Origin of the sequence: Methylorubrum sp. SL192, assembly GCF_026672325.1 — a bacterium.
Taxonomy (GTDB): domain Bacteria; phylum Pseudomonadota; class Alphaproteobacteria; order Rhizobiales; family Beijerinckiaceae; genus Methylobacterium; species Methylobacterium extorquens.
Genome location: NZ_JAPPQV010000003.1, coordinates 1,808,641 through 1,861,854, shown reverse-complemented (window position 1 = coordinate 1,861,854; position 53,214 = coordinate 1,808,641). Strand labels below are relative to the sequence as shown.

Genomic DNA, 53,214 nt, shown 5'->3' with positions numbered 1-53,214 from the left:
GCAGCTTGAAGTGGGCACGACCGTTGTGGCCATCCTCCGCCGCCTCGACGACGCAGGAGACGATGCCGATCTCTTCCTCGAGGCCGAAGGCGGCGGCATCCGCCAGCGCCACCGCCTGCCGCTCGGCCCGGTCGCGGAGAGCGAGCAGCACCGCCGTTCCAACCGTCGGGTGGCCGGCGAAGGGCAGTTCGCGGGTCGGTGTGAAGATGCGCAGGCGGGCCCGGTGGCGCGGCTCGGCCGGCGGCAGGACGAACACCGTCTCCGACAGGTTGAACTCGCTGGCGATCGCCTGCATCGCCTCGGCGCTGAGCCCGTCGGCATCGAGCACCACCGCGAGCGGGTTTCCGGCCAGCGGCGTGTCGGTGAACACGTCGAGGGTGGCGAAGCGGCGTTCCGGCATCATGACTCCTTGAGAAGGTTCAAACGATCTCGACGGGGAAGGCCGCACTCGGCGCGACGAATTCTTCCTGCGCGGCGACAGTCAGCAACTCGTCCGAACCGGCTTCGGCGGTCCGGCGCAGCAGGCCGTGGATCGAGGCTGCCGCCATGCCGAGCGCCAGGGCCGCCGAGCCGGTGCGCAGGTAATGCACGAGATAGAGCGCGGCGACCGCATCGCCCGCGCCCGAGACCGCTTTCAGGTCGAGCCGGGGCGTGCGCACCCGCCAGAACGAGCCACCCTCGGCCGCCATCATGTCGATCGCGTCCGGCGGCGTCTCCGCCGTGACGAGCGAGGTGACGAGCAGAACGCGGGGGCCGAGCGCCTGCACCGAAGCCGCCGCCGCCTTGGCCGCCTCCAGCGTGTCGCTCGGCGCATCCGAGATGAGATCGAGTTCGAACTGGTTCGGGGTGAGGATGTCGGCCGCCGGAACGGCCTGCGACCGCATGAAGTCGGCGATGCCGGGGCGGACGTAGACGCCGGAATAGGTGTCGCCGATCACCGGATCGCAGCAATAGAGCGCCTCACGGTTGGCGGCGCGCACGGCGGCGACCGTCCGTAGGATCGCGGTGCCGATATCGGCCGAGCCCATATAGCCGGAGAGCACGGCGTTGCACTCCTTGAGCGCGCCGCGCTCGGCCACGCCCTGCACCACCTCCTCCACCGCCGGCCCGTCGAAGACGCGCCCGCGCCACTGCCCGTAGCCGGTATGGTTGGAGAACTGCACCGTGTGCACCGGCCAGACCTCGACCCCGAGCCGCTGCATCGGGAACACGGCGGACGAATTGCCCACATGGCCGTAGGCGACATGCGACTGGATCGACAGGACCTTCATGGTGCTCCGGTATCCGCTCCTGCATCGTGATAACCCGGCGGGCCCTCGCGCGCATCCGATCGGTGCAGCGGCGCGTTAGGGCTCGGCCGACCTTGACCGCAGCCCGACGAAGCGGTCACCGGTTCGTCGAAAGAATGCACATCAAAACAAAGACCTAGAGACGCCGGCCTGATGCCATCAGGGTGGATACGGCTCTCGGCCAATCTTCCGGAGTGAGTATGGATTTCGACGCCGCCCGCCAATCCGTCCTCACCTTCATCGAGACCTACAAGGCGTGGGCCCCGTTGGTGACGGGCGTGATCGCCTTCTGCGAATCGCTGGCGGTCCTGTCGCTGCTGGTGCCGGCCACGGCGATCCTGCTCGGCGTCGGCGCGCTGATCGGCAGCAGCGGCCTGCCGTTCTGGCCCATGGTGATCGGGGCGGGCATCGGCGCGGGGCTGGGGGATTGGGTCTCCTACGAGGTCGGGCACTACTACAAGGACGGCGTGAAGCGCCTCTGGCCGATGAGCCGGCACCCGGAGATGACGGCGAAGGCCGAAGCCTTCCTGCGGCGCTGGGGTGCCGGGGCAATTCTCATCGGGCGCTTCATCGGTCCGGCACGGGCGGTTGTGCCGCTTGTCGCCGGCAGCTTCGGCCTCGCCCGCATCCCGTTCCAGCTCGCAAATTGGAGTTCGGCCTTCGTCTGGGCCTTCGTCCTGCTCGCCCCCGGTGCGGGCCTGCTGACATGGCTGCATTACTGACGCGCCATGCGACGCTTTCCGCCCGAACGCATTGTCTGCCTCACCGAGGAGACCGTCGAGACGCTCTATCTGCTGGGCGAGGATCGCCGCATCGTCGGCGTTTCGGGCTACGCCGTGCGCCCGCCGCAGGTGCGCCGGGAGAAGCCGCGGGTCTCGGCCTTCACCAGCGCCGATCTGCCGAAGATTCTCGCCCTCGAACCGGACCTCGTCCTCGCCTTCTCGGATCTTCAGGCCGAGATCGTCGCCAGCCTCGCCCGCGCCGGCGTGGCGGTCCACCTGTTCAACCAGCGCGATGTAGAAGGCTGCCTCGCGATGATCCGCACCGTCGGCGCCCTCGTCGGCGCGGCGGAGCGGGCTGAAGCGCTGGCGCAGTCCTACGCGGCGCACCTCGCCGAGGCTGCCACCGAGAACGCAGGACGCGTACGGCCGAAGGTCTATTTCGAGGAATGGGACGAGCCGATGATTTCCGGCATCGGCTGGGTCTCCGACCTGATCGGCTATGCCGGCGGGCAGGACGTGTTTCCGGACCTCAGCCGCGCACAGGCGGCGAAGGACCGGATCGTCACCGCGGAGCAGGTGATCGCGGCCGCACCCGACGTGATCCTCGCCTCCTGGTGCGGCAAACGCGTCAACGTCGAGCGCATCCGCTCTAGGCCCGGATGGCACGCGATTCCCGCCGTAGCGGCGGGGCGCATCTACGAGATCAAGTCGCCGCTGATCCTCCAGCCGGGCCCCGCCGCTCTCACGGACGGGTTCGCGGCGATCCGGGCCGCTTTGGCCGTGCGGCAAAGCGGCGGGTGACACTGAGGTAATCGCGCTGGCAGGATGTGCGGACTCGATTCGGCCTCATCCGCAAGCCAACGCCCCGGCATGTCCACAGCTCTCGCCCATATCGTCCTGCCGCCGGACCGGCGCCAGTCACCGACTGCGCTCAACATTCAGCGCGGGGTCCGACGCCTGCTCGCCGAAATGGGCTGCGTGAGCCTGCCAGAATTCTCGCTCGCCAACGGGCGCCGCGCCGACGTGATCGCGCTCTGCGGCGCCGGACGGCTCACCATCATCGAAATCAAATCGAGCGTCGCCGACTTTCGCGCCGACCGGAAATGGCCGGATTACCGCGACTATTGCGACCGCTTCTTCTTTGCGATCCCCGAAACGGTGCCGGAATCGCTGATCCCGGAGGAATGCGGCCTCATCGTCGCCGATTCCTTCGGCGCAGCGATCCTGCGTGAGCCGCCGGACCATCCCCTGAGCCCGGCCCGGCGCAAGTCGGTCACCCTACGCTTCGCTCATTCCGCCGCCGGTCTCCTGCACGCCCTGGCCGATCCCGGCGCGATCCGCGAGGGGGCGCTCTGACGGCGCGCGCTCGTCGCGAAACGCGCCGAGCACGAACACCCGGATCGCGGAGGAGAGGTTGCGCGCGCCGCGCTCGGAATCGATCGCGCCGATCAGCGCCTGCACCGATTGTCCGCGCGCCTGCGCGATCTCTTGCAACGCAGTCCAGAACTCCGCCTCCAGCGACACGCTGGTGCGGTGGCCTGCGATCATCACGGAGCGTTTGGCGTTCTCCCGCAGGGGCGCGCGCGTCATTCCTTGTCGGGATCAGCGAGGCGGTGACCCTCGTGGCGGGACTGCTCGATCGCCTTGCGCGTCTCGGCCAGCGTCTTCGCCTTCTTCGGCCGGCCGAAGAGGATGCGGTTCTCCGCGGCCTTGGCCTCTTTCGCTGCCTTCTCACGGTCCTTGCGCACCTGGCGCAGGTTGATGATCTCGGCCACCGTGTCAGCCCTCCGGACGACCCGGCGCGGAGAGCCCGCGCCGGGAAGCGAAACTAGCGCTTATTCCGCGCTGGGCGCCAGCATGGTTTCGGGGCGCACGACCCGCTCGAACTCCTCGTCCGTCACATAGCCGAGCCGCAGCGCCTCTTCCTTCAGGGTGGTGCCGTTCTTGTGCGCGGTCTTGGCGATCTCGGCGGCCTTGTCGTAGCCGATCGACGGCGCGAGCGCCGTCACCAGCATGAGCGAGCGGCTCATCAGGTCGCTGATCCGGTCGGTGTTGGCCTTGATGCCGACGACGCAGTTGTCGGTGAAGCTGACAGAGGCGTCGGCCAGAATCCGCACCGATTGCAGCACCGCGTTGGCGATCACCGGCTTGAACACGTTGAGCTCGAAATGACCCTGTGAGCCGGCAAAGCTCACCGTGGTGCCGTTGCCGACCACCTGCGCGCAGACCATCGTCAGCGCCTCGCACTGGGTCGGGTTGACCTTGCCCGGCATGATCGACGAGCCGGGCTCGTTCTCCGGCAGCGACAATTCGCCAAGGCCCGAGCGCGGGCCGGAGCCGAGCAGGCGGATGTCGTTGGCGATCTTGAACAGGCCCGAGGCCAAAGCCGTCAGCGCGCCCTGGAGGAAGACGAGGGCGTCGTGGGTGGCGAGCGCTTCGAACTTGTTCTCGGCCGAGGTGAAGGGCAGCCCGGTCAACTCCGCGACCTTGGCCGCGAACCGCTCCGCGAATTCCGGATGCGCGTTGAGGCCGGTGCCGACGGCGGTGCCGCCCTGCGCCAGCGCCAGCACGCCGGGGAGCGTGGCGGCGATGCGCGCGCCACCGAGCGCGACCTGCGCGGCGTAGCCGGAGAATTCCTGGCCGAGCGAGACCGGCGTCGCATCCTGCAAGTGCGTGCGGCCGATCTTGACGATGCTCTCGAACTCCTTCGCCTTGGCGTCGAGCGCCGTGTGCAGGTGGGAGAGCGCCGGCAGCAGCCGCTCCTGAACCTCGCGGGCAACCGCAATGTGCATGGCGGTGGGGAAGGTGTCGTTCGAGGACTGACCGCGGTTGCAATGATCGTTGGGGTGGACCGGTGACTTGCCGCCGCGCTTGCCTCCGAGCCGCTCGTTGGCGAGGCTCGCGATCACCTCGTTGGCGTTCATGTTGGACTGCGTGCCCGAGCCCGTCTGCCATACCACCAGCGGGAACTCGTCATCGTGCTGTCCGGCGACCACTTCGGCAGCGGATTCGGCGATCGCGTCGGCGATCTTCGGATCGAGGCCGCCGAGATCCTTGTTCACCAGCGCGGCCGCCTGCTTGACGATGCCGAGCGCATGGACGAGCGGCGCCGGCTGGCGCTCGGTGCCGATCTTGAAGTTCTGGATCGAGCGCTGCGTCTGGGCGCCCCAGTAGCGGTGGGCGGGCACTTCGATCGGGCCGAAAGTGTCGGACTCGGTGCGCGTCTCGACGGAAGGGTTCTCGTGCGGCGACATCGTGGCCTCTTCGTTGGCTCTGATGCGGCCCTACTTAACGAAGCACGATGACAAGCGCGATGCCAGCCCGGAACGGGGGATGACGCATCGCGCACTCCGTTACCGCCGAGGTTGTTCGCCTGCCGATGCTGGATACGCTGCCCCTCGCGCCTCCGACGACCACACCGCTTTTCCGGCCCAAGGTGCCGCCGCCGCTCACGCAGCCGCTCGGTCTCTTCGCTTTCCTGAAAAAGGTGCGCGAGAACCCGATCGCGACGTGGATGGACGCGCATTTCGAGGAATTCGTCGTCGCGGGCGAGACGGCGATGGGGCGCATCACCGTCGTGAGCGACCCGGCCCTGGTGCGCTACCTGCTGGTGGAGCGCGCCGCCTACTACCGCAAGGACGACCTGCAGAAGCGGGTGCTGGCGCCGGGCCTCGGCGACGGCCTGCTCACGGCGGAAGGCGACGAGTGGCGGCTTCAACGGCGCACGCTGGCACCGATTTTTTCCGCGCGCCATGTGGCGGGCTTCGTTGCGCAGATGGATGCCGCCGGCTCCCGGCTCGGCCGGCGGCTGGCCCGGCGCGACGGTGCCACGGTCGATGTCGCCCTGGAGATGACCCGCGCCACCCTCGACGTGCTGGAGCGGACGATCTTCACGCAAGGCCTGCCCGGCGATCCCGACGCGCTCGGACGCGCTATCACCCGCCTGCTCGAATCGATCGGGCCGATCGACCCCCTCGACGTGTTCGGCTTCCCCGCCTTCGTGCCGCGGCTCGGCCGGCTGCGGGCGCGGCCGGCGCTGCGGTTCTTCGCCGAGGTGGTCGATACCCTCCTCGACGAGCGAAAGGCAGCGCTCGCCCGCGGCGAGGCGCCACATGATCTGATGACACTGCTACTAGCCGCCCAGGACCCGGAGACCGGTCGCGGCCTCTCCGACCTCGAGGTGAAGGCCAACATCGTTACCTTCATCGCCGCCGGCCACGAGACCACGGCCAACGCCCTGACCTGGGCGCTTTACTGCCTGTCGCAGGACGAGGCGGCGCGGGCGCGCGTGGAAGCGGAGGTCGATGCCGCTGCCGGACCGGACGGCGCGCTGCAACTCGACCGGCTGCCCTTCACCAAGGCGGTGATGGAGGAGACCATGCGGCTGTTCCCGCCGGTGCCGTTCCTCAGCCGCCAAGCGCTGCGCGAGGACCGGATCGGGCGGGTGAAGATCCCGCGCAACTCGACCGTCATCATCGCGCCCTGGGTGATGCACCGGCACCGCAAGCTGTGGGATGAGCCGGACGCCTTCATCCCCGAGCGCTTCCTCGGGGAGCGGCGCGAAAGCGTCGAACGCTTCGCCTACCTGCCGTTCGGGGCGGGTCCGCGCGTTTGCATCGGCCAAAGCTTTTCCGTGCAGGAGGCAACGCTGGTGCTGGCTCACGTGGCGCGCGCGGTGCGGTTCACCTTGCCGGCGGATCATCCGCCGGTCACGCCGCTCCACCGCGTGACGCTGCGGCCGAAGGACGGCCTGCGGATGCTGGCCCAGCGGCGCGTCTGACGCACGCGACCGCTCCCCCCGGAGGAGGAGCGGTCGCGGGAGAAAAAGAATCAGTTCTTCTTACGGAAGGCGTCGAGGCTCACGACTTCGGCAGTGCCGTCGCGATCCGTCTTCTCGGCGGCTTCAGGCTTGGCCTCGGCGCCGTCCTCGGGCTTGTTGTCCGGCTTGAGATCCGTCTTCGCCTTTCCGGAGGCGGGAAGGGCCGGAACGATCTTCGGACCGTTCTGCACCGTGGCGAGACCCGTGCTCTTCGGCTTGATCTCGGCAGGCTCGGAGCCGGCTCCGCGCGGGCCGGTCTTGGCCGGCGCACTCGGCTGCGTCTCCTCCGTCTGCTCGCCCTCGGCACCCTCGTTCAGATCGAACTTGAGGCCGAACTGCACCGACGGATCGAAGAAGCCGGACAGGGCGTCGAACGGGATCAGCAGCCGCTCCGGCACGCCCGAGAAGGACAGCCCGACCTCGAAGCTGTGCTCGGTCACGCCGAGATCCCAGAACTGGTGCTGCAGGACGATCGTCATGTCCTGCGGGTACTTCTCGCGCAGGCGCTGCGACATGCGCACGCCCGGCGCCTCGGTGCGGAACGAGATGTAGAAGTGATGCTCGCCCGACAGCCCTTCACGCGCGGCGTCGGTCAGCACCTTGCGCACGACACCGCGCAGGGCGTCCTGAACCAGGAGATCGTAACGGATCAGATCTTCGGCCATCGGCGCTCGCTTCACCGGTCACGGCCGGGATTGGGCTGCGCCGGGTCGTGGAAATTGAGTGGAGGTTTCTGTTGCCAGGTACCTCCGAACCCCGCCTATGCGGTGCTACCCGCTAGGACTTTAGGTCGGTTTTTGACACCGCTTACGCGGCGACAGCCACCGGAGCAAAGTTGTCGTTGGCAACTATTGCAAAGGCCCGATAACGGCGGAACCATGCCGAGCGAAAGTTCACCCTTTACGCCCTCGTCGATCCTATTTCGCCCCCGCCGGAACCCAACACGTGAGGCCGTGCGGCCATCGGTCCTGGGTTCGGGTGGAGGCGCCGGGTACCGCCCCCGGGTCCGATAGGTTTATTTCGAAGAACGTTTATCGCCATAGCCGGCCTTGCGACCGGCAAAGCGAATATAGAGAGGCCGACGGCGGTTTTGAAGAGCGATCTGCGCTCAGACCCGCTCCGCGTTGCGAGCGTGGCCGATATGCCGCCCGCCGCCGCCGACGCACGCCCGTCGAAACCCCTGCTCGCAGCGGGTTTGTCATGGTTCGGCCGGGTGCTGCTGCTCATCGCGGTCCCGCTCGCCATCCTGCTTCTGGCGAGCGGCCTCGCCATCCTCATCGTGCGTGTCGGCGGCGATCTGCGGCTCGGCATCGACCCGTTCACGAACGCCGCCGCGCGCCCGCGGCTGCCCCTGTCGGAGGTGACGGGGCGCGGCGTCATGATGGATGCCCTGCGGCAAGTGCTGATGGCCGGGCTCGTGATCGGGCTTGCCGCCTGGGCCGGCGGCCGCGCCTGGCGCCAGCGTCTCGGACTGGCCCGCCCCCTCGAACCCCGTTTGCCCATGCGGCGGCTCTGGCTGCTGCTCCCGCTCTGGCCGATGATCCACATCGCCTGGGTGACGACGACGGCGGCAGCCCTCCACATGAATTTCGGTAGCGGGGTCCGTCTCTCGCCCTTTCTGAACCCGACGATGCTCGGCCTGTGGTTCGCTTTCGTCGTGGTGCTGGCCCCAGTCGCGGAGGAATTGCTGCTGCGGGGCGAGACCTTTGCCCGGGCCAGCGCCTTCCTCGGGCCGGCGGGAACGATCGTCGCGACGGCGCTCCTGTTCTGCCTCGCCCACGTCTCCCTCGATCCGGGCGCCAAGAGCGCGCTCGCGCGGCCGCTGACCCTGTTGCCGCTCGCGCTCACCCTCGGCTGGCTGCGCTGGCGCACCGGCCGGCTCTGGCCCTGCATCCTGCTGCACGGCTGGAGCAATTTCTGTTTGCTGGCCTACCAGCTCGGTCCGAGCCTCCTCCGGTAGAGCCCGATCCCGCGTAACCAAGACCAGCGGAAAGGCGGGACGGCAGCAAGGCCCGACTCGACATCCGCCGGGGCACTTGCCAGACCTGAGGGGCCATGCGCGCCTATCACGATCTGCTCACCCGCATTCTGTCCGAGGGCGTCCGCAAGGAGGACCGAACCGGCACGGGCACGCTCTCGGTGTTCGGCCACCAGATGCGGTTCGATCTGGCGGACGGCTTTCCCCTGGTGACGACGAAGCAGCTCCACCTGCGCTCGATCGTCCACGAGCTGCTGTGGTTCCTGAAGGGCGACACCAACGTCGCCTATCTCAAGGTGAACGGCGTCACGATCTGGGACGAGTGGGCCGACGCGAATGGCGATCTCGGCCCCGTCTACGGGAAGCAGTGGCGCTCCTGGGCAAAGCCCGACGGCGGCACCGTCGATCAGATCGCCTGGATCCTCGACGAGATCGCCCGCAACCCGGATTCGCGCCGCCTCATCGTCTCAGCCTGGAACCCGGCCGACCTCGATCGGATGGCGCTCGCCCCCTGCCACTGCCTGTTCCAGTTCTACGTGGCGGACGAGCGCCTGTCCTGCCAGCTCTACCAGCGCTCGGCCGACGCCTTCCTCGGCGTCCCCTTCAACATCGCCAGCTACGCCCTGCTCACCGCGATGATGGCGCAGGTGACCGGGCTCAAGGCCGGCGACTTCGTCCATACCTTCGGCGACGCGCATCTCTACGCCAACCATCTGGAGCAGACCCACCTCCAGCTTTCGCGCGAGCCGCGGCCCCTGCCCCGGCTGCGACTGAACCCGGAGGTGCGCTCGCTGTTCGACTTCCGCTTCGAGGATATCGTGATCGAAGGCTACGACCCGCATCCCGCGATCAAGGCACCGGTGGCGGTCTGATGGCTCAACCCCGCATCTCTCTGGTCGCGGCCATCGCCCGCAACGACGTGATCGGCCGCGACAACAGCCTCGCGTGGCGGCTCTCCAGCGACCTGAAGCGCTTCAAGGCGCTCACCATGGGCAAGCCGATCCTGATGGGGCGCAAGACCTGGGATTCGATCGGCCGCCCCCTGCCCGGACGGCGCAGTCTGGTCATCACCCGCGACCGCAGCCTCGCCCTCCCCGACGTGACCGTCGTGCATGATTGGGACGAAGCGCTCGCCGCCGCCGGGGACGACGAACTGATGGTGGTGGGCGGCGCCGAGATCTACCGGCTCTCCCTGCCCCATGCCGACCGGCTGCATCTCACCGAAGTCGATGCGGCGCCCGAGGGCGATGCGTACTTTCCGCCCTTCGACCGGTCTCTCTTCCATGAGACGTTGCGCGAGGCGCACGGCCCCGGCGAGCGCGACGAGTTCGCGTTTCAATTCGTGGACTTGGAGCGGTTGGGCAGCCGTTGACCGGGCATCCGGCGCTTTGGCCGCAGGGGCGGAAAGAGTTTCGTGGCACGAACGGCCGTTGCGGTTGACGCGGTGTGGGCCCACCTGCCAGCCTTGACAGGACTGCGCGGCGCCACTCTGGTGCGCAGCGTCCGTGCGGCACTGCAAACGCGTTCTGGCGCTTGGGAAAATTGGGAAAACCGGCTTTTCCCGCCCCATGGCGGGGCGACGGACCGCGTTTAGGGCCAGGGTTTTAGGGCCAGGGTCGTCCGCATTCGCGGGGACCGGCTTCAGCAGGAGTTCACGTCGAGAATGCCTTGGAGCAATCAGAGCGGCGGCGGAGGTGGCCCCTGGGGCCGTCCCGGCGGCGGCGGCGGTAACGGCGGCGGTCCCTGGGGTGGCGGGGGCGGCGGCAAGACGCCCCCCGATCTCGAGGATCTGCTCCGGCGCGGCCAGGATCGTCTCCGCGGCGTCATGCCGGGCGGAGGCTTCGGCGGCGGCAAGGGACTCCTCCTGGCAGCGGGCCTCGTGCTCGGCGCGTGGCTGCTGACCGGATTCTACATCGTGAAGCCGAACGAGGTCGGCATCAACACGATCTTCGGGCGCTATACCGGCCAGTCCGGTGAAGGCCTGCGCTACAACTTCCCCTACCCGATCGGCTCTGTGCAGAAGCCCAACGTCGGCATCGTGAACTCGATTCCGATCGGCTACATGGCCGCCGGCAACACGACGCGTCAGCGCGACGTGCCGGAAGAGAGCCTGATGCTCACCGGCGACGAGAACATCGTCGACATCGATTTCGAGGTGCAGTGGCGCGTTAATCCGCTCAAGGCGGAGGACTACGTCTTCAACCTCGCCAACCCGGACGGGACGATCAAGGCCATCGCCGAGAGCGCGATGCGCGAGGTGATCGGCCGCCGCAACATCCAGGCGATCCTGACCAACGAGCAGTCCAGCATCTCTCAGGAGGTCAAGGAGATCGTGCAGAGCGCTCTGGACGAGTACGGCGCGGGCGTGCGGATCGAGGTCGTGCAGCTCACCAGCGTGACCCCTCCCCCGGAGGTGCGGCCCGCCTTCATCGACGTAAACGCGGCGCAGCAATATGCCCAGCAGGTGCGTAACGAGGCCGAGACCTATGCCAGCCGCGTGACGCCGGAAGCCCGAGGCAATGCCAGCAAGGTCATGCAAGCGGCCGAGGCCTACAAGTCCCAGGCCACCTCCGAGGCGACCGGTCAGGCGTCCCGCTTCCGTCAGGTCTACGACTCCTACAAGGTCGCGCCCGAGGTCATCCGCGAACGGATCTTCCTCGAGACGATGGAGCGCGTGCTCGGCTCCGTGAACAAGGTGATCATCGATCAGAACGGTGGCGTGGCCGGTGCCAACGCCGCGGGCGTGCTGCCGGTGCTGCCTCTGATGGAGAATGGGCGGACGCAGACGAACGGAGCGACGGGCCGATGAACAATCCAGCCATTCGGACCGGCCTGGTCATCCTCGCGGCGGTCGCCGCGATCGGCCTCTACGCCTCCGTCTTCACCGTAGGACAGATGCAGCAGGCGCTCGTGCTTCAGCTCGGCCGCGTGCGCGACGTGCTGAACCCCGTGGGCCAGAACAAGCCCGGCCTCTACTTCAAGGTGCCGTTCACCGACAGCGTCGTGCTGTTCGACAAGCGGGTGCTGGATCTCGACCTTCCGGTTCAGACCCTGCTCACCGCCGACCGGCAGAACCTCGAAGTGGATGCCTTCGCCCGCTACCGGATCATCGATCCGCTGAAGTTCTACCAGGCGGCGGGGACGATCGCCCTGGCCAACCAGCGTCTGGCGAGCTTCACCAACTCGGCCCTCCGCAACGTTCTGGCCCGCACCAGCCGCGACGCCATCGTGCGGACGGAGCGTGCCGACCTGATGAACACGATTCAGGAGGACGTGAACAAGCAGGCCAAGAGTCTCGGCATCGAGATCGTCGATCTGCGCATGACCCGTGTCGACCTTCCCGCCAAGAACAGCCAAGCGGTCTACGACCGCATGACGTCGGAGCGGAAGAAGGAGGCGACCGACATTCGCGCCAACGGCGATCAGGCGGCGACGCTGATCCGCGCCAAGGCCGACCGCGACGTCGTCGTGATCCTGGCCGAGGCCAATCAGAAGCAGGAAGAGCTGCGCGGTGAGGGCGACGCGGAGAGAAACCGCATCCTCGCCGAGGCGTTCAGCCAGGATGCCAACTTCTTCGCCTTCTATCGCTCGATGCAGGCTTACGAGCAGGCGCTGAAGGGGCAGGACACCCGCCTTGTGGTGAGTCCGAACTCGGACTTCTTCCGCTTCTTCAATGATCCGCAGGGACGCCGTCCGCAGGGTGCCCGCAACGACGCCGAGCCGACGGCTTCGGGCACCGCGCGCTGAGCGATCTGCGACCGATACGACCATCGCGGCCGGCACCCTTGATCGGGGTGCCGGCCGCTGAATCTATAAGTCGGCCTGAAACAGGCACTCTTTGAGCTTGAGGAATCGTCCATGAGACTCGCCGCAAACGCCGTCCGGGGTCGAACGCCGTCGTTTGCCCGGCGCGCCTCATCGGCCCTGGCCGCTGCGGTGCTGGGCGTCACCGTCACGGTCACCGCCCTACCGCTCCCCGCCTTCGCCCGTGGCCCGGAATCACTCGCCGACCTTGCCGACAAGGTGACGGATGCGGTGGTGAACATTTCGGCCTCGACAACGGTCGAAGCCAGCAACCGCGGCGGCCGGACCATGCCGCAACTGCCTCAGGGCACCCCGTTCGAGGATCTCTTCGAGGAGTTCTTCAAGCGGCGCGGCCAGGGCGTGCCGAAGGGTGACGACGAAAGCCCGCGCGGACCGACGCGCAAGTCGAACTCGCTCGGCTCCGGCTTCATCATCGACGCCTCGGGCATCGTGGTGACGAACAACCACGTCATCGGCGACGCCAACGACATTCAGGTCATCCTGAGCGACGGCACCAAGCTCAAGGCGGAGATCATCGGCAAGGATTCGAAGATCGACCTCGCCCTGCTTCGGGTGAAGCCGACCGCCGAGCGCCCGCTCAAGGCCGTGCCCTTCGGCGATTCCGACAAGATGCGCCCGGGCGACTGGGTGATGGCGATCGGCAACCCGTTCGGCCTCGGCGGCTCGGTCTCCGCCGGCATCGTCTCGGCGCGGGGCCGCAACATCGAGTCCGGTCCCTACGACAACTACATCCAGACCGACGCGGCCATCAACAAGGGCAATTCCGGCGGTCCGCTGTTCAACATGGACGGCGAGGTGATCGGCATCAACACCGCGATCCTTTCGCCCTCGGGCGGCTCGGTCGGCATCGGCTTCGCGGTGCCGTCGGCAACCGCCGGTCAGGTCGTCGATCAGCTCCGCCAGTTCGGCGAGGTCCGCCGCGGCTGGATCGGCGTGCGCATCCAGAACGTCGATGAGGCCACCGCCGAGGCGCTCGGCCTGAAGGGCGGCGCCAAGGGTGCGCTGGTGGCCGGCGTCGATGAGAAGGGCCCGGCCAAGACCGCGGGGCTCGAGGTCGGCGACGTTATCGTCAAGTTCAACGGTGTTCCGGTGAAATCCTCCAGCGAGCTGCCGCGCATCGTCGCTGCGACCCCGGTGGGCAAGTCCGTGGACGTCCAGGTCGTGCGCAAGGGCGAGGAGCAGACGAAATCCGTCGTGCTCGGTCGCCTTGAGGACGGCGAGAAGACTCAGGTCGCCAACCTCAAGCAGCCGGAGGCGGAATCGGTCAATCGTCAGGTCCTCGGCCTCAACCTCTCCGGCCTCAACGACGAGGTGCGGCGCCGCTACGGCATCAAAGAGAGCGTCAAGACCGGCGTGGTCGTCACCAAGGTCGATCCCAACTCGACCGCCGCCGACAAGCGCATCCAGCCCGGTGAGGTCATCGTCGAGGTCGGCCAGGAGGCGATCTCGAACCCGGCCGACGTGACGAAGCGCGTCGAGGCGCTCAAGAAGGAGGGCCGCAAGTCGGTCCTGTTGCTGGTGGCCAGCACCAGCGGCGACGTGCGCTTCGTGGCGATCGGGTTGGAGTAATCAGCGACCCAATCGACGGTGTTGCCATCCCCTCTTCCCGAACCGGGGGAGGAGGGGATGGCACGCAGTCGGTTTGCGTCCCGAAGCTTCGGGTCGTGGCCGGAAAAGACTAGGCGACGAACTCCGCCGCCGAGAAACCCTGCAGATAAAGCAGCGCGGTCAGGTCGCCGTGTTCGATTCGCACCTGCGCCGCCTGCGCCACCTTCGGCTTGGCGCGGAAGGCGACACCGAGCCCGGCCTCTCCGAGCATCGGCAGGTCGTTCGCCCCGTCACCGACAGCGATCGTCTCCGCAGGGCTCAGGCCCAGCCGCTCGCGCAGTTCGATGAGGCTCGCGCGCTTGGCCTCCGCGCCGACGATCGGCTCGATCACCCGTCCCGTCAGGTGTCCGTCCGCTACATCAAGGCGGTTGGCGCGGGTTTCATCGAAACCGAGACAGGTGCCGATGGGGCCGGTGAACAGGGTGAATCCGCCCGAGACGAGGCAGGTGAATGCGCCGTGCGCCCGCATCGTCGCAACGAGGGTGCCGCCGCCCGGCGTGAGGCGGATGGCGTCGCGGATCAGACCATCAATCACGCCGACGGATAGGCCTTTCAACAGTCCCACCCGCTCGCGCAGGGCCGGCTCGAAGGCCACCTCGCCGCGCATGGCCCGCTCGGTGATCGTCGCCACCTGATCCTTGATGCCGACGACATCGGCGAGTTCGTCGATGCATTCCTGCTCGATCATGGTCGAATCCATGTCGGCGAGAAACAGCCGCTTGCGGCGGTGCTGATCGTGCGGGAGCACGGCCACGTCGATCGGCTCGGACCCGAACGCCGCGCGCAGGGCCTCCGTCAGGGCCGGCGCTTCGTCGGGTGCGCCCGGCACCAGAAGCTCGGCCGCAACCTCACCGTGGAGCGTTCGCGGTTGATGCTCCGTCCGCGTCACGCGGCGCGCCTCGGCGAGCACCGCATCGGTGATGGCGGGCCGAGCGGGGTTTGCTATCAGCGTCGCGACGAGGGTCATGGAGATGTGCCGTGCAGAGTCCGGACGGGCAGGAAACAGGGCGCCCGGCCGCCATCCTCATTGCAGGGCCCACCGCCTCGGGCAAGTCGGCACTGGGGTTACGAATCGCGCGCGCCTTCGGCGGCACGGTGATCAACACCGATTCGATGCAGGTCTACGCCGACCTGCGCGTGCTCTCGGCGCGACCCACCGCTGAGGAGGAAGGGCTGGCCCCTCATCGCCTCTACGGCAGCATCGACGGGGCGGTGAATTTCTCCGTCGGACACTTCCAACGGCAGGCGGCCGCGCTCCTTTCGGAGATGGATGCGGGCACCCTGCCGATCTTCGTCGGCGGCACCGGCCTCTATTTCCGTAGCCTGGATGAGGGCATCTCGGATCTGCCGGAGGTGCCCGACGCCGTCCGACAGCGGATCCGAGCGGAGGCGGACGGACAGCCGACCGAAACGCTTCACGCCGCGCTCGCTTTGCGTGATCCCGAGAGCGCCCAGCGGCTGCGGCCCTCGGACCGGATGCGCGTGATGCGGGCGCTCGAAATCCACGCGGCGACCGGCCGCTCCATCGGATCGTTTCACGAGGCGCGTGTGCCGGGCCCGCTCGCCGGAAAGCCACTGCTGAAGCTCTTCCTTGCCACCGAACGCGAGGCCCTGCGCCAGCGCATCGACGCGCGCTTCATGACGATGATGGAGCAAGGCGCTCTGGACGAGGTCGCTGCGCTCCGGGAGCGGCGTCTCGATCCGCTGCTACCGGTGATGCGCGCCCACGGCGTGCCGGGGTTGATCGCCTATCTCGACGGGACGATCTCCCGCGAGGAAGCGATCCAGCGTGGCCAGGGCGACACCCGCCGCTACGCCAAGCGCCAGTTCACGTGGTTCCGCCACCAGATGGGCGAGGATTGGCACTGGACCACGCCGGAAGCGGCGTGGTCCCTGGTCCAGGCCCGGCTCAGCGCTCCAGTCGGGCGATGAGGGACGAGGTGTCCCAGCGCTTACCGCCCATGGCCTCAACCTCAGCGTAGAACTGATCGACCAGCGCCGTCACCGGCAGCCGGGCGCCATTGCGGCGCGACTCGGCGAGCAGGATGCCGAGATCCTTGCGCATCCACTCGACCGCAAAGCCGAAGTCGAATGTGTCCGCGTTCATGGTCCGGCCGCGATTCTCCATCTGCCAGGAGCCGGCTGCCCCCTTGGAGATGACGTCGAGCACGGCCTCGATGTCGAGGCCGGCGCGCTTGCCGAAGTGGATCGCCTCCGAGAGCCCCTGCACCGCCCCGGCAATGGCGATCTGGTTGACCATCTTGGTGAGCTGGCCCGATCCGGAAGGCCCGAGCAGACGACAGGACTTGGCGTAGGCCATGATGACCGGCTCGGCCTCGGCGTAGGTCGCCTCCTCGCCGCCGCACATGACGGTGAGCACGCCGTTCTCCGCGCCGGCCTGACCGCCGGAGACCGGGGCGTCGATGAAGCGAAGCCCGGCCGCATCTGCCGCTGCGGACAGTTCGCGGGCGACCTCGGCCGAGGCAGTGGTGTGATCGACGAAGATCGCGCCCTTCTCCATGCCGGCAACGGCACCGTCCGCGCCGAGCACCACCGAGCGCAAATCGTCGTCATTGCCGACGCAGGCGAAGACGATGGTGCATCCGGCAGCCGCCTCGCGGGGCGTTGCGGCGGCTTGGCCGCCATTGGCGGCGACCCACGCCTCAGCCTTGGCACCGGTGCGGTTGAAGACGGTGACGTCGTGCCCCTTCTTCGCAAGGTGCCCCGCCATCGGCGAGCCCATCACGCCGAGGCCCAGGAACGCGACTTTCGCCATGGGATTGGTGTCTCCGGTATCCGATCGTCCGAGGGCGTGCTCTAGCCCCGCGCGCACGACATTCAAAATGCAAAGCGCAGCAGTGCCTGGGCACTTTCCGGCGAAAGGGACGCCGGCCTGAGGCAATTCGGTCGGATACGGCTCGAGTGACGGCCGTTGCCGCTGCGGAGCCGGTCGGCTAGGGTCCGGCTGCCGATGCAAGACCGCGCCCGAAACCCCTATTCCGGTCTTGCCGACCACGCCTTCTGGGATCGCTCCGTCGGCTCGCTGCCGCTGTTCGCCCTCGACCCGATGGCCGGTCCGCCGGTACCGGATGGGTTCCGGCTGGCGCGGCAGACCCGAATTGCCACGGCGGGTAGCTGCTTTGCCCAGCACATCGCCGACAGGCTCCAGGCGAGCGGCTATCATTATCTCGTCACGGAAGACGCGCCCGAAGGCGTCACGCCGGATGAAGCGCGTACGCGCGGCTACCGCTTGTTCTCGGCGCGCTACGGCAACGTCTACACCGCACGCCAGCTGCTGCAGCTCATCGAGCGGGCCTATGGCCGCTTCACCCCCGCCGATGCAGCCTGGGAAAGACCGGACGGCCGCTTCGCCGATCCGTTCCGGCCGCGCATCGAACCTGCAGGCTTTGCCAGCCCCGAAGCGATCGAGGCGGAGCGGCAAGAGCACTTCGCCCAGGTGCGCCGGCTCTTCGAAAGCCTCGACGTCTTCGTCTTCACCCTCGGCCTCACCGAGGGCTGGCAAGCGACGGCCGACGGGGCGGCCTTTCCGCTCTGTCCGGGCGTGGCCGCCGGCACCTTCGATTCGGAGGCCTACGTTTTCAGGAACCAGCCGATCGAGGAGGTGATCGCGGACCTCTCCGCTTTTGCCGATGCCCTGAAGGCGGTCAATCCGCGGGCGCGCCTGATCCTGACGGTCTCGCCGGTGCCGCTTGTCGCGACCTATGAAGGGCGCCACGTGCTGCAATCGACCGTGCACAGCAAGGCGGTGCTCCGGGTCGCCGCCCAGCGTCTCGCCGACACGCGCGACGATACGCTGTACTTCCCCTCCTACGAGATCATCACCTCGCCCGAGGGCGCCTTCCGCTATCTCGAGAGCGATCTCAGGTCCGTCAGCAAGGACGGTGTCGATCATGTCATGCGGGTCTTCTTCCGCCATCTCACCGAGGGCGGGGACCAGGACGCCCTCCCCGCCTCGAGCCGCAGCCTGCACGAGGCGCGCCATGAGTTCGCCCGGCAGGCCGCCGTGGTCTGCGACGAGGAATTGCTGGCAGCCGGAGGCACGCGGCCGTGGCTAGGCGAATCGTCGTCGTCGGCAACAATTGCCAAGTCGCCGTCCTTGCAGGGTGCCTGGGGTTCCTTGCGCCGGATGCTGAGATCGCGTCGGTAGAGCCGGCGACGTTCTCGCAGTTCGATTCAAGTCCCGCGCGGCTGCTCGAAGCAGTTCGGGACGCCGACCTGACCGTGTGCTTCCCGTTCGAGGCCGGCCCGTTCGGCGAGGTGACGCCCGCGCGGATCTCCGAGACTGCCCGGTTCGTCGTACCCGTTCCGACGATCGTCTTCCCGGCCTTCCACCCGGATATCGTCTACATCGCCCATAAGGGCGGCCTGTTCGGCTCTCCGATGGAAGACTACCACTCGGCGCTGATCGTCTACGGCTTCGCCCGCGGCTTCTCGGCCGACGCGATCGTCTCACTGTTCCGGGCCGAGGTCTTTTCGCGCGTCGGCTATCTCGACGGGTGGTTTCCCAATCGCGATGCCCTGCTGGCGATGAGCCATGCGCACGGCTTCAACCTCAACCACCTGTTCGCCGGCTGGATGCGTCGCGGCTGCTTCATGCACACGATCAATCATCCCAAGCTGTTCGTGCTCGCGGATCTGGCCCGCGACGCGCTTCACCGTGCCGAGATTCCGGCGCGAACGGCGGCCTGCGAGGATTACCTGCCCGACCCACTCAGTGGGAGCATCTGGCCGGTCTATCCGGAGATCGCGGCACGGCTCGGCGTCGCCGGCAGCACGACCTTCAAGCCGCCGCTCGGCGGACTGAACTTCCTCGTCGATGCCGCCCGCTGCATCGAGCTGCGGGCGATGGTCGAGGGATCGCTGGCGATCTACGCACACACGCCGAAGATCGCCACGCATTGCGAACGCGTCCAGAACTGGCTCGCGAACCGGGAGATTCGAGACACGCTGGTCCCGATCGCGGGCTGAAGAGCGTCAGCCCCCGGTCACGCTCATGTGCCGCGGCACGGCCGCCGGGCGGGCGCGTTCGATGACGAAGTCGTGGCCCTTGGGCTTGCGGGAAATCGCCTCCACGACGGCCTGCGTCACCAGCGCGTCATCGGGCGAGGCGCGCAGGGCCGCGCGCAGATCTGCTGCGTCTTCCTGGCCGAGGCACATGTAGAGCTTGCCGGTGCAGGTGAGACGGACCCGGTTGCAGCTCTCGCAGAAATTATGCGTCAGCGGCGTGATGAAACCGAGCCGCCCGCTGGTCTCCTCGATCCGCACGTAACGCGCCGGGCCACCGGTGCGGTCGGGCAGTGGGGTTAGCGTGAAGCGCTGCTCCAGGCGCTGGCGGGCGACCGACAGCGGCAGGAACTGGTCGGTGCGGTCGCCCTCGATCTCGCCGAGCGGCATCACCTCGATCAGCGTCATGTCCATCCCGATTCCGTGGGCCCAGGCAATCATGTCGGCGATCTCGTCCTCGTTGACGCCCTTGAGCGCCACGGCGTTGATCTTGACCTTGATGCCGGCGGCGCGCGCCGCCTCGATCCCTGCCAGCACCACCGACAGGTCGCCGCGCCGGGTGATCGCCCGGAACTTGTCCGGGTCGAGCGTGTCGAGCGACACGTTGATCCGGCGCACGCCGAGTTCGGCCAGTTCGGGCGCGAAGCGGGCAAGCTGGGAGCCATTGGTCGTCAGCGTCAGCTCGTCGAGGGTGCCGCTCTTCAGGTGGCGGGAGAGCCGGCGGAACAGATGCATGATGTCACGGCGCACCAGCGGCTCGCCGCCGGTGATCCGCAGCTTGCGCACACCGCGATCAATGAACACGCCGCAGAGCCGATCGAGTTCTTCCAGCGTCAACAGATCGCGCTTGGGCAGGAACTGCATGTCTTCCGACATGCAATAGGCACAGCGGAAGTCGCAGCGATCCGTCACCGAGATGCGGAGATAGGTGATCGCCCGCTGGAACGGGTCGATCAGCGGCGCCGGCCGGACCGGCGCGAGGATATCGTCGGCGGGGCCCCACATACGCGCCTCTGAACTCGACTCGGTGCCGGCATGGGTGGTTTTGTCGGCTGACAGATCCAACATCGCCATCCATATGAGGGCGGTGGCATTATCCGGCAAGCGCGGGAGCGCAACGCCGGCATGAGAGCGTGGAACGACCGTCATGAGTGAGCGCTGGCCCACCGAGATCCGCCTGTCCGGAGACAAGCGCATTCTGACTGTCGCGTTCGATGGCGGCGGTCGCTTCGAGCTGCCCGCCGAATACTTGCGCGTGTCGAGTCCCTCAGCGGAGGTTCAAGGCCATTCTCCGGCCGAACGCAAGGTGCTGGGCGGCAAGCGCGATGTCGCAATCCTCTCGGTCGAGCCCATCGGCAACTACGCCGTGAAGCTGTTCTTCGACGATATGCACGATACGGGTATTTACGGGTGGGACTACCTGTTCGATCTCGGCCGCGAGTACCGGAATCGCTGGTCGACCTATCTGCGCGAGCTGGAGGAGCGTGGCCTCACCAGGGACCGCGTGACTAGCGCACCCGCGAAAACGAGCCATGGCAGCGGGGGCTGCGGAAGCGGCGGTTGCGGCTGCCACTGAGAACGCGATCAGATCGTGGAACGTGACGCGGGCCACGCCTGAAGGTGGCCCGCGAAACGCATCAGCTCGGCTGCTCCTCGACCTGGTCGAGATCCTCGTCGGGGATCGCATCCGGCCGATGCGGCGGGGGATCTCCGGCCGGCGGCTGCGGAGCGGGAGGCGGATCACCGATCGGCTTCGGCTCGGATTCTGATTTCGGCCGATCATTCTGTGCAGTCAAAGTTCTCTCCATGAACGCGGCGTCGGCCATCGGCGTATGATGAGGCCGAACTCGGTGCTGAGACGAGGCGGTCGATCGATTCGGACGCTCGAACCGCGACCGGGGCGCATGACGTTCGCTTACGCGGCGCCCGACGTGCTCCACTCTTTCTTCACCTCGTCCGCACTCCGATTGAGCCGGACCTGATCGCCCTCGACGGCGATCACGAAATCGAGGGGGATGTAGTGATGGAGCCCGCCCGCGTCGGCGTCGCTCTTCGTCAGCTTGATCTCACCTTTTCCGACGTGATCCACCGTGCCGACATGTCCGCCATCGGAACCGACGACGGTGGCGTGCTCGCGTATCTGGCTGGCATCGACCATGGTTGGCCTCCCTGTTGAGGGGAGCCAACCGGCATTACGGGGGGAGGTTCCGCGCCGGCGACCCACGCGGCTTCGGAGCCGCCTGCGACGGTCCGGCATTGAACCATCCCCCGCCCCACCCGTTGGCGTGCGATATTTCAACGGAGGTCGCTTGTGTCAGCGAATGAGTTCCAACACCGCGTCGGTCAGGACGTGAATTCCGTCGATCAGCTCAGCAGCGTCGTTATCCTCGGCTTGGCCGTGGCAGGCGGCATCGCGGCGGTCGTGCTGGATCTGCTGCTGATCGGCTGACGCCTCGCTCCCTCGGACCAAGACCGACTTGGACCACGCCCAAACGAAAAGGGCCGGCATCGCTGCCGGCCCTTTTTCATTTACATTTCGGATGAACGATCAGCGCTGGACGACGACCCGGGCGCCGACCTTCACGCGGCTGTAGAGATCCGTCACGTCCTCGTTGGTCATGCGAATACAGCCGGAGGACACCGCCGTGCCGATCGTCTCAGGCTCGTTGGAGCCGTGGATGCGGTAGATCGTGTTGCCGAGATACATGGCGCGCGCGCCGAGCGGATTCTCGATGCCGCCCTTCATGTAGCGCGGTAGGTCGGGACGGCGGCGCAGCATCTCCGACGGCGGGCGCCAATCCGGCCATTCGCGCTTCATCGTGACGGTCTGCGTGCCACCCCAGGTGAAGCCGGGACGGCCGACGCCGACGCCGTAGCGCAGGGCCTCGCCGCCGGGCTGAATGAGGTAGAGCCGGCGCTCGGTGGTCGAGACGACGATAGTGCCGGGGGCGTAGGGTCCGGAATAGGGAACCGTATCGCGCGGAATCGCGGTCATCTGCGGCACGGTCGACGCGAGCGGGTCGGCGGGCGCGCCTGGGATATCCGCCGGCAGAGCCGCGTTGGCGGTCGGCAACGTGTTCTGCGGGCGCACGCGCACCGTCAGAACCTCGGTCAGCGGCTGACGCGTGAGCGGGTCAATCTCATAGGCTGCGGCAGGGCTTGCCAGCGCGAACGTCGCGCAGGCAAGCCCGCCCAGGGCAACGACGAAACGGCGCATCAGGGCCTCTCGGGGCAGGCGAAGAACAGGGGACGCGGTGGAAGAACCGCCGCACGATGCCGTGCGGACCCTCGCCAAGGCGTAAACGCTCCCGGTTTAAAGCCAAGCTTGATTTGCAGTGCAGCACCGCTTCGGCCAGCCTCGTGACCGTGTGGCCACACTGTGGCAGCTCGGCCGTGCGGGCAAGGATTATCGTTGGTGGCTGGAACCTTACGCGCGTTCCTCTGAACCGTCGAAGCGGAAACGGTGATGCGCAACGGTCAGACGTTCCGGTGGCACCGGATGAGGGAGGAAGGTCCCGGCGTGCTCGGGGCTACGCCGCGTCGAGCCCCAAATCGATGATCGCCGAGCTGTGGGTGATCCAGCCGACCGAGATCAGATCGACGCCCGAGGCGGCCACGGCGCCGACGGTCTCCCGATTGATCCGGCCCGAGGCCTCTGTCACGGCGCGCCCATCGACCATCGCCACCGCCTGCCGCAACGTGTCCGGGCTCATGTTGTCGAGGAGCACCGCGTCGGCGCCGACCGAGAGCGCCTCTTCGAGCTGGGCCAATGTGTCGACCTCGACCTCGATCTTGACGAGGTGACCGGTCCGCGCGCGTGCCCGCTCGATGGCGGGAATGATGCCACCCGCGACGGCGACGTGGTTGTCCTTGATCAGCACCGCGTCGTCGAGGCCGAAGCGGTGGTTCGAGCCGCCGCCAGCGCGGACTGCGTGCTTCTCCAGCGCCCTCAAGCCCGGCGTGGTCTTGCGGGTGCAGACGATCCGCGCCTTGCCGTGCGGCCGCGCCGCCTCGACCAGCGAGGCCGTCGCCGTGGCGACCCCGCTCAGCCGACAGAGCAGGTTGAGGGCGACGCGCTCCGCGGTCAGCACGGCGCGCGCCGGGCCGGAGAGACGGATCACGGTATCACCCGGCGCGACGCGGGATCCGTCGGGCCGCTCGACCGAAACCGTCAGGCTCGGATCGATCAACTCGAACGCGATGGCGGCGGCGTCGGTGCCGGCGATCACCCCGTCCTGACGGGAGGCGATGACCGCCTCCATGCGCTCGCCCGCGGGCACGATGGCATCCGTGGTGATGTCGCCCGCCCGACCGAGGTCTTCGAGCAGGGCCGCCCGCACCACGGGCTCGACGAGAAGGCGCGGCAGCGGCAGCAGGACGTCGTCAGGCATCGGTGAGTTCCTGAAGCGCGCACGAGGCGTCGGCTGCGGCGGGCGTGAACACGGAGTGTCGGGCCGGGAGTTGGCCGGGATGATCGCTGCGCCAGTGGGCGCCGCGGCTTTCGCACCGATCGAGGGCGGAGCGGGCGATCATCAGGCCCGTGGCGGCCGCGTCGCTGCCGCGCTCGGACAGATCGGCGAGACGCGCGATGGCCTGCGACAGGCCGGCGGCGTCGCGCACCACACCAACGCAGCGTTCCATGATGCCGCGAACCTCGGCGAGCGCTGAGGCATCCTGCGGCGGGATCGCCGGCAGCGGCGCCGGACGATCCGTGCTGACCAGGGCCGAAGCGGCATCGATCGATTCGGCGATGCGTGGCGCAAAGGCCAGCGCTTCGAGAAGCGAGTTGCTGGCAAGTCGATTGGCGCCGTGCAGACCGGTCGAGGACACCTCGCCGCATGCCCACAGGCCCGGCACCGTGCTGCGGCCGGCGGCGTCCACGAGGATGCCGCCCATGTGGTAGTGCGCCGCCGGGCGGACCGGGATCGGTTGGACCGCCGGATCGATGCCGGCCTCGGCGCAGAGGGCGAACACCGTCGGGAAGCGCTGCGGCATGCGGGCGCCGAGCGGGCCGCGGGTATCGAGATAGACCGTGCGGCCACGGCCGAGCGCCTGGAAGATGCCTCGGGCCACCACATCGCGGGGGGCAAGGTCGCCGCCTTCGATCCCCGCCATTACGGGCGCACCGTCCTCATCGATCAGCACCGCCCCTTCACCGCGGAGCGCCTCGGTCGCGAGCGGCATCGGATCGCGGCCGGCGGCGATGGCGGTCGGGTGGAACTGCACGAATTCGAGGTCACGCAACGCTGCACCTGCCCGCGCGGCGACGAGCAGTCCCCGCCCAAGGGCGCCCCGCGGGTTCGTGGTCGAGGCATAGAGCGCACCGGTGCCGCCGGTCGCCAGCACCACGGCGCGGGCGGGCAAGCGGAAAGCCGCGCCGTCGCGCTCACACACGACACCGCAGACGCGGCCGTCGGCATCCTGCATCAGGCCGTGCAGTCCGGCGACGAGGAATTCGATCGAAGGTGTCGCCTGGACAGCGCGGACCAGCGCATCGAGCACGGTACGGCCGGTGGAATCGCCCCGAGCCCGTACGATCCGGCGGCGGCTATGGGCAGCCTCCAGCCCGAGCGCCAGGGCGCCGTCCGCCTCCCGGTCGAAGCCGGTGCCGAGGGCGACGAGCCAATCGATCAGGCCCGGTCCCGCCTCGGCGACGCGTAGGGCGACCGCCGGCTCGGTCAGGCCGGCGCCCGCAGCGAGCGTGTCGTCCGCGTGGAGCGAAGGCGCATCGTCCGCGCCCATTGCGGCGGCGATGCCGCCCTGTGCCCAACCCGTGGCGGTGCCGGCCCCAAGAGGTGAGGCCGTGATGAGGGTGACGGGGCGGGGCGCGAGCCGCAGGGCGGTGGCGAGCCCGGCCACCCCGGCGCCGACCACGACCACCCGGTCGGCAGGACTCCGGGCGAAGACGCTCATCAGGCGGCCTGCCGCGGTGAGACGGTCTGGGTCGGCTTCACCGCAAGCATCCGCTCGACGGCGAGGCGCGCGCGCTCGGCCAGCCCGTCCTCGACGGTGATCTCGTGCGTCATCGTCTCCAGCGCCTCACGGATGTTGCGCAAGGTGATCCGCTTCATGTGCGGGCAGAGGTTACAGGGCTTGATGAACTCGATGTCGGGGTTGGCCACCGCGATGTTGTCGGCCATCGAGCACTCGGTCACGAGCACGACCTGGGACGGTCGCTTCTCGGTGACGTAGTTCATCATCATCGCCGTCGAGCCGGAGAAGTCCGAGGCCTCGACCACGTCCGGCGGGCATTCCGGATGGGCGATCACGGTGATGCCGGGATAGCTTTCGCGCACATCCGCGATGTCGGCCGGGGTGAAGCGCTCATGCACCTCGCAATGTCCGGCCCAGGTCAGCAGCTCGACCTCGGGCACCTGCTTCTGGACGTTTTGGGCCAGGAACTCATCCGGGATCATCAGAACCCGCGGCACCCCGAGGGCGCGCACCACGTCGGCGGCGTTGCCGGAGGTGCAGCACACGTCCGACTCCGCCTTCACCGCAGCGGAGGTGTTGACGTAGGTCACGACCGGCACGCCCGGATACTTGGCGCGCAGGGCGCGCACGTCGGCCGCAGTGATCGAATCGGCGAGCGAGCAGCCGGCGGCCATATCCGGCATCAGCACGGTCTTGCCGGGGTTCAGGAGCTTGGCGGTCTCGGCCATGAAGTGGACACCGGCCAGCACGATGACGTCCGCATCGACCCGCGCCGCCTCACGCGCCAGCGCCAGACTGTCGCCGACGATGTCCGCCACGGTGTGGAAGATCTCCGGCGCTTGGTAATTGTGCGCCAGAACCACCGCGTTGCGCTCGCGTTTCAAGCGCAGGATGGCTTCGACATCGGGAGCCAGCGCCGGCCACTCGATCGCGGGCACATGACGGCTGACGCGCTCGTAGATGTGGGGCAGCGGGAAGGCCCGTTCGGCCGGCTCGCGAAGGGCGGATCCTGCCTCGGACATCGCGGTCTCCTTTATGCTCAAAATGAGCATTGTGCCGCCTAAGTTAGGCGCCACCCCTGCCGTTGTCCAGATATGCTGAGACTGAGCATAACGATTTTGCGATGCAAAATTTTGCTGCATCTGCACACGAGCGCGCCGGCATCAGATGCAAGAAATCGCAACCCCGAGGGAGCCTAGACCGACGCAATTCATCATTTGATGCTTCTTATCAGCACCTTATAAGCACCTTCTAGGTCACTTAAATCCAACGTTAACTAGCCATCGGTAATCATCAGCACCGTCATCATAGAGAGTGCTGCGCCCGACCTCGCTCAACCGGTAGATGTGCGGCTGCCGACGAGCGAAACCGATCTGGGCAGGTCTTTCCATAATAAGTGGCAAGAAAAGTAATCGGGGGCCTTTGACGCCATGCTGTCTCTCAAGCTCGGCCGTACTGCCGCATCGTCCGCATCTGTTTCATCCGAGATCCCGACCGCCGGCCCTTCCGACGACGCGCGTCTGATCGCGGCGATTCAGCGCCTCGCCAATCGTGCCGGCTTCGACGAGAGCGCCGTACCGGGTAACGCGGTAGGTGCCGCTTTGAGCGACCTCGAGCGGGTACGGCGCAATGACCTGCGTGCCGAACGGGCCAACGTCGCCGCCGTGGCAAGGGAGGCCTCGGAAGGGGCGATCAATATCGGCTGGACCACCTACGACGTGGGCGAAGTCGCGCAATCGACGCAAACCATCGCGAGCGCGATCGAAGAGATGGGTGCCTCGATTGCCGAGGTCGCCGAGACCTCGGAGGCCGCCGGCTCCAGCGCCGCCGAGGCGCGCCAAGCGATGACAGCCTGCATGTCCGATGTCGGCAACGCCCGCTCGGCCATGGACGCGATCCGCGACCGCACGCACCAGATCGACGAGCGCCTTCAGCTTCTCCAGAACGCCATTGCCGAGATCGGCACCATGGCGGGCACCATCGCCACGATCTCGAGCCAGACCAACCTGCTCGCGCTCAACGCCACGATCGAGGCGGCGCGCGCCGGTGAAGCAGGGCGCGGCTTCTCGGTGGTGGCGGCCGAAGTGAAGTCGCTCTCCGGCCAGACCGCGCGCTCGACCGAGCAGATCCGTACGTGGCTCAACACCCTCCAGGGCGAGATGAGCCAGATCGCCCGTGCCGTCGAGGAGAGCCGCGGCGCGGTCTCGACCGGCAGCAGCGTGGTCGACAGCCTCGGCACCCGCGTCGAGAGCGCGGCCGAGCGGATCGCCCGCACCAGCGAAATGAATGCGGCCCTCGCGGCCGCCATCACGCAGCAGAGCAGCGCGACGGCGGAAATTTCGAGCAGCGTGCAAAGCATCGCCGCCAAGGCAGCCAAGACCCGCACCGAGATCGAGGCCATCACAAAGCGCCTCGTGAAGGCCGAGACGCTGGCGCAGACGGCTCTGGCGGATTCGAGCGGGCTCGATCTCTACGAACTGGTGCGTCTGCCGGCCGATCTCGGCCTGTGGAAGCGCGGTCTCGCGACGATCCTGCTTGGCGCGGCGCCCGCCGATCCGGCCGCGGCGATCCTGCGGGGCCGGGCCGCCCGGCAGGCGGTGGAGGGTCTGACCTCCGATCCGACCCGTCGGAACGCGGCAGAGGCCTTCCTGAAGGCTGAGGCGACCGCCCACGCCGAGGCTGAGCGCATGGTGAAGGCTCTCGCCCAGAACAATTGGGACGTCGGCACCCCGGCCTATCAGGCCGCGAACGCGGCGATGAAGGACATGATCACCACCGCCGCCCGGATCATCGAAGCGGCCTGAGCGCCGCGCGGCGCTGTCGCCCAGGTGCTCTTAAAAGCGGGCCGCCCCTGCCCTTCAGGCGGGCGCGGCCCCCACCGCGATCAAGCGGCTTCCTCGTCATCATCAAGCGTCGGATCGCCAGTCCAGGCCGTCGCAAAGGCGGCCAAGTGGCGCGCATCGGAGAAGGCGAGCACCGTGACCGTGCGCTCCGTCGGCATCCCACCGGGATAGGGTGCGAGAAGCACCGTCTCCTGCGAGAGGCGCGCGTCGGGCGCGTTCGCGTCGATCCACGCCTTCGCCTCGGGCGTCAGCGTCGCCGGATCGGCCAGCGCCCGCGAGTCGGCACGCAGCACGATGATCGTCGTGCCGAGCCCCGGATTGGAAGCCTGGATCTGCTTGATGATGTCGATCATCACCCTCTCACTTCAGATGCCGCAAATTCGCTGAGCTGCACCGTCGGCTGCGTGTCGGTGAAGTTCGGGATGTCCCCGAAGATCTCCGGCCCATCCGCAGCGGCCGCGGACTTGAATGCGTCGGCGGATTCGAAGCGCAGCAGCGCCACGACCTGATAGGGCGGCGCGCCGCCATCCGGCGTGCCGGTGCCCGTCACGACCGTGTAGTCATGCAGACCCTTCGCGGTCCAGCGTTCGCTGACCAGTGGCATATGCTTCTTCAGATAGTAGTCCATGTCGAAGCGGGTGCCGGCGCCGCTCGGATACATCACGCTGACGAGGATCATGGCGTCTCCTTCCACCGGCTTCTTCATCGAACCGGCGGATCGGGAACATGTCGCGCCCGCCCGCCGGATCAAGTCTCGGGCTTCGTCAGTGCAGCTTCACCCGCGGCTCGGTGCGCCGGGTGAGCGCCCGGGCCAGGGCATCGAGGCTCGTCTTCCACCAGCCGTTCACGGCCGTTTCGTGCATCTTGTAGAGCGAACGGTACATCAGCCGGGCGAACAACCCGGCGATGAACATGTTCTTCCCCTGGATGAAGCCCATCAGGTTGCCGACGGCCGTGTACTCGCCAAGCGAGACGAGCGAACCGAAGTCGCGATACTTGAACGGCTTCAGCGGCCGGCCGGCGAGACGGTTGGCCATCTGCCCGTAGAGGTGCGAGGCCTGCTGGTGAGCCGCCTGGGCGCGCGGCGGGATCGGCGTCTGGGAGCCTTCCTCGACAAGGTAGGCACAATCGCCCATGGCGAAGATGTCCGGGTCGCGGGAGGTCTGCAGCGTCGCCGTGACGACGAGCTGGTTGTTGCGGGTGCTCTCGAGCCCGCCGAGATCCTTCAGGAAGGCCGGCCCCTTCACGCCCGCGGCCCAGACCACGAGTTCGGAGGGGATGAAGCCGCCATCGGCGAGCTGCACGCCGTCGGCCCGGACCTCGGTGACGCGGGCCTGCACCCGCACCTCGACGCCGATCTTGGCGAGTTGGCCCATCACCTCGACCGCCAGCCTTTGCGGCACCGCCGGCAGGATGCGGTCGGCGGCCTCGATCAGGGTGATCTTCAGATCCTTGGCCGGATCGATGCGGTCGAGGCCGGTGCGTGCCACCTCGCGGGTGGTGCGGTGCAGTTCCGCTGCCAGCTCGGTGCCGGTCGCGCCCGCGCCGATCACCGCCACGTGGAGCTGGCCGGGACGCACCGGACCGTCCTGGGTGTGAGCGCGCAGCATGCCGTTGACGAGGCGCTGGTGGAAGCGCAGCGCCTGCTCCTTGGTGTCGAGGGCGATGGCGTGCTCGGCGACACCCGGCGTGCCGAAATCGTTGGTGGTGGAGCCCACCGCCATGATCAGCGTGTCGTAGGGGATCGTACGCACGGGCGTGACCTCGCGCCCCTCGCTGTCACGGCTGGCGGCGAGATGGATCACCCGCTTCTCGCGGTCGAGCCCGGTCATTTCGCCGATGCGGTAGCGGAAGTGGTTGGCGTGGGCGTGGTGCAGGTAATCGATCGCATGATGGCCGACATCGAGCGAGCCGGCGGCGACCTCGTGCAGCAGCGGCTTCCAGATATGGGTGCGCGCCCGGTCCACCAGGGTAATGTGGGCCTTGCCGCGCTTGCCGTATTTGTTGCCGAGCTTGGTCACCAGTTCGAGCCCGGCGGCCCCTCCCCCCACCACGACGATCTTGTGCTGATCCGTGACCGATTCGCTCGGAACCATCCTCGCCCCACTCGCGTCGCAGGCCGCCTCGCTCGGCAGCCTTTCAGTTTGGAATGATCTTACATCGGTAACTGTGAAAGGACCCACACGTTCGCAGCGTGTCTGGAACGCAAATCCAGCATTACTGAACGGACAGTTTCGTAAAATTTTTTTTCATCAAGACGCGGGCGCGCCGGGCTGGCGCAGCGGATGAGCGCGGGCAACGGCATCGAGCGCCAGTACTTCCTCGCTGATGCGCTTCACCGTCGGATAGGCCGCCGTGTCGATCCCGAAAATGCCGGTACCCACCCACAGGCTGATGAGGCACAGGTCGGCGTGGCTCACCGCGTCGCCCTGGCAGAAGCGGCCGGTGCCAGCCTCATTCGAGAGCCGGGTCTCCAGCGTCTTCAATCCGGTGGTGAAGGCGTTGCGCAGGAATTCCAGCATCCGCTCCCGCGGCAGGCCGTAATTTTCCATCAGGAAGGTGCGCACCCGCGGCACATAGAGGGGATGGGTGTCGCAGGCGACGACCTGGGCCAGCGAGCGGGCACGAGCCCGCGCCCGCGGCTCCTCCGGCAGCAGTGGAACGCCGGGCCGGGTCTCCTCCAGATAGTCGAGAATCGCGAGCGACTGCGTCAGCGGCGGACCGTCACCATCGAACAGCGCCGGCACCGCGCCCTGCGGATTGATCGCGAGGAAGTCGGGCTTGTGCTGGTCGCCGGCATCGAGGTCGAGGAAGACCTCCTCGTAGGCGATGCCCTTGAGGTTGAGGGCGATGCGCACGCGGAAAGCCGCGGCTGAGCGCCAGTTGCCGTACATCTTCACGAGGCCGTCTCCCCCTTTTGTCGTCCAGCCCTTGGCGGCCGTTTAGGATGCTTCACAGAACGCCCGGCCTCCGACCGTCTCGCCTCAGGCAGCACGGTGCGGCGGGCGGTCGGAGCGAGACACTCAGAAGGCCTGAAGCGTCAGTTCGGTGTGCTCCACCTGGGGCGGAGCCTCGAAATAGGGAGAGACCATCGCCCGGTAGTCCTTCCAGGCCTGCGAGCCGGTGAAGTCCTTGGTGTGTGCCTCCAGCGTATCCCACTCGATCAGCAGGCGGTAGCGCTGCGGCTTCTCGATCGAGCGGCGCACCGCGAAGCTGCGGCAGCCGGCAGCGGCCCGGAAAATCTCGGCGGCCTTCGCGATGCCGGCTTCGAATTCGGCTTCCGAGCCGGGCTTTACGTCGATCTGTGCGATTTCGAGGATCATAGAGCGTCATTTCCCAGCCGGCCCGCCGCGTCGATTGGGGCGGAGCGTTCGATGGTGAGGGAATAGCGGATGCACCGACAAAGCGTCGAGCCACGGCCGACGCCTCGGCCCCTCTTCGTCTTGTTTGCTTCGGAACGGTTGCCGGAACCACTCGCTCAACGAAAAAGCCCCTCCCTTGCGGGAGAGGCTTTCAGGCAGCGCGAACGGAGGAGGCGCTTACGCCGCCAGAGACCGCAGCACGTAGGGCAGGATACCGCCGTTGCGGAAGTATTCCAGCTCGTCGAGCGTATCGATCCGGCAGGTCAGCGGGACCTCCCGCTTCGAGCCGTCGGCGGAGGTGAACTCGGCGGTCAGCGTCTGGCGCGGCTTCAGCTCGCCGGACAGCCCCTTGATCGTCACGGTCTCGTCGCCCTTGAGACCGAGCGATTCCCAGGATTCCTCGCCCTGGAAGACCAGCGGGACCACGCCCATGCCGACGAGGTTCGAGCGGTGGATGCGCTCGAAGCTTTCAGCGATCACGGCGCGCACGCCGAGGAGCTTGGTGCCCTTGGCCGCCCAGTCGCGGGACGAGCCGGTGCCGTATTCCTTGCCGGCGAAGACGACCAGCGGCGTGCCCTCTTCGGCGTAGCGCATCGCCGCGTCGTAGATGTACATCCGCTCGCCAACGGGCTGGTGCAGCGTCCACCCACCTTCGACGACGTTGCCGGCCTCGTCCCGAACCATCTGGTTCTTGATGCGGATGTTGGCAAACGTGCCCCGCATCATCACCTCGTGGTTGCCGCGCCGGGTGCCGTACTGGTTGAAGTCCTGCACCCGCACCTGATGCTCCTGCAGGTACGCACCGGCGGGCGAAGCCGCGCGGATGTTACCGGCCGGCGAGATGTGGTCGGTGGTAATGGAATCGAGGAACAGGCCGAGGATGCGCGCGCCCTCGATGTCGGTGATCGGATCGGGCGTCTTGGTCATGCCCTCGAAATAGGGTGGGTTCTGCACGTAGGTGGAGCCCCCATCCCAGGCGAAGGTCTCGGCCTCGGTGACCTCGACGCCCTTCCAGTTCTCGTCGCCGCCGAACACGTCGGCGTAGCGGCTCTTGAACAGCTCCGAGGTGATGTTCTCCTCGATGAAGCGGTTCACCTCCTCCGAGGACGGCCAGATATCCTTCAGGTAGACCGGCTTGCCGTCCGACCCCTGGCCGAGCGGCTCGGTGGTGATGTCGATCTGGAGCGAGCCGGCGAGCGCGTAGGCGACCACGAGCGGCGGCGAGGCGAGGTAATTCGCCCGCACGTCCGGGTTCACGCGGCCCTCGAAGTTCCGGTTACCCGAGAGCACCGCGGCGGCGACGACATCGTTGTCGTTGATCGCCTTCGAGATCGGCGCCGGGAGCGGGCCCGAATTGCCGATGCAGGTGGTGCAGCCGAAGCCGACGAGGTTGAAGCCCAGCGCGTCGAGGCTCGCCTGGAGGCCGGATTTGTCGAGATACTCGCCGACGACCTGGCTGCCGGGCGCGAGCGAGGTCTTCACCCACGGCTTCGAGGTCAGGCCCTTGGCGACCGCGTTGCGGGCGAGCAGGCCGGCGCCGATCATCACGCTCGGGTTCGAGGTGTTGGTGCAGCTCGTGATCGCGGCGATCACCACGTCACCGTGGCCGATGTCGAAGTTCGTGCCCTCGACCGGGTAGCGCCGGGCGATGTCGGCCGCTCGTCTGAACTCCTTCTCCATCGAGTCGGCGAAGCCGGCCTTGGCGCTGTCGAGCAGCACCCGGTCCTGCGGGCGCTTCGGGCCGGCGAGCGACGGACGCACCGTGCTCATGTCGAGTTCGAGCGTGTCGGTGAAGACGGGATTGGGGGTCTTGGCGTCGCGCCACATGCCCTGCGCCTTGGCATAGGCCTCGACCAGCGCGATGCGGTCGTCCTGCCGGCCGGTGACCTTCAGGAAGTCGATGGTCTTCTGATCGATCGGGAAGAAGCCGCAGGTCGCACCGTATTCCGGCGCCATGTTGGAGATGGTGGCGCGGTCGGCGACCGGCATGTCGTCGAGGCCGGGGCCGTAGAACTCCACGAACTTGCCGACCACGCCCTTCTTGCGCAGCATCTGCGTGACGGTGAGCACGAGATCGGTCGCGGTGGTGCCCTCGGGCAGCTTGCCGGACAGCTTGAAGCCGATCACCTCGGGGATCAGCATCGACAGCGGCTGGCCGAGCATCGCCGCCTCGGCCTCGATACCGCCGACGCCCCAGCCAAGCACGGCCAGACCGTTGACCATGGTGGTGTGCGAATCGGTGCCGACGAGGCTGTCGGGATAGGCGATCTCGGCGCCGTCCTCGGTCCGGGTCCAGACCGTCTGGGACAGATATTCGAGGTTCACCTGGTGGCAGATGCCCGTGCCCGGCGGGACGACGGAGAAGTTATCGAAGGCCGACTGGCCCCATTTCAGGAAGGTGTAGCGCTCGCCGTTGCGGGCGTATTCGAGGGCGACGTTGTCGCCGAGCGCCTTCGGGGTGCCGAACTCATCCACGATCACCGAATGGTCAATCACGAGATCGACCGGGACCAGCGGATTGATTTTTTGGGGGTCGCCGCCGAGCGCGACCATGGCATCACGCATCGCGGCGAGATCGACGACGGCCGGCACGCCGGTGAAGTCCTGCATCAGCACGCGGGAGGGGCGGAAGGCGATCTCGGTCTCCGCCTTGCCCTGGTTACCGAGCCACGCGACGGCGGCCTCGATATCGGCCCGCTTCACCGAGCGGTCGTCCTCGAAGCGCAGGAGGTTCTCGAGGATGACCTTCATCGAGAACGGAAGGGCGGTCGAATCGGCCAAGCCGTTCTTCTCCGCCTCGGGAATGGAGTAGTAGGTGTAGGTCTTGCCGCCTGCTTGAAGCGTCTGGCGAGCTTTGAAGCTGTCGAGGGATGCCACGGCGAGTCGGGTCCTGAGCTGGCGTTAGCGAACACGGAGCAGGCATAACCTGCGCCACGAGAGGTGTTCGGCCGGAGACGCTCCAAGGAGCGCGCGCCGCCCCGGGGGTGCCCGGGTAGCGAGTGCCCTCGGGGAACTCCCGGCGGCCGGGAGGCCCGCGAATGACACTCAGGATGGTGCGCGAGGGGCGATTTGGACGCCCTGGAATGATCGCGCGGCGCAGCCTGAGCCGGTCTATAGAACGTTTCGAAATTGGCCGCTACTGGCCCGATGACACAGGCGCGCGACTGATATTGCGGTCCCGCCCTACCGACGCGTCCGGCGGCTGTCCGCGCCCAAGACGTAGCAGTGGCGCACTGCGTCCCAGAACGCCGCGCGTTGGTCCGGCGTCAGGCTTGCGAGTCGGGCTTCCACTTGCGTGCGCCCGGCGATGGCGGCGGGATCGCGGGCCATAGCCGCTTCGGACGGGGTGGAGCGGGGCCTGCGGGGCCGTCTCGGCATCCATGGTCGCCCATCCTGCGAAACTGCCATGTGGCATCACCGAATCAATGCGTCAGCGGCCCGAGCGGTTCGCGCGCCGCCGAACGATCCGCTATAGGCCGCACGAGACCGGCCTCTCCGCCCGCGAGATGTCCCGGTATTCCCCTCGCGCCAGGCGAGGAGATCCGACAGCCAGGACCGAGACGAAGCGTGCGGACCTCAACCTCATCGAAGGCCGATCCGTGCGGTTGATCGTCGAGAATCTGGCCTGCCGCCGCTCCGGACGCCGCATCTTTTCCGGACTTTCCTTCGTGCTCGGACCCGGCGAAGGCCTGATGGTCACCGGGCGCAACGGCGCGGGCAAATCGAGCCTGCTCACGATGCTGTCCGGCCGCCTCAAGCCCGATGCCGGCACGATCCGCGCCGAGGGCATCGGCGAGGCGAACCTGCCGGAATTCCTTCACGTGGTCGGGCACCGGGACGGATTGAAATCGGCGCTGACGGCCGCCGAGAATCTCGAATTCGCCCGCGATCTTCTCGGCAATCCCGCCGCCTCCCCGAAGGCGGCCCTGGAGGCGATGGGCCTGCCGCATGTCGCACGGTTGCCGGTCGGCTACCTCTCGGCGGGGCAGCGACGCCGGGTGGCGCTGGCGCGCCTCCTCGTCTGCCGTCGCCCGCTCTGGCTGCTCGACGAGCCGACCGCCGCCCTGGACCTCGCCTCGCAGGGGGTTCTCGCGGGGCTGATGGGACGCCACCGGGCCGAAGGAGGGCTCGTGGTTGCTGCAACGCACCAAGCCCTCGGCCTGGAGGATGCCCGCGAGCTGCGCATTGGACCGGCGGCACCCGAGGCCGTCTCTGAAGCGGCGTTCGAGGCGGAGGATTGGCTGTGATGCGCGCCTTCTCCGCCCTCCTCGCCCGCGATCTGAAATTGGCCGCCCGGATCGGCGGCTCGGGCGCGCTCTCGCTCGTCTTCTTCCTGATGATTGTCGTGCTGGTGCCCTTCGCACTGGGGCCCGACATGAACCTGCTGTCGCGGATCGGCCCCGCGATCCTCTGGCTCTCGGCGGTGCTGGCCACCCTGATCGGCCTCGACCGGCTGTTTCAGTCGGACGAGGAGGACGGCTCGCTCGACCTGATGACGGGCGCTGCCGTGCCGCTGGAGCTGGTGGTGCTGGCCAAGGTCCTGGCCTCCTGGCTCACCACCGGCCTGCCCCTGGCGCTCGCTTCGCCGCTGTTCGGCTTGCTGGTGGCACTCTCCCCGAAAGCCATGGGCGCCACGGCCTTGACGCTGGCCCTGGGCACGCCGGCTTTGGCCTTCATCGGTGCGGTCGGCGCGGCGCTGACCGCTACCATCCGCCGGGGCGGCCTGATCCTGGCCATCATCGTGCTGCCGCTGATGGTCCCGACCCTGATCTTCGGGGTCTCGGCCGCGGAGGCTGCCCTCGGCGGCACGGTGCCGTTCACGACCCCGCTGACGGTGTTGGCCGCCCTGAGCCTGATCGCGGCCGTGGTGGGCACCCTGGCCGCCGCCGCGGCTTTGCGCTGGTCGGAATGAACCGGGCGCGGCGCGCGGGAGGCCGCGCCTCGGTTCGCCGGATCTACTTATCGCAGCCGATGCAGATCCCGGTATCGATCTTGTCGTCCTTCTTCTCCATGGCGGTTTCGCGGTCGGGATTGCCCGGGTCGCGCCGCACACCGCCCGCCCCGGCCGGCGGCATGGTCTGACCGACGGCAGAGGTGTTCGGCGCGTAGATGGTCGAAGCCGGACCGCCGCCGGTCCCGGTCTGCGCCGGCCCTTGGGCGGCAGCGGATGTGGCGAGGGCCGCGACCAGAACCGCGGCAAACGACAGACGAGTGATCATCGGCGAACTCCCTTGGAGTTCGAACGCACTAGACCCTTGAGGGTTCACGCGGGTCCATCGCCGGAGATCGGCCTCACATCGGTGCGCGTATCACTCTCGCAGGATCAGGCTCGGCAGCGCTTCGCGAAGCTCAGTCCGGCCAGCAGATCGTCGCTTCGCGCAAGCCCATCAACTGGGCCTCGCCGAGCCCGAATGAAGGGGAGGCATCGAACACCTCTCCCGCCACGCTCACCTCGCAGGCTTCGTCGAGAGCGCCACCGGCACAGAGCGCGAGGGCACGGGTGCGGCCCTGCATCTCTGCGGCCGCGACCCGGATCAGAAGCTTGCCGGCCAAGCGGACATTGCCTGCCGCATCCTCCGGCAACAGGCCGATGCAGGTGATCTCGTCGTCGGTCGCGTAGACGAGGTGGCAATGATCGAGCGTGACGCGCTCACCGACATGGTGACGGGCCGCCGCCGCGAAGGCCGCCGCGTCCGCATGCCCATCGACTGCGTGAGCCCCGGATGGAAGCAGGAGGGCGCTCAAGAGGAAAACGCATCCGATCCGCATGGAGGACCCCACCGAACGATTCCGACCGTACAAACTTCGCAATTTGTGGGCCGGAATGGCTCAGGGGCCGGCGCGCTCCGGGATTCGGCGGCGTCAGCGGGTCTGGCCGGTCTGCGGAGCGTGGGTGTTCTGGTTGTCGGTCGGGCCGGTGCGCGTGAAGGCGAAAACGACGAGCCCTGCAAGGATCATCAGCACGACGGGAAAAGCGAACATCCAACGGGGCATCTCTGGCATCCATGAGGCAGCATTCGGAGGACCGAAACCCCTGGACGGCCGAATGGCTCCGCGGAAGCGGATGAGTTCGGAACCGAACATATGCAATGAATGCATGCCCGATCCGACGCGCCAGCGATTGCTTTGTGCACTGCAACCTGAGAAATCATGGCCATGCCGGATCGCGATGGCGTCGCGGTCCTGCAGCCCTTCTTGGGCGTTTCCTCCCTAGACTTCGGGCCGTCCTTCGGGGCGGCCTTTTTTCTTTTCTGGCTGCCGTTCGCCTTTGCTTGCGGCAGGGTCCGTGTTTTTGGATCGCCGCTCGCGCAGGCGTACCGAACGGCACAGGGCGCATTGACCGAAGCGCCGCCTTGACCGTAGCTTGACCGTTGACGGTTCCCGCAAGGGATCAAAAGGGAACGCGGTGAAGGGCTTTCGAGCTCGATCCCGCGGCTGCCCCCGCAACTGTGAGCGAAGAGTCCTCCATCACCACGTCACTGGGCATGCCTCGCCTGGGAAGACGATGGAGGGCGACGACCCGCGAGCCAGGAGACCTGCCGTCAGCCGTGGTCACACGCGAGCCATGCCGGGCGGGGTGTCCCAGCAGGTGTCGAGACGCTGAAGGCCCATGGCCGGCAGTGGATCGGCCTCGGTCGCGGTGACGTGCCACCGTCGCTGCCGAGGCATCGTGTCCATCATGTCCCCCCTTCACCGCCGCTTCTGCGGCCGGTCCCTCCTGTCCGCCGTCGCCGCCCTGCCCCTCACGACGTCCGGTCCGGTCCGGGCCCAAGCACTCCTGACACAACTCGATGAGATCGCAGTGCAGGGCGGTGCCGGGATCGGCCTGCCCGCCAATGCACCGGCCGACGCCGTCGGCACGGACGCCGCCGCAGCCCTGCGGACGCCGAATCTGACGCAGTCCTCGCCGGTCGGCCTCAACCTGCGCACGCCGTCGCGCTCGGCGAGCCGGCTCGGTCTCACGCCGCTGGAAACGCCCGCGAGTCTCGACATCATCTCGGGCGAGACCATCCGCCTGCGCGGTCAGACCAGCGTGCTGGAGGCCGTGTCGCAGAACGGCACCGGCATCACGGCCTTCGGCTCGCCGGGCAACGGACTCGGCTTCTTCACCGCCCGCGGCTTTGCTGGGCAGAACTCGATCCAGACTTTGTTCGATGGCACCCGGCTCTATGTCGGCGCCAACACCGTCACCTTCCCGTTCGATACGTGGAACGTGGAGCGCATTGAGGTGCTGCGCGGGCCGGCCTCCGTTCTCTATGGGGACGGAGCCATCGGCGGTATCGTCAACGTCGTTTCGAAGAAGCCGCTGTTCACGCCGCTCAATGTCGCCCGCTTCGGCCTCGGCGAGGACGGCATCGCCCGCGCGGCGGTCGATTCGACCGGGCCGATCGGCGAATCCCTGGCCTATCGCCTCAATGTCAGCGGCAATCGTGCCGGTGGCTGGATCACGCCGGAGGGCGACTTCCGCAATCTCGCGATCTCGGGCGCGCTGACGCTCCAAGCGAATCCGGATCTCGCCTTCACCCTCAGCCATGATCTTGGCTACCAGGAGCCCACCCGCTACTGGGGCACGCCGCTGGTGAACGGTCGTGTGCCCGACGCCATCCGCTTCAACAACTACAACGTCCGCGATTCGAAGATCGCCTGGACCGACAACTGGACGCAGTTCCGGACGGAGTGGACCCCTTCGGCCGACGTGACGGTGCGCAACACCGCCTACCGCCTGCAAAGCCGCCGACATTGGCGCGACGTCGAGCAGTACCGCTTCAACCCGGCAACGGGGCTCGTCGATCGCTCCGACTATCTCGAAATTGGCCATAGCCAGGAACAGGTCGGGAATCGGTTCGACGCGACGTTCCGCGGTGCCCTGTTCGGGCTGGCCAACACGTTCTCGGCCGGCTTCGACGTGAACCATGTCAGCTTCCGCCACGCCAACAACTTCACCTTCTCCGAGACGCCGACGAGCGTGCCCCTGATCGGCTACGATCCCGGCTTCTTCCCGCCGGACGGGCGAGCGAGCCCGGCCTACGCCACGCGCACGAACCAAGCGTCGGTCTTCGCCGAGGATCGGCTGTTCCTGACCGACCGGTTGTCGTTCCTCACCGGCGTGCGCTTCGACGCGCCGCGTCTCTACCGGGAAGATCTGCGCAGCGGCGCGACGTTCGAGCGCTCCTTCCGCGCCCTCGGATACCGCTTCGCGCTGCTCTACGAGCCGACGCCGGATACATCGCTCTACGCGCAATACGCCACCGCGACGGATCCGGTGAACAGCCTGATCACCCTCTCGCAATCGCTGGCCGGCTTCGAACTCTCGACCGGCCGTCAGGTCGAGGTCGGCGCCAAGGGCCTCGTCTTCGGCGGCGCCGTCGAGTGGACCTTGGCCGGCTACCGTATCGTCAAGGACAACCTGATCTCGGCGGTGCCGGGCCAGCCGACCGTCTCGACCCAGGTCGGCCAGCAATCCTCCCTCGGCGCGGAGGCCGCGCTCTCCTGGCTCCCCGCCCCCGGCTGGCGCATCGATGCCAACCTCGCTGTGCTTCACGCCCAGTACGATGACTTCACTCAGAATGTCGGCGGAGTCGCCGTCTCCTATGCCGGCAATCAGCCGATCAACGTGCCGGAGCAGGTGGCCAATCTCTGGGTCAACTGGGCCTTCGCCCGCGACTGGGAGGGGCGCATCGGCCTCCAGCATGTCGGCGAAGTGTTTTCTGATTTTGGCAACACTGCCCGGCGGCCGGCCTACACGCTGGTCAATCTCGGCCTCGACCATCAGGTCACCGCCGGCTCCCGCCTGTCGCTACGGGTCTTCAACCTGTTCGACACGACCTACGCGGTCGATGGCAGCGCCGTGAACGGCATCGGCACCGCCTGGGTTCTCGGGCGCCCGCGCTCATTGGAGGTCGCCTACACGATCGCGTGGTGAACGATGCACCGGGCCGCCCAAACGCCGGCGCCAGCGCGTGTCGTCACCACGCCGCAGGGCCCCCGGGAAACCCCGCGGCCGGTGGGGGACTTGCCTGGCGGATAGCTCATCCTTCGCACGACTTCGGGACGTGCAAGGGCGCCATTACGTTTAGGAGTCCCCCAATGCACCGCATTGCCTTCACCGTCACCGTTCTGAGTTGCCTCGGCTCTGGCGCGGCCGTCGCTCAGGCCGGCCCCCCGGGCCTCCCCGTGGGCCCGTTCCCGCCGGGCACGATCATCCAGCGCCAGACCAACACCACCGGCAACACCGTCGATTACATCATCGCCCCGGGCGCCACGGGCGCCGACACCATCACCACCAACTCGGCGGCCGGCGGTAATGCCGGCCAGCCGGAGCGTGCCATCCCGCAGGGCAGCGCGGGCGGCGGAAGCGGGGGCGGCAGCTCGCGCTAGGAACGGCATAGCCGAGAACGCCGGCTCGGCGCCAGGGATCACCCGGGCGCGCCGAGCCGGCTATCGATGCGGATAAGCCTCTGAGAAATCACTTAATTTCGTTGCGCACGCGGCTCTCAATGCAACGTCGCCGGACGCCCCCGCGTTGGCCGCGCAATCGGTCGGCAACACGTCCGACGCCACGACAGGGAGCGCGACGATGGGCCGGGCGGCAGTGATAGGTGTTCTGACGGCGCTGACTCTTTTCAGCCCGTCGCTAGCGGCAGCGCGGCTGAAAATGGACGACAAGGCATCGCTATGGCCGCGCGCCAGAGCAAGCGAGAAAATCGATTTCACCAACCGCGTCGGCAAATCGATGAGCATGCTCTCGCCAGGGCTCGACAGAGGCTATTTCATGCGCTGCCTGGAAGAGGTCGCCAATATCGGCGACACCAAGGATCTCACGCTCAGCGACATGGTGCGAACCTGCGTCTCGCTGCAGGGCAGCCGATCCGGCGCCACCGAGTGAGAATGCGTTCGCGTCCGAATCGAGGAAGCGTCCCGATCCGAAATCGCTCGAGCACACAGATAATTCGAAGAGTGGGAGAGTGGTGCCGCAAGAGGGATTCGAACCCCCGACCCCCTCATTACGAATGAGGTGCTCTACCAGCTGAGCTATTGCGGCGTCGCATCCGGCTCGTCGCGTTGACGCCCGATGGAATGTGCCGGGTCTTAGACGGCCGCCTTGTCCTTGGCAAGCTCTTGGATGCTGTCTGATGGCCGAGACCGCGTTGCGGTGTCACCGGGCTTGGGCGTAAGACCTCGCCGATGAACGAGCTTCTCACCTCCGACGCCCTGAAGCCGCAGGTTTCCGGGGGGCCTGCGCGACCGCCCCTCGTGCTTGCCTCGGCCTCACCGCGCCGGCTGGCGCTGCTGCAACAGGTCGGGATCGAGCCGGATGCGTTGCTGCCCGCCGATATCGACGAGACCCCGCGCAAATCCGAATCACCCCGCGATCTCGCCCGCCGCCTCGCCCGGGAAAAGCTGGAGGCAGCCCAGGCTGCGGCGCGGCGTCGGGACGACCTGCGCGACGCCTATCTCGTCTCCGCCGACACCGTCGTCGCCGTGGGCCGTCGCGTGCTGCCCAAGGCCGAGCTGATCGACGAGGCCGCCGACTGCCTGCGGCTGCTTTCGGGGCGGGCGCACCGCGTCTACACGGCCGTCTGCATCCTGTCCCCGAAGGATCGGCGCCGCGAGCGCATGGTCGAGACTCGCGTACGCTTCAAGCGCCTGTCGAATCGCGAGATCGAGGGCTATCTTTCCTCGGGCGAGTGGCGCGGCAAGGCCGGCGGCTACGCCATCCAGGGCCTGGCAGCAGCCTTTGCGGTGAAGCTCGTCGGCTCGCACAGCGCGGTGGTCGGCCTTCCCTTGTACGAGACGATGAGCCTGCTCGAAGGTGAGGGTTTTCCCGTGCGGGGTGCCTGGGGAGCAGCAACATGAGCCAGTCGGCGAAGAGGACAGCGGCGGACAAGCCGCTGGCGCCCTGTCCGATCTGCGGCAAGCCGGCCCAGACCGAAACCAAGCCGTTCTGCTCGCCCCGCTGCGCCGACATCGACCTCGGACGCTGGCTCGGCGAGCGCTACGTCATTCCGGGGCCGGAGGAGGAGGGGATGTCCTACCCACCCCGTTCGGACGACGAAAACCGCTCCCGCTGAGAGCGAGATCCGCACCCGGCAAAAAAGCTTCGCCTTCATTGCGGGAAGGCTGGACAGGCCCAAAACCCTTCACTATACCCCCGCCAGCCGACGACGCAGCGCGACGCGGCGGATGCCCAGGTAGCTCAGTTGGTAGAGCATGCGACTGAAAATCGCAGTGTCGGCGGTTCGATTCCGTCCCTGGGCACCATCTTTCTGAAGAGCCCTTGAGCCTCAGAAAGTCAGGATTTACTGATCCCTCTCCTTGAGCTGACCATGCTACGGTCCTCTCTCTATTCGCTTTGCGCGGTGTATCGATGGCCCTCCAACGGGTCATTCTCCTGCACGTTGTCTCGGATCACCTGACGCTTGTCCGGCGCCCGCCGGTTTGCAGTCTCGGTGAACCGGTGCCGCTTGTTGCCGGCCTTATCAGTTCCCTCAGTACCGCAGGCTGCTGATAAACGGCCCCATCGCTTGTTCACTCATCGGTCGGCTGCCGGCTTCTTCGGGAGGCGATCTCCAGACGGTCAATGAGACCTGCGGGGATGGGCACCTCCCCGGTCCGCGAGATCCACGAGGACAGCGGCGAGCCCCCGTCATCGGAAGCGTGCCGCGAGCTTGCTCGAAGCTCCGGGATCGACGCGGTGCAACCGCTCCAGCGCGCGGATCGCGTCCCGCTCGACCGATTCATGGTAGGCTGCTTTAACCCGATCCACGCGTTCGATGAGAACGTCGAGCTTTTCGAGTGGCGTCAGTTCGCGAGATGCCTCGCTCGATTTTACCAGCTCGTGAGCCGATTTTGCGGGCGGCATCGCACTAACCTTCTCGGCGAGTTCACGGACGGCCTCGGAAATGATCCCGAGTTGCTGGCCGAAACTTCCGACTTCCTTGATGACCGCGACTTCGATCTCCGGGACGCCCTGGTAGGGTCCCGCCGAGATGTCCTGACTCACCCCGCCGCTCAGCGGTGCGAAAAAGGGAAACGTGAACCACGAATACCAAGTCGGACTACCGGAAATGACGCACCTCGCTCTGTCGCAAGCCGCGTCATGGTCGGATCGTATGGGCTGACATTCAAGCTCACCCTCATGCCTGCTTGCACGGGCGGAATGCTGGATGGCGACTATGCCAATCCTCAGCATCGAAAATGGCATGACGAACCTGATGCGCAGGCTTGAGCGATGTGTCGGTGTAGACCCGAAACAAGAATTCGCTCACTTGCGATTGACGGCGCCAATCAGAAGTATTTGTGCTCAGACGTGTTCTGAAAGAGGGATTGTAGCCGGATATCGGAAAAATCTGACCGGAAGCTAAAATATTCGATTTAGAAATGTACTATTATATTATAGTATAAAGTATCGGATCGGGCATGAGCTCATATGGTCAGGCAGCAAGCGCCTATAAAAGTTAATAATCTAATTTATGGAAGAGGTGTCCAGCTGGACGAGGTTACCACTCAAAAAACGAGTCCAGCCGCGGCATCAGGCAGATCAGTGTTCCTGCCGCGCCGATCACGCCTGCCATCATCACTATCGCCGCCACCGTCAGATCCCCGCGTCATCTCTTCGCAGCCATAACGCGGAAGAGGCTTGGGAAGTTTCACCGTCTGGACATGGCACGCGAGGGGAGTTCAGAGGGCCGTCACCACTTCAGGAAGCGGTCGGCGCTCGGCCGTGCGGCAACGGTGAGGGCGATCGCGCCAAGGGCGCCGATCAGCATGATAGAGGCAGCGAGAATCATAACAGTTACTCCACGACGCAGATTCAGGGACGTCTTCTGAACCAACGAGTGGGAACGATGGCGTGTGCCGTGCGGCAGATTGGCGTGCTCGGAAAGAGTTTGGACCGGAACCCGGCTGGAACGTCGGTCTCAGCTATCCCGGCCGATCCCCAACCCCCGCAGGAGATCACCGATCGGATCGATCCGAGCGGCCTGCTGCGGCTGCGTTGCGGCCGTCGCTGTGCCCGAAGCCGGCAATGCGGTGGAAGTCTCGGCAGCCAGAGCCGGCCGCAGCCGCGTCGCGACCTTTGCAGCACGGTGACGCCGCACGGCTTGCACCCGCTGGGTCGTGTCGGCCCCCGCGAGGTCGTCGGCCGCCAGGAGCGCGACCATCTCCGGTGACAGCAGCGTGAAGGTCGCGGGCTTCGGCACCGGCACGCCTCCGCTGTATCGAGGCGGATCGGCCCAGGTGGAACCTTCGGCCGCCTCGGCGCTGCTGACGATCAAGCTCTCGGCGCGCGACGATGTCGGTGCCGAATTCTGCGTTCTCACCAGAGGCGAGGTCGCGAGAAGACCGAACACCATGACGGCGGTGGTCGCGAAGAGGGCTCTATAGTGTTCCATGCTTGCGAAACGTACCGCCAAGGTTCTGGTTCCGGCGCTTCGAATCTGTCATCGCGAGATTCGAATCATCCACCTGCCGCGTGCCCCGGAGCCTGAAGGGGCCTCGGCGGAACGTTCCGAACCGCTCTCGCCAACCCGGCCGTCGTGCCGCGGTTTCGATCCGGCGCCTCGGCCTGCATGCGCTTGACGCCCCCTCCGCCCGCCATGCTAGAGACCGCGCTCGACGCAAAGGCCCCCAGGGTCCGTTTGTCATCAACCACTTAAGCAGCGCTCCGAAAGCATCCGGCCCGGAGCGCACCTGTCCGGGCGTCGTCGCGCTTTCGCGGCGCTCGTTCGGATCGCAGCCCCTCTCGCCCCGGTGACTGTTTGAGGACCCTCCTCGATCTCCTGCGGGTGATGCGGCGACACGACCGACGGCAGCTCCTGCTGCTGGGGCTCGGGCTCGGGCTCGCCGCCCTGCTCGAAGTGGTCGGCGTCGCCTCGGTGCTGCCGTTCCTCACGCTGGTCGGCGATCCCGGTGCGGCCGCGCGAATCCCCTATCTCGCCAACCTCCGCGACGCCTTCGGCCTCGCCGACGACCGCACCTTCCTGCTCGCAACCGGGTTTGCCGCGCTCGCCGCGATCCTGCTGACCAGCGCAGTGAATGCCGCCTTCGCCTATGCGCAACTCCTGTTCGCCCACATGGTCGGCTATGGTTTCGCCCGGCGCCTGCTCGCCCGCTACGTCGATCGCGAGCGCCTGTTCTTCGCGCATGCCAACAGCGCCGAACTCGCCAAGAACGTGCTGAGCGAGACCGATCGCCTCGTCGTCGGCGTGCTCACCCCAGCCATGGTGATCGCCTCGCGCGGCGCCTCGGCGCTGGCGGTTGTGATCTTCCTGATCGCCTACCAGCCCCGGCTCGCGCTGATCCTCGGCGGCGGCTTCGGCGGGCTCTACGTCGCGATCTATGTCGTAATGCGGGCCCGACTCTCGCGGCTCGGCACCCGGGCGGTGGCGGGCAACGAGGGCCGCTACCGTGTGGTGCAGGAGACCTTCGGCGCGCTGACCGAACTCAAGCTCTACGGTCGGGCCGAGACGTTCACGAGCAGCTTCGATGCGCCGGCGCGCTCCTACGCCCACGCCCTCGCCTCGAGTCTGGTCACCGGGCAGTTGCCGCGCTTCGTCATCGAATCGCTCGCCTTCGGCGGCGTGATCGCCGTGGTGCTGTTCGCGCTGACGCAAGGAATCGACACCGCCGGCATGCTTCCGCTGCTCGGCCTGTTCGCCTTCGCCGGCTACCGCATGCTGCCGGCCTTCCAGAACATCTTCACCTCCGTCTCGCAGTTGCGCTTCCACCTGCCCGGCGTGCGCCTGATCGTCGATGCGTTGGCAGGGGAGCGAGAGCGCACGTTTCGCACGGCCGAGCGCTTGCCCTTCGCGCAGGCGATCCGTCTGGAGGATGTCGCGTTCGACTACGAGCCCGGTCGTCCGACCCTGCGCGGCATCGACCTGACGATCGCTGCGCACACCACCGTCGGCCTCGTCGGCCGCACCGGCTCGGGCAAGTCGACGCTGGTGGGCCTGATCCTCGGCATTCTCACGCCGACGCGGGGACGCATTCTGGTCGACGGCCATCCGCTCGATGCCGACAGCCTGCCGGCTTGGCAGAACCGGATCGGTTACGTGCCCCAGGACGTGTTTCTGATCGACGGCAGCATCGCGCAGAACATCGCTCTCGGCATCCCGCCGGACAGCCTCGACCGGGCAGCCGTGGAGCGCGCCGCGCGGCTCGCGGGCGCGCACGATTTCGTCGCAGCCCTCTCCGCGGGCTACGATACCGGTGTGGGCGAGCGCGGTGCCCGGCTCAGCGGCGGCCAGCGCCAGCGCATCGGCATCGCCCGCGCGCTGTACCACGACCCTGATGTCATCGTGTTCGATGAGGCGACCAGTGCGCTCGACGGCGAGACCGAGGCCGCGGTGATGGAGGCGCTCGGCGCGCTCGGCGGCACACGCACGATCATCATGATCGCCCATCGCCTCACCTCGCTGCGCCGGGCCGATACGGTCCACGTCGTCGAGGACGGACGGATCGTCGCCTCGGGGCCGCCCTCGCAGGTGATCGCGGATCCCGCGGTCTCGCCCCGCCTGCGGACGTCGTCGTGGCCCCGGCCCGGTAGCGGTCCCGCCCCGGCCCGGCTATCGCTTCGAAGCGAAGCAGACGCTTGGGGGGCAAGGGCAATGGACGGGACGGTCGAGATCCGTGCGGATGACGGCAGCACGGCGCGGATCGCGCTGCACGGCGCCGAGCCGGTCTCCTGGCAGGTCGAAGGCCGCGAATATCTCTGGAGCGGCGATCCGGAGCACTGGAACCGCCATGCGCCCTGGCTCTTCCCCGTCGTCGGCGCCTCGTCCGGCGGCAGTGTGCAGGTGGATGGCCGGCGCTACCCGATGGCCCAGCACGGCTTTGCCCGCGACCTCCCTTTCGCGGTTGTCAGCCAAAGCGAGGACGCGGTTTCCCTGTGCTTGACCGACAGCGAGGCGACGCGGGCGCACTACCCCTTCCCGTTCCGGCTGACGATCGACGCCCGCATCGCAGCGAAGACCCTCGCCTTCGAGATCCGGGTCGAGAATCCGGGTGAGAGCGCCCTGCCCTACGCCCTCGGTTTCCATCCAGCCTTTCCCTGGCCGTTTGCCGGGGGCGAGCGTCGCGCCGATGGCGGCTACGCGGTTCTGTTCGAGGAGGCGGAACGGCCGTTCGTCCCGGAGGTCGGCGCGGGCGGGCTGCTGGTGCGCAGCGAGCGGGAACTGACCCTCGACGGCGCGCGCCTCGACCTCGATCCCGACCTTTTCAGCGAGGCCCTGGTCTTCCTGAACGCGAAGAGCCGGGCGATGCGCTTCGTATCGCCGAGCGGCCGAGCCATCGCCATGCGGATGGAGGACTTTCCCCATCTCGCGGTCTGGACCAAGCCGACAGCGCCGTTCCTGTCGCTGGAAGCCTGGACCGGACACGCCGACTGGGCCGGCTTCGAAGGCGCTTTGGAGAACCGCGATTCGCAGCGCCTGCTGGCGCCGGGCGCAAGCGCCCGGCACGGGATCGCGCTGGCGATCGAGGGGTGAGCCTGAACGTGCTCAGTCGACGGCGATGATGACGTCGGAGCTCTTGATCACGGCATAGGCTTCGCCGCCGACCTTCAGCCCCAGCGAATCGACCGATTCGTTGGTGATGGCCGAGGTGACGATCTGACCGTTGGCGATCTCGATCTTCACATGGGCCGTGGTCGAGCCCTTCTCGACCGAAACCACCTTGCCCTTGAGGACGTTGCGCGCGCTGAGCTTCATCGACGGGTGTCTCCGCTGTTGAGATGGCCCTCCCTGCCCCAGCGGCAGCAGGCCGGCAAGCGAAGACGAAATGCTTTCCCCTCACGCTTCGGGGACGTCGTCCTCGCCGGGATCAGCCTCTTCGGAAACACGGCGGCGGCAGCCCCATTCGGCGAGCCGCGCGTTCATCTCGTCGAGAACGAAGTGGCGGGCGCTGTCACGGTCGTAGCCCTCATCGAGAAGGTCGTCGTACTCAGTGAAGCTGTGCCGGGTGAACGCCGTCAGGGCGAGCCAAACCGCGGTCTCCGGCACCGCGCCGCGCAGGCCAGGGCTGCGCAACGCCCGGTCCAGCACCGCTTCCGCCTCGAAATCCGGAAGGCGCGGCGCGAGACGGGCCAACGCCTCGGCCAGAACCGCGCGCCGGTCCGTCGGCGGCGCGGCATGGCTCGGGCGGTCCGGGCTCCCTGCCCTCTTCATGCGACGGCCTCGCCTCGATCCAAGATACGAAAAAGGCGGAGCCTTGCGGCCCCGCCCTTTGCACCAGCGAAAATGAAACGCCTTAGCGCTTCGAGAACTGGAAGCTGCGGCGAGCCTTCTTGCGGCCGTACTTCTTGCGCTCGACGACGCGCGGGTCGCGGGTCAGGAAGCCTTCGCGCTTGAGCGAGGAGCGCAGCTCCGGCTCATAGTAGGTCAGCGCCTTGGACAGGCCGTGGCGCACGGCGCCGGCCTGACCGGAGAGACCACCACCCTTCACCGTGACGGTGATGTCGTACTGATCGACGCGAGACACGATCTCCAGCGGCTGGCGCAGGATCATGCGCAGCACCGGACGGGCGAAGTAGGTCTCGACCGGGCGGCCGTTGACGACCACGGTGCCGTTGCCGGGCTTGATCCAGACGCGGGCGACCGCGTCCTTACGCTTGCCGGTCGCGTAGGCGCGGCCCTGGGCGTCCAGCTTCTGGACGTGGACGGGCGCCTCGTTCTCGGGGTTGCTCGTCTGGGTGTTCGCCCGATTGAGGTCGGCGAGGGACTGAAGGGTCGCCATGATCAAGCGCTCACGTTCTTACGGTTGAGGGAGCCGACGTCGAGCGCCTGCGGCTGCTGGGCCTCGTGGGGATGCGCGGCACCCTTGTAGACGCGCAGGTGGCCGAGGATCTGGCGGAAGAGCGGGCCGCGCGGCAGCATGCGCTCCACGGCCTTCTCGACCACGCGCTCGGGGAACCGGCCCTCGAGGATGAACTTGGCCGAGCGCTCCTTGATGCCGCCCGGATAGCCCGTGTGGTGGTAGTAGACCTTCTGGTCGTACTTGCGGCCGGTGAACTTCACCTTGTCCGCATTGATGACGATGACGTGGTCGCCGCAATCGACGTGGGGCGTGTAGGCGGGCTTGTGCTTGCCGCGCAGACGCATCGCCACGATCGAAGCGAGACGGCCCACGACGAGGCCCTCGGCGTCGATCACGACCCACTTCTTGTCGACGTCGGCGGGCTTCAGCGAAGTGGTCTTCATGGCCGATTCCCGTGCCGGTGACGTTGGAAACAAGGCGCCGCCGCGTCGGGTGAGGACGCAGCGGCGTACGACTGGGTCACTAGGGGGATTCTGTGTCTTCGTCAAGGCAGACGCTGAACGCCTCGAAGAGAAAAGCGCAATCCGTGGAAGGCTTTTGCCGTTGCGGTATTTGGATACCGCATCCGGTTCGCCGTCTCGGCGTCTGCTCCTCCGAGGGGATCGCGACGAGCGCGAACGAAAAAGCCCGCCACGGACGGAGCCGGGCGGGCGGAGTTTGGAGATTCGTCCAGGCTTACCTGGAACATAAGGTTGACGGGCTAAAATGCCGTTTAATCCGCCCCATGCGAAAAAAACTTCATATCGCGTTCGGCCCACCGGATTCGCGGGGTGAGGCGTCGATCGTGAGGCGTTTCGGTCAGGCCGCGCCGGCATGCGGAGCCGGCTCCTCCGTCGAGATCGCATCGACCGTGCGCTCCATCGGCTCCGGGCCTCCATCGGCGCGATCGATACGGATCTCCATACCGGTCGGCTGCATCTCGCCGTAGGGCGTCGAGAAGGCGATTTCGGCGGCATCCCGCCCGATACCGATGCGCACGAGGCCGTCGAGATGGGCTTGGCGCGTTGCGTCGAACAGCCACCAGCGCCCGTCGAGATAGGCCTCGAACACGGCGTGGAAGTCGCTGGGCACGAGGCCGTAGGCGTAGCAGCTCACGAACCGGGCGGGGATGCCGAGCCCGCGGCAGAAGGCAGCTCCGAGATGGGCGAAGTCGCGGCAGACGCCGGCACGCATCAGCAGGCTCTCGTCGGCCGTCGTCTCGCCGTCGCTCGAACCACGCCGATAGGCGATGTTGTCATGGATCCAGTTGCAGATCGCATTGACGCGCTGATGGCCCTTCGGAAGGTCGCCGAACTCGGCCTGGGCGAAGGCAGCGAGCCGGTCCGACGAGACGAAGCGGCTCGGAAGCAGGAAGGGAAGGATGTCGAGGGGGAGTTCGGAGACGGGCGTCTCGGAAATCGTCGCCGGGTCGGCCCGCACGACGGTCAGGTCGACCTCGGCATTGTATTCGAGCGAGAACGGGCCGGGCTGCACGTTCACGCCGAGATAGCGGTTCTTGAGGTCCGGCGTGACGTAGACGCGCCGCGCCAAGTCCGGCGCCAGGGTCAGGCTTTCGCGGGCGATGTCGAGGCTTTGCAGCTTCGCGACCTCGACATTGAAGATGAAGGTGGTGGGCGCCTTGACCTCATAGGCAAGACTGCAACCGAGCTTGAATCGCACGGGACGGCTCCGAATTTTGCGGGAAGACGCCCCGTTCGAGCGAGGCGTTTTGCCGCAAACGCGCAGAGATCCGTTCGGCTCCGCTTTCAGGCTGCTTGTTTTTTGCGCTGCAGCAGAAGCACTGTCAGCGAGCGCACGCCCTGCGCCCCGTGGATCAGCACGCCCTCGATGTCGGCCGTCGCGGACGGACCCGTATGGAGCACGGCATAGGCCGCCTGTCCGAAGTCCGGACGCTTATAGGCAGCCTGGATGTTCACGAGGATGTCGGCTGGGTCGAGCAGCACGATCAAGTGCTGGGCGAGATAGGCGACCGCGTTCACGATCAGGTCGTCTTGCGTGAACAGCACCGAGCCGGTCTCGGCGACGCCGAAGCGCGCGCGCACCACCGCCACGTCGACATCGTTGACCTCGGTCGGCTTGGCGACAGCGGCGAGGTCACGATTCCCCGAGAATTCGGGCACGGCGGAGGCGATCACCGCCGCCCCGTCCAGACGCGCCCGCACCGGGGCGAAGGGATCGGACGGGCCGCCCGCACGCTCGACGCGCCCGCCCATCTTGCCCAGACGCTCGGCGAATTCGGCGACGAGATCGTCACCCACCAGCGGTGCGAAGGTCGGCACCTCGGGCAGCGGAAAGTCGCCGGCCGGGCGGTTGGCCTTGAGCCGGCCGAGGATGGCCTCGCGGGCGCTCACGCGTCGCTCCCCTTCTTCATCCGGTTCTGGCGGTACCACGCGCGGAAGCTCTGGCGCGGGGCGTGGGGCATCTCGCGCTTCTTCCCCCAGGTGTTGGCCGGGTTGTAGACGGCAAAGCGCGGCAGGACGCGCAGGGCCGAGTCGGCGGTCTGGATCGCGGCGCGGTACGCGGCGGGACGGCTCAGCACGGCGCCGGCCGCCTTCATCATGCCCTGCTTCAGGAGCGGGATCTGGTGCTCCTCCGCCAGCACCTTGCGCCACGCGAAGATCTGCTCGTGGATGTTGATCTTCACCGGGCAGACATTGGTGCAGGAGCCGTTCATGGTCGAGGAGAACGGCAGGGTCGAGTATTTCCGCTTGTTGAAGGTCGGATCGATGATGAGCCCGATCGGCCCGGAATAGGTCGCGCCGTAGGAGAGGCCACCCGAGCGCCGGTAGACCGGGCAGGTGTTCATGCAAGCGCCGCAGCGGATGCACTTGAGGGAGGTCCAGAACTCCTCCATCGCCAGCCGCTCGGAGCGGCCGTTATCGACCAGCACCATGTGCATCTCGGTGCCGGGCCGCGGCCCGCGGAAATGCGAGGTGTACTGGGTGATCGGCGAGCCGAGCGCCGAGCGCGACAGCAGGCGGATGAACACGCCGAGATGCTCGATCCGCGGGATGATCTTCTCGATGCCGATCGAGTGGATCTGCAGCGGCGGCACGTTGCCGGAGAGGTCGGCATTGCCCTCGTTGGTGCAGGTCACCACCGTGCCGGTTTCGGCGATGGCGAAGTTGCAGCCGGTGAGGCCGGCATCGGCCTTCAGGATCAGCGGGCGCGTGGTCTCGCGCTGGCTCTCGGCGAGGTAGTGGGCGTCGTCGTTGTCGGGGTCGGTACCGAGCGTCCGGGCGAACACCTCGGCGACGTCGAGGCGGGTCTTGTGGACCGCCGGCATCACCACGTGGCTCGGCTCCTCGTCGTCGAGCTGCTGGATGCGCTCGCCGAGATCGGTCTCGATCACGTCGATGTCGTGGGCCGCCATGAAGTGGCGGAAGCCGCACTCCTCGGTCAGCATCGACTTCGACTTCACCAGCGACTTGGCGCCGTGCTTGCGCAGGATGTCGAGGACGATGCGGTTGTGGTCCGCCCCATCCTCGGCCCAGTGGACATGGACGCCGTTGGCCGTTGCGGCCGCCTCGAACTGTTCGAGGTAATGGTCGAGATGGGTGAGCGTGTGCGTCTTGATCTGCGAGGCAATCTCGCGAAGCTCTTCCCACTCGGGGATGCCGTGGGCGGCGACATCGCGCTTGCGGCGCACGTCCCAGAGGCGCTCGTCGTGGGCCTTCTGATGCATCGGCGCGGCAAGGAAGCGCTCGGCGGCCTCCGCCTGATCGATCGGGCGGTTGCCACGCACCTTGGCGCCGCGGGGCTGCGGCTCGCGCGGCGCGTCGGCGCGGATCGGCTTCGAGGCGGCTTCGGCGTGCTGGAGCCGTTCGCCGCCAGGGCCGCGTTCGCTCTCGTCGGAGGGCGCGCGAACCTCGGGGTGGAGCACGTCCTCGGTCTGGCGCGGGGTCAGGTCGTCGGCGCTCATGCGGCGGCTCCGTTCAGCACCTGGGCGATGTGAATGTATTTGAGGCCGACGCCGAGACGCTCGGCGCAGC

At 67.4% G+C, this 53,214-nt stretch carries 59 protein-coding genes, 2 tRNA genes, 1 other RNA gene, 1 pseudogene and 1 riboswitch (2 of these 64 cut by a window edge); of the genes and pseudogenes, 27 read left to right on the top strand and 36 right to left on the bottom strand.

The window, feature by feature from the left end; genetic code table 11:
- Together OVA30_RS09540 and pdxY are read right to left on the bottom strand one after the other, a co-directional pair.
- On the bottom strand, nt 1-400 hold the beginning of the coding sequence (locus tag OVA30_RS09540) for a PhzF family phenazine biosynthesis protein (RefSeq protein WP_268175288.1). The gene continues 530 nt to the left of window position 1, outside the view; the window shows 400 of its 930 coding nt (coding positions 1-400); it begins with the start codon at nt 398-400; the stop codon falls past the left edge of the window.
- A 19-nt stretch (nt 401-419) separates the two neighbouring features.
- On the bottom strand, nt 420-1,271 hold the full coding sequence (pdxY, locus tag OVA30_RS09535; RefSeq protein WP_015823015.1) for a pyridoxal kinase PdxY: 852 nt from the start codon (nt 1,269-1,271) through the stop codon (nt 420-422).
- Between the two features lie 218 nt (nt 1,272-1,489).
- Here pdxY and OVA30_RS09530 point away from each other — a divergent pair, with 218 nt between their 5' ends.
- The 3 genes from OVA30_RS09530 to OVA30_RS09520 all read left to right on the top strand — a co-directional run bounded on the left by OVA30_RS09530 (nt 1,490) and on the right by OVA30_RS09520 (nt 3,367).
- The gene (locus OVA30_RS09530; RefSeq protein ID WP_003597784.1) at nt 1,490-2,011 is read left to right on the top strand and encodes a DedA family protein; all 522 of its coding nucleotides are present in this window, start codon (nt 1,490-1,492) and stop codon (nt 2,009-2,011) included.
- Nucleotides 2,012-2,017: 6 nt separating this feature from the next.
- On the top strand, nt 2,018-2,812 hold the full coding sequence (locus OVA30_RS09525) for a cobalamin-binding protein (RefSeq protein WP_268175287.1): 795 nt from the start codon (nt 2,018-2,020) through the stop codon (nt 2,810-2,812).
- A gap of 69 nt (nt 2,813-2,881) precedes the next feature.
- Entirely contained in the window at nt 2,882-3,367 is a 486-nt protein-coding gene (locus OVA30_RS09520; protein WP_003597780.1) for an MmcB family DNA repair protein, read from the top strand.
- On the opposite strand, the gene OVA30_RS09515 is transcribed toward OVA30_RS09520, so the two are convergent.
- Genes OVA30_RS09515 through fumC form a run of 3 tightly spaced genes read right to left on the bottom strand, consistent with a single transcriptional unit; the run spans nt 3,290 to nt 5,265 of the window.
- Nucleotides 3,290-3,601: a ribbon-helix-helix domain-containing protein gene (locus OVA30_RS09515; protein WP_003597778.1), complete on the bottom strand. Its 312-nt coding sequence runs from the start codon at nt 3,599-3,601 to the stop codon at nt 3,290-3,292. The genes OVA30_RS09520 and OVA30_RS09515 overlap by 78 nt on opposite strands.
- A complete protein-coding gene (locus tag OVA30_RS09510) occupies nt 3,598-3,786 on the bottom strand; it encodes a DUF4169 family protein (protein ID WP_003597777.1) in 189 nt (62 codons plus the stop codon). The genes OVA30_RS09515 and OVA30_RS09510 overlap by 4 nt, the downstream gene beginning before the upstream one ends.
- 60 nt (nt 3,787-3,846) lie before the next feature.
- Entirely contained in the window at nt 3,847-5,265 is a 1,419-nt protein-coding gene (gene fumC, locus OVA30_RS09505) for a class II fumarate hydratase (RefSeq protein WP_015951162.1), read from the bottom strand.
- A gap of 125 nt (nt 5,266-5,390) precedes the next feature.
- On the opposite strand from fumC, the gene OVA30_RS09500 reads away from it, so the two are divergent.
- Nucleotides 5,391-6,791: a cytochrome P450 gene (locus tag OVA30_RS09500; RefSeq protein WP_268175286.1), complete on the top strand. Its 1,401-nt coding sequence runs from the start codon at nt 5,391-5,393 to the stop codon at nt 6,789-6,791.
- 50 nt (nt 6,792-6,841) lie between these two features.
- Here the strand turns inward: OVA30_RS09500 and OVA30_RS09495 are convergent, their stop codons facing one another.
- Together OVA30_RS09495 and ssrA are read right to left on the bottom strand one after the other, a co-directional pair.
- A complete protein-coding gene (locus OVA30_RS09495; protein WP_076643622.1) occupies nt 6,842-7,495 on the bottom strand; it encodes an SspB family protein in 654 nt (217 codons plus the stop codon).
- Nucleotides 7,496-7,552: 57 nt separating this feature from the next.
- Nucleotides 7,553-7,929: a transfer-messenger RNA gene (ssrA, locus tag OVA30_RS09490) on the bottom strand.
- Nucleotides 7,930-7,971: 42 nt separating this feature from the next.
- Here ssrA and OVA30_RS09485 point away from each other — a divergent pair.
- From OVA30_RS09485 to OVA30_RS09460, 6 genes are all read left to right on the top strand, one after another.
- Nucleotides 7,972-8,790: a CPBP family intramembrane glutamic endopeptidase gene (locus tag OVA30_RS09485; protein ID WP_268175285.1), complete on the top strand. Its 819-nt coding sequence runs from the start codon at nt 7,972-7,974 to the stop codon at nt 8,788-8,790.
- 95 nt (nt 8,791-8,885) lie between these two features.
- Nucleotides 8,886-9,680 (top strand): thymidylate synthase, encoded by a 795-nt coding sequence (locus OVA30_RS09480; RefSeq protein WP_268175284.1) that lies wholly within the window; start codon nt 8,886-8,888, stop codon nt 9,678-9,680.
- Nucleotides 9,680-10,180, top strand: coding sequence for a dihydrofolate reductase (locus OVA30_RS09475; protein ID WP_268175283.1), 501 nt, complete (start codon nt 9,680-9,682; stop codon nt 10,178-10,180). The genes OVA30_RS09480 and OVA30_RS09475 overlap by 1 nt, the downstream gene beginning before the upstream one ends.
- A gap of 291 nt (nt 10,181-10,471) precedes the next feature.
- The gene (gene hflK / locus OVA30_RS09470) at nt 10,472-11,617 is read left to right on the top strand and encodes an FtsH protease activity modulator HflK (protein WP_056118653.1); all 1,146 of its coding nucleotides are present in this window, start codon (nt 10,472-10,474) and stop codon (nt 11,615-11,617) included.
- Complete coding sequence (gene hflC / locus OVA30_RS09465) at nt 11,614-12,555, top strand: protease modulator HflC (protein ID WP_015823005.1); 942 nt, start codon at nt 11,614-11,616, stop codon at nt 12,553-12,555. Before hflK ends, hflC begins: the two co-directional genes overlap by 4 nt.
- Before the next feature lie 111 nt (nt 12,556-12,666).
- Nucleotides 12,667-14,202: a Do family serine endopeptidase gene (locus OVA30_RS09460; RefSeq protein WP_268175282.1), complete on the top strand. Its 1,536-nt coding sequence runs from the start codon at nt 12,667-12,669 to the stop codon at nt 14,200-14,202.
- A gap of 109 nt (nt 14,203-14,311) precedes the next feature.
- Here OVA30_RS09460 and serB read toward each other — a convergent pair whose 3' ends face one another.
- Nucleotides 14,312-15,208, bottom strand: coding sequence for a phosphoserine phosphatase SerB (serB, locus tag OVA30_RS09455; RefSeq protein WP_268175281.1), 897 nt, complete (start codon nt 15,206-15,208; stop codon nt 14,312-14,314).
- Nucleotides 15,209-15,219: 11 nt separating this feature from the next.
- On the opposite strand from serB, the gene miaA reads away from it, so the two are divergent.
- Nucleotides 15,220-16,173, top strand: coding sequence for a tRNA (adenosine(37)-N6)-dimethylallyltransferase MiaA (gene miaA / locus OVA30_RS09450; RefSeq protein ID WP_268175280.1), 954 nt, complete (start codon nt 15,220-15,222; stop codon nt 16,171-16,173).
- Here the strand turns inward: miaA and OVA30_RS09445 are convergent.
- Nucleotides 16,151-17,017: an NAD(P)-dependent oxidoreductase gene (locus OVA30_RS09445; RefSeq protein ID WP_268175279.1), complete on the bottom strand. Its 867-nt coding sequence runs from the start codon at nt 17,015-17,017 to the stop codon at nt 16,151-16,153. The genes miaA and OVA30_RS09445 overlap by 23 nt on opposite strands.
- Nucleotides 17,018-17,212: 195 nt before the next feature.
- On the opposite strand from OVA30_RS09445, the gene OVA30_RS09440 reads away from it, so the two are divergent.
- A complete protein-coding gene (locus tag OVA30_RS09440; protein ID WP_268175278.1) occupies nt 17,213-18,409 on the top strand; it encodes a GSCFA domain-containing protein in 1,197 nt (398 codons plus the stop codon).
- The gene (locus OVA30_RS09435; protein ID WP_268175277.1) at nt 18,310-19,230 is read left to right on the top strand and encodes a WcbI family polysaccharide biosynthesis putative acetyltransferase; all 921 of its coding nucleotides are present in this window, start codon (nt 18,310-18,312) and stop codon (nt 19,228-19,230) included. The genes OVA30_RS09440 and OVA30_RS09435 overlap by 100 nt, the downstream gene beginning before the upstream one ends.
- 6 nt (nt 19,231-19,236) lie before the next feature.
- On the opposite strand, the gene moaA is transcribed toward OVA30_RS09435, so the two are convergent.
- The gene (gene moaA, locus OVA30_RS09430; protein WP_268177478.1) at nt 19,237-20,271 is read right to left on the bottom strand and encodes a GTP 3',8-cyclase MoaA; all 1,035 of its coding nucleotides are present in this window, start codon (nt 20,269-20,271) and stop codon (nt 19,237-19,239) included.
- 142 nt (nt 20,272-20,413) lie between these two features.
- Between moaA and OVA30_RS09425 the strand changes: the two genes are divergently transcribed.
- Nucleotides 20,414-20,842 (top strand): gamma-butyrobetaine hydroxylase-like domain-containing protein, encoded by a 429-nt coding sequence (locus OVA30_RS09425; protein WP_003597754.1) that lies wholly within the window; start codon nt 20,414-20,416, stop codon nt 20,840-20,842.
- Between the two features lie 61 nt (nt 20,843-20,903).
- Here OVA30_RS09425 and OVA30_RS09420 read toward each other — a convergent pair whose 3' ends face one another.
- Nucleotides 20,904-21,092 carry a hypothetical protein gene (locus tag OVA30_RS09420; RefSeq protein ID WP_182567317.1) on the bottom strand — a complete coding sequence of 63 codons (189 nt, stop codon included), beginning with the start codon at nt 21,090-21,092 and terminating at the stop codon, nt 20,904-20,906.
- 89 nt (nt 21,093-21,181) lie between these two features.
- The gene (locus OVA30_RS09415) at nt 21,182-21,424 is read right to left on the bottom strand and encodes a DUF2171 domain-containing protein (protein WP_015822995.1); all 243 of its coding nucleotides are present in this window, start codon (nt 21,422-21,424) and stop codon (nt 21,182-21,184) included.
- A 153-nt stretch (nt 21,425-21,577) separates the two neighbouring features.
- Between OVA30_RS09415 and OVA30_RS09410 the strand changes: the two genes are divergently transcribed.
- Nucleotides 21,578-21,715, top strand: a complete 138-nt coding sequence (locus OVA30_RS09410) for a hypothetical protein (RefSeq protein WP_015951148.1) — start codon at nt 21,578-21,580, stop codon at nt 21,713-21,715.
- Nucleotides 21,716-21,814: 99 nt separating this feature from the next.
- Here OVA30_RS09410 and OVA30_RS09405 read toward each other — a convergent pair whose 3' ends face one another.
- From OVA30_RS09405 to nadA, 4 genes are all read right to left on the bottom strand, one after another.
- Nucleotides 21,815-22,483: a L,D-transpeptidase gene (locus OVA30_RS09405; RefSeq protein WP_015822994.1), complete on the bottom strand. Its 669-nt coding sequence runs from the start codon at nt 22,481-22,483 to the stop codon at nt 21,815-21,817.
- A gap of 313 nt (nt 22,484-22,796) precedes the next feature.
- Complete coding sequence (gene nadC, locus OVA30_RS09400; protein WP_015822993.1) at nt 22,797-23,657, bottom strand: carboxylating nicotinate-nucleotide diphosphorylase; 861 nt, start codon at nt 23,655-23,657, stop codon at nt 22,797-22,799.
- Entirely contained in the window at nt 23,650-25,179 is a 1,530-nt protein-coding gene (locus OVA30_RS09395; RefSeq protein WP_268175276.1) for an L-aspartate oxidase, read from the bottom strand. The genes nadC and OVA30_RS09395 overlap by 8 nt, the downstream gene beginning before the upstream one ends.
- A complete protein-coding gene (gene nadA / locus OVA30_RS09390) occupies nt 25,179-26,222 on the bottom strand; it encodes a quinolinate synthase NadA (protein ID WP_015822991.1) in 1,044 nt (347 codons plus the stop codon). The genes OVA30_RS09395 and nadA overlap by 1 nt, the downstream gene beginning before the upstream one ends.
- A gap of 408 nt (nt 26,223-26,630) precedes the next feature.
- On the opposite strand from nadA, the gene OVA30_RS09385 reads away from it, so the two are divergent.
- Nucleotides 26,631-28,004 carry a methyl-accepting chemotaxis protein gene (locus OVA30_RS09385; protein WP_268175275.1) on the top strand — a complete coding sequence of 458 codons (1,374 nt, stop codon included), beginning with the start codon at nt 26,631-26,633 and terminating at the stop codon, nt 28,002-28,004.
- A gap of 80 nt (nt 28,005-28,084) precedes the next feature.
- Here the strand turns inward: OVA30_RS09385 and OVA30_RS09380 are convergent, their stop codons facing one another.
- From OVA30_RS09380 to acnA, 6 genes are all read right to left on the bottom strand, one after another.
- Complete coding sequence (locus OVA30_RS09380) at nt 28,085-28,396, bottom strand: hypothetical protein (protein WP_003600093.1); 312 nt, start codon at nt 28,394-28,396, stop codon at nt 28,085-28,087.
- The gene (locus OVA30_RS09375) at nt 28,396-28,722 is read right to left on the bottom strand and encodes an EthD family reductase (protein WP_012254020.1); all 327 of its coding nucleotides are present in this window, start codon (nt 28,720-28,722) and stop codon (nt 28,396-28,398) included. Before OVA30_RS09375 ends, OVA30_RS09380 begins: the two co-directional genes overlap by 1 nt.
- 85 nt (nt 28,723-28,807) lie before the next feature.
- Nucleotides 28,808-30,139 carry an NAD(P)/FAD-dependent oxidoreductase gene (locus OVA30_RS09370; RefSeq protein WP_004446824.1) on the bottom strand — a complete coding sequence of 444 codons (1,332 nt, stop codon included), beginning with the start codon at nt 30,137-30,139 and terminating at the stop codon, nt 28,808-28,810.
- Between the two features lie 156 nt (nt 30,140-30,295).
- Nucleotides 30,296-30,943: a maleylacetoacetate isomerase gene (maiA, locus tag OVA30_RS09365; RefSeq protein WP_012254019.1), complete on the bottom strand. Its 648-nt coding sequence runs from the start codon at nt 30,941-30,943 to the stop codon at nt 30,296-30,298.
- A 123-nt stretch (nt 30,944-31,066) separates the two neighbouring features.
- Nucleotides 31,067-31,366: an antibiotic biosynthesis monooxygenase family protein gene (locus tag OVA30_RS09360; RefSeq protein ID WP_012254018.1), complete on the bottom strand. Its 300-nt coding sequence runs from the start codon at nt 31,364-31,366 to the stop codon at nt 31,067-31,069.
- A gap of 216 nt (nt 31,367-31,582) precedes the next feature.
- Nucleotides 31,583-34,282, bottom strand: coding sequence for an aconitate hydratase AcnA (gene acnA / locus OVA30_RS09355; RefSeq protein ID WP_268175274.1), 2,700 nt, complete (start codon nt 34,280-34,282; stop codon nt 31,583-31,585).
- Nucleotides 34,283-35,004: 722 nt separating this feature from the next.
- On the opposite strand from acnA, the gene ccmA reads away from it, so the two are divergent.
- Both ccmA and ccmB read left to right on the top strand, forming a co-directional pair.
- Nucleotides 35,005-35,652 (top strand): heme ABC exporter ATP-binding protein CcmA, encoded by a 648-nt coding sequence (gene ccmA, locus OVA30_RS09350; RefSeq protein ID WP_268175273.1) that lies wholly within the window; start codon nt 35,005-35,007, stop codon nt 35,650-35,652.
- Nucleotides 35,652-36,317 (top strand): heme exporter protein CcmB, encoded by a 666-nt coding sequence (ccmB, locus tag OVA30_RS09345; RefSeq protein ID WP_268175272.1) that lies wholly within the window; start codon nt 35,652-35,654, stop codon nt 36,315-36,317. The genes ccmA and ccmB overlap by 1 nt, the downstream gene beginning before the upstream one ends.
- A 43-nt stretch (nt 36,318-36,360) precedes the next feature.
- Here ccmB and OVA30_RS09340 read toward each other — a convergent pair whose 3' ends face one another.
- Complete coding sequence (locus tag OVA30_RS09340; protein WP_004446832.1) at nt 36,361-36,624, bottom strand: hypothetical protein; 264 nt, start codon at nt 36,622-36,624, stop codon at nt 36,361-36,363.
- A gap of 130 nt (nt 36,625-36,754) precedes the next feature.
- The gene (locus tag OVA30_RS09335) at nt 36,755-37,174 is read right to left on the bottom strand and encodes a hypothetical protein (RefSeq protein ID WP_326493610.1); all 420 of its coding nucleotides are present in this window, start codon (nt 37,172-37,174) and stop codon (nt 36,755-36,757) included.
- A 381-nt stretch (nt 37,175-37,555) separates the two neighbouring features.
- On the opposite strand from OVA30_RS09335, the gene OVA30_RS09330 reads away from it, so the two are divergent.
- Nucleotides 37,556-37,762 (top strand): hypothetical protein, encoded by a 207-nt coding sequence (locus OVA30_RS09330; protein WP_268175270.1) that lies wholly within the window; start codon nt 37,556-37,558, stop codon nt 37,760-37,762.
- A gap of 1 nt (nt 37,763) precedes the next feature.
- Nucleotides 37,764-37,963, top strand: a riboswitch (cobalamin riboswitch).
- Here the strand turns inward: OVA30_RS09330 and OVA30_RS09325 are convergent.
- Entirely contained in the window at nt 37,958-38,083 is a 126-nt protein-coding gene (locus OVA30_RS09325) for a hypothetical protein (protein WP_268175269.1), read from the bottom strand. It overlaps the preceding riboswitch by 6 nt.
- Nucleotide 38,084: 1 nt before the next feature.
- On the opposite strand from OVA30_RS09325, the gene OVA30_RS09320 reads away from it, so the two are divergent.
- From OVA30_RS09320 to OVA30_RS09310, 3 genes are all read left to right on the top strand, one after another.
- A complete protein-coding gene (locus OVA30_RS09320; RefSeq protein ID WP_268175268.1) occupies nt 38,085-40,328 on the top strand; it encodes a TonB-dependent receptor in 2,244 nt (747 codons plus the stop codon).
- A 164-nt stretch (nt 40,329-40,492) separates the two neighbouring features.
- Nucleotides 40,493-40,783 (top strand): hypothetical protein, encoded by a 291-nt coding sequence (locus OVA30_RS09315; protein WP_238506424.1) that lies wholly within the window; start codon nt 40,493-40,495, stop codon nt 40,781-40,783.
- A gap of 145 nt (nt 40,784-40,928) precedes the next feature.
- A complete protein-coding gene (locus OVA30_RS09310) occupies nt 40,929-41,291 on the top strand; it encodes a hypothetical protein (protein ID WP_268175267.1) in 363 nt (120 codons plus the stop codon).
- A gap of 80 nt (nt 41,292-41,371) precedes the next feature.
- Here the strand turns inward: OVA30_RS09310 and OVA30_RS09305 are convergent.
- Nucleotides 41,372-41,447: transfer RNA gene (locus tag OVA30_RS09305), tRNA-Thr, on the bottom strand.
- A gap of 143 nt (nt 41,448-41,590) precedes the next feature.
- Between OVA30_RS09305 and OVA30_RS09300 the strand changes: the two genes are divergently transcribed.
- From OVA30_RS09300 to OVA30_RS09290, 3 genes are all read left to right on the top strand, one after another.
- A complete protein-coding gene (locus OVA30_RS09300; RefSeq protein ID WP_004446842.1) occupies nt 41,591-42,262 on the top strand; it encodes a Maf-like protein in 672 nt (223 codons plus the stop codon).
- On the top strand, nt 42,259-42,477 hold the full coding sequence (gene yacG, locus OVA30_RS09295) for a DNA gyrase inhibitor YacG (protein WP_268175266.1): 219 nt from the start codon (nt 42,259-42,261) through the stop codon (nt 42,475-42,477). The genes OVA30_RS09300 and yacG overlap by 4 nt, the downstream gene beginning before the upstream one ends.
- Before the next feature lie 114 nt (nt 42,478-42,591).
- Nucleotides 42,592-42,667, top strand: a tRNA-Phe gene (locus OVA30_RS09290).
- 385 nt (nt 42,668-43,052) lie between these two features.
- On the opposite strand, the gene OVA30_RS09285 is transcribed toward OVA30_RS09290, so the two are convergent.
- Complete coding sequence (locus OVA30_RS09285; protein WP_268177477.1) at nt 43,053-43,475, bottom strand: hypothetical protein; 423 nt, start codon at nt 43,473-43,475, stop codon at nt 43,053-43,055.
- Between the two features lie 850 nt (nt 43,476-44,325).
- On the bottom strand, nt 44,326-44,820 hold the full coding sequence (locus tag OVA30_RS09280; protein ID WP_268175265.1) for a hypothetical protein: 495 nt from the start codon (nt 44,818-44,820) through the stop codon (nt 44,326-44,328).
- A 345-nt stretch (nt 44,821-45,165) separates the two neighbouring features.
- On the opposite strand from OVA30_RS09280, the pseudogene OVA30_RS09275 reads away from it, so the two are divergent.
- Nucleotides 45,166-46,955 (top strand): annotated as a pseudogene (locus OVA30_RS09275) (ABC transporter ATP-binding protein).
- Between the two features lie 61 nt (nt 46,956-47,016).
- The gene (locus tag OVA30_RS09270; protein WP_268175264.1) at nt 47,017-47,895 is read left to right on the top strand and encodes an aldose 1-epimerase family protein; all 879 of its coding nucleotides are present in this window, start codon (nt 47,017-47,019) and stop codon (nt 47,893-47,895) included.
- A gap of 12 nt (nt 47,896-47,907) precedes the next feature.
- Here OVA30_RS09270 and OVA30_RS09265 read toward each other — a convergent pair whose 3' ends face one another.
- The 8 genes from OVA30_RS09265 to OVA30_RS09230 all read right to left on the bottom strand — a co-directional run.
- Nucleotides 47,908-48,117, bottom strand: coding sequence for a TOBE domain-containing protein (locus OVA30_RS09265; RefSeq protein WP_004446854.1), 210 nt, complete (start codon nt 48,115-48,117; stop codon nt 47,908-47,910).
- An 81-nt stretch (nt 48,118-48,198) separates the two neighbouring features.
- Nucleotides 48,199-48,573: a DUF2293 domain-containing protein gene (locus OVA30_RS09260; RefSeq protein WP_265221985.1), complete on the bottom strand. Its 375-nt coding sequence runs from the start codon at nt 48,571-48,573 to the stop codon at nt 48,199-48,201.
- 82 nt (nt 48,574-48,655) lie between these two features.
- On the bottom strand, nt 48,656-49,141 hold the full coding sequence (gene rpsI, locus OVA30_RS09255; RefSeq protein WP_004446858.1) for a 30S ribosomal protein S9: 486 nt from the start codon (nt 49,139-49,141) through the stop codon (nt 48,656-48,658).
- Nucleotides 49,142-49,143: 2 nt separating this feature from the next.
- A complete protein-coding gene (gene rplM, locus OVA30_RS09250; RefSeq protein ID WP_004446860.1) occupies nt 49,144-49,605 on the bottom strand; it encodes a 50S ribosomal protein L13 in 462 nt (153 codons plus the stop codon).
- A gap of 415 nt (nt 49,606-50,020) precedes the next feature.
- Entirely contained in the window at nt 50,021-50,881 is an 861-nt protein-coding gene (locus OVA30_RS09245) for a transglutaminase-like domain-containing protein (RefSeq protein WP_056458873.1), read from the bottom strand.
- 86 nt (nt 50,882-50,967) lie between these two features.
- Nucleotides 50,968-51,573, bottom strand: coding sequence for a LutC/YkgG family protein (locus OVA30_RS09240; protein WP_082289410.1), 606 nt, complete (start codon nt 51,571-51,573; stop codon nt 50,968-50,970).
- Nucleotides 51,570-53,144: a lactate utilization protein B gene (locus OVA30_RS09235; protein ID WP_268175263.1), complete on the bottom strand. Its 1,575-nt coding sequence runs from the start codon at nt 53,142-53,144 to the stop codon at nt 51,570-51,572. Before OVA30_RS09235 ends, OVA30_RS09240 begins: the two co-directional genes overlap by 4 nt.
- A protein-coding gene (locus tag OVA30_RS09230) for a (Fe-S)-binding protein (protein ID WP_056120732.1) crosses the window boundary here: on the bottom strand, nt 53,141-53,214 show its end. Its footprint extends 670 nt past the window's final position; the window shows 74 of its 744 coding nt (coding positions 671-744); its start codon lies beyond the right edge, outside the window; its stop codon occupies nt 53,141-53,143. The genes OVA30_RS09235 and OVA30_RS09230 overlap by 4 nt, the downstream gene beginning before the upstream one ends.

Excerpts from the sequence above, each read along its gene's own strand:
- pdxY (WP_015823015.1), bottom strand. The coding sequence starts at position 1,271 with ATGAAGGTCCTGTCGATCCAGTCGCATGTCGCCTACGGCCATGTGGGC.
- OVA30_RS09530 (WP_003597784.1), top strand. The coding sequence starts at position 1,490 with ATGGATTTCGACGCCGCCCGCCAATCCGTCCTCACCTTCATCGAGACC.
- OVA30_RS09525 (WP_268175287.1), top strand. The coding sequence starts at position 2,018 with ATGCGACGCTTTCCGCCCGAACGCATTGTCTGCCTCACCGAGGAGACC.
- OVA30_RS09520 (WP_003597780.1), top strand. The coding sequence starts at position 2,882 with ATGTCCACAGCTCTCGCCCATATCGTCCTGCCGCCGGACCGGCGCCAG.
- OVA30_RS09515 (WP_003597778.1), bottom strand. The coding sequence starts at position 3,601 with ATGACGCGCGCGCCCCTGCGGGAGAACGCCAAACGCTCCGTGATGATC.
- fumC (WP_015951162.1), bottom strand. The coding sequence starts at position 5,265 with ATGTCGCCGCACGAGAACCCTTCCGTCGAGACGCGCACCGAGTCCGAC.
- OVA30_RS09500 (WP_268175286.1), top strand. The coding sequence starts at position 5,391 with ATGCTGGATACGCTGCCCCTCGCGCCTCCGACGACCACACCGCTTTTC.
- OVA30_RS09495 (WP_076643622.1), bottom strand. The coding sequence starts at position 7,495 with ATGGCCGAAGATCTGATCCGTTACGATCTCCTGGTTCAGGACGCCCTG.
- OVA30_RS09485 (WP_268175285.1), top strand. The coding sequence starts at position 7,972 with ATGCCGCCCGCCGCCGCCGACGCACGCCCGTCGAAACCCCTGCTCGCA.
- OVA30_RS09480 (WP_268175284.1), top strand. The coding sequence starts at position 8,886 with ATGCGCGCCTATCACGATCTGCTCACCCGCATTCTGTCCGAGGGCGTC.
- OVA30_RS09475 (WP_268175283.1), top strand. The coding sequence starts at position 9,680 with ATGGCTCAACCCCGCATCTCTCTGGTCGCGGCCATCGCCCGCAACGAC.
- hflK (WP_056118653.1), top strand. The coding sequence starts at position 10,472 with ATGCCTTGGAGCAATCAGAGCGGCGGCGGAGGTGGCCCCTGGGGCCGT.
- hflC (WP_015823005.1), top strand. The coding sequence starts at position 11,614 with ATGAACAATCCAGCCATTCGGACCGGCCTGGTCATCCTCGCGGCGGTC.
- OVA30_RS09460 (WP_268175282.1), top strand. The coding sequence starts at position 12,667 with ATGAGACTCGCCGCAAACGCCGTCCGGGGTCGAACGCCGTCGTTTGCC.
- serB (WP_268175281.1), bottom strand. The coding sequence starts at position 15,208 with ATGACCCTCGTCGCGACGCTGATAGCAAACCCCGCTCGGCCCGCCATC.
- OVA30_RS09445 (WP_268175279.1), bottom strand. The coding sequence starts at position 17,017 with ATGGCGAAAGTCGCGTTCCTGGGCCTCGGCGTGATGGGCTCGCCGATG.
- OVA30_RS09440 (WP_268175278.1), top strand. The coding sequence starts at position 17,213 with ATGCAAGACCGCGCCCGAAACCCCTATTCCGGTCTTGCCGACCACGCC.
- moaA (WP_268177478.1), bottom strand. The coding sequence starts at position 20,271 with ATGTGGGGCCCCGCCGACGATATCCTCGCGCCGGTCCGGCCGGCGCCG.
- OVA30_RS09425 (WP_003597754.1), top strand. The coding sequence starts at position 20,414 with ATGAGTGAGCGCTGGCCCACCGAGATCCGCCTGTCCGGAGACAAGCGC.
- OVA30_RS09420 (WP_182567317.1), bottom strand. The coding sequence starts at position 21,092 with ATGGCCGACGCCGCGTTCATGGAGAGAACTTTGACTGCACAGAATGAT.
- OVA30_RS09415 (WP_015822995.1), bottom strand. The coding sequence starts at position 21,424 with ATGGTCGATGCCAGCCAGATACGCGAGCACGCCACCGTCGTCGGTTCC.
- OVA30_RS09405 (WP_015822994.1), bottom strand. The coding sequence starts at position 22,483 with ATGCGCCGTTTCGTCGTTGCCCTGGGCGGGCTTGCCTGCGCGACGTTC.
- nadC (WP_015822993.1), bottom strand. The coding sequence starts at position 23,657 with ATGCCTGACGACGTCCTGCTGCCGCTGCCGCGCCTTCTCGTCGAGCCC.
- OVA30_RS09395 (WP_268175276.1), bottom strand. The coding sequence starts at position 25,179 with ATGAGCGTCTTCGCCCGGAGTCCTGCCGACCGGGTGGTCGTGGTCGGC.
- nadA (WP_015822991.1), bottom strand. The coding sequence starts at position 26,222 with ATGTCCGAGGCAGGATCCGCCCTTCGCGAGCCGGCCGAACGGGCCTTC.
- OVA30_RS09385 (WP_268175275.1), top strand. The coding sequence starts at position 26,631 with ATGCTGTCTCTCAAGCTCGGCCGTACTGCCGCATCGTCCGCATCTGTT.
- OVA30_RS09380 (WP_003600093.1), bottom strand. The coding sequence starts at position 28,396 with ATGATCGACATCATCAAGCAGATCCAGGCTTCCAATCCGGGGCTCGGC.
- OVA30_RS09375 (WP_012254020.1), bottom strand. The coding sequence starts at position 28,722 with ATGATCCTCGTCAGCGTGATGTATCCGAGCGGCGCCGGCACCCGCTTC.
- OVA30_RS09370 (WP_004446824.1), bottom strand. The coding sequence starts at position 30,139 with ATGGTTCCGAGCGAATCGGTCACGGATCAGCACAAGATCGTCGTGGTG.
- OVA30_RS09360 (WP_012254018.1), bottom strand. The coding sequence starts at position 31,366 with ATGATCCTCGAAATCGCACAGATCGACGTAAAGCCCGGCTCGGAAGCC.
- ccmB (WP_268175272.1), top strand. The coding sequence starts at position 35,652 with ATGCGCGCCTTCTCCGCCCTCCTCGCCCGCGATCTGAAATTGGCCGCC.
- OVA30_RS09340 (WP_004446832.1), bottom strand. The coding sequence starts at position 36,624 with ATGATCACTCGTCTGTCGTTTGCCGCGGTTCTGGTCGCGGCCCTCGCC.
- OVA30_RS09335 (WP_326493610.1), bottom strand. The coding sequence starts at position 37,174 with ATGCGGATCGGATGCGTTTTCCTCTTGAGCGCCCTCCTGCTTCCATCC.
- OVA30_RS09330 (WP_268175270.1), top strand. The coding sequence starts at position 37,556 with ATGGCCATGCCGGATCGCGATGGCGTCGCGGTCCTGCAGCCCTTCTTG.
- OVA30_RS09325 (WP_268175269.1), bottom strand. The coding sequence starts at position 38,083 with ATGGACACGATGCCTCGGCAGCGACGGTGGCACGTCACCGCGACCGAG.
- OVA30_RS09320 (WP_268175268.1), top strand. The coding sequence starts at position 38,085 with ATGTCCCCCCTTCACCGCCGCTTCTGCGGCCGGTCCCTCCTGTCCGCC.
- OVA30_RS09315 (WP_238506424.1), top strand. The coding sequence starts at position 40,493 with ATGCACCGCATTGCCTTCACCGTCACCGTTCTGAGTTGCCTCGGCTCT.
- OVA30_RS09300 (WP_004446842.1), top strand. The coding sequence starts at position 41,591 with ATGAACGAGCTTCTCACCTCCGACGCCCTGAAGCCGCAGGTTTCCGGG.
- yacG (WP_268175266.1), top strand. The coding sequence starts at position 42,259 with ATGAGCCAGTCGGCGAAGAGGACAGCGGCGGACAAGCCGCTGGCGCCC.
- OVA30_RS09270 (WP_268175264.1), top strand. The coding sequence starts at position 47,017 with ATGGACGGGACGGTCGAGATCCGTGCGGATGACGGCAGCACGGCGCGG.
- OVA30_RS09265 (WP_004446854.1), bottom strand. The coding sequence starts at position 48,117 with ATGAAGCTCAGCGCGCGCAACGTCCTCAAGGGCAAGGTGGTTTCGGTC.
- OVA30_RS09260 (WP_265221985.1), bottom strand. The coding sequence starts at position 48,573 with ATGAAGAGGGCAGGGAGCCCGGACCGCCCGAGCCATGCCGCGCCGCCG.
- rpsI (WP_004446858.1), bottom strand. The coding sequence starts at position 49,141 with ATGGCGACCCTTCAGTCCCTCGCCGACCTCAATCGGGCGAACACCCAG.
- rplM (WP_004446860.1), bottom strand. The coding sequence starts at position 49,605 with ATGAAGACCACTTCGCTGAAGCCCGCCGACGTCGACAAGAAGTGGGTC.
- OVA30_RS09235 (WP_268175263.1), bottom strand. The coding sequence starts at position 53,144 with ATGAGCGCCGACGACCTGACCCCGCGCCAGACCGAGGACGTGCTCCAC.